The organism is Thermotomaculum hydrothermale, from assembly GCF_016592575.1.
In the GTDB taxonomy this organism is placed as follows: Bacteria; Acidobacteriota; Holophagae; order Thermotomaculales; family Thermotomaculaceae; genus Thermotomaculum; species Thermotomaculum hydrothermale.
The window spans coordinates 980,413-1,038,083 of sequence record NZ_AP017470.1 but is presented as its reverse complement, the minus strand read 5'-3'; the positions used below and the strand labels follow the sequence as shown (position 1 = coordinate 1,038,083).

The 57,671-nt window shown below is 34.0% G+C and carries 51 protein-coding genes (2 of these 51 only partly in view); 41 read left to right on the top strand and 10 right to left on the bottom strand.

Annotated elements, in window-relative coordinates:
- The 9 genes from TTHT_RS04710 to TTHT_RS04670 form a co-directional block, all read left to right on the top strand.
- On the top strand, nucleotides 1-1,056 hold the 3' portion of the coding sequence (locus TTHT_RS04710; RefSeq protein ID WP_201328884.1) for a site-specific DNA-methyltransferase. 198 nt of this gene lie to the left of the window's left edge; only the last 1,056 of its 1,254 coding nucleotides appear in the window; its start codon lies beyond the left edge, outside the window; its stop codon occupies nucleotides 1,054-1,056.
- Nucleotides 1,053-3,248, top strand: coding sequence for a DEAD/DEAH box helicase (locus TTHT_RS04705; protein ID WP_201328883.1), 2,196 nt, complete (start codon nucleotides 1,053-1,055; stop codon nucleotides 3,246-3,248). Before TTHT_RS04710 ends, TTHT_RS04705 begins: the two co-directional genes overlap by 4 nt.
- A 407-nt stretch (nucleotides 3,249-3,655) precedes the next feature.
- Nucleotides 3,656-4,285 carry an MBL fold metallo-hydrolase gene (locus TTHT_RS04700; RefSeq protein WP_201328882.1) on the top strand — a complete coding sequence of 210 codons (630 nt, stop codon included), beginning with the start codon at nucleotides 3,656-3,658 and terminating at the stop codon, nucleotides 4,283-4,285.
- A gap of 63 nt (nucleotides 4,286-4,348) precedes the next feature.
- Nucleotides 4,349-5,365: a C45 family autoproteolytic acyltransferase/hydolase gene (locus tag TTHT_RS04695; RefSeq protein ID WP_201328881.1), complete on the top strand. Its 1,017-nt coding sequence runs from the start codon at nucleotides 4,349-4,351 to the stop codon at nucleotides 5,363-5,365.
- A gap of 16 nt (nucleotides 5,366-5,381) precedes the next feature.
- Nucleotides 5,382-7,592 carry a phosphoribosylformylglycinamidine synthase subunit PurL gene (purL, locus tag TTHT_RS04690; RefSeq protein ID WP_201328880.1) on the top strand — a complete coding sequence of 737 codons (2,211 nt, stop codon included), beginning with the start codon at nucleotides 5,382-5,384 and terminating at the stop codon, nucleotides 7,590-7,592.
- 15 nt (nucleotides 7,593-7,607) lie between these two features.
- The gene (gene uvrA, locus TTHT_RS04685; protein WP_236578200.1) at nucleotides 7,608-10,406 is read left to right on the top strand and encodes an excinuclease ABC subunit UvrA; all 2,799 of its coding nucleotides are present in this window, start codon (nucleotides 7,608-7,610) and stop codon (nucleotides 10,404-10,406) included.
- Complete coding sequence (locus TTHT_RS04680; protein ID WP_201328879.1) at nucleotides 10,406-11,392, top strand: chorismate synthase; 987 nt, start codon at nucleotides 10,406-10,408, stop codon at nucleotides 11,390-11,392. Before uvrA ends, TTHT_RS04680 begins: the two co-directional genes overlap by 1 nt.
- 56 nt (nucleotides 11,393-11,448) lie before the next feature.
- Nucleotides 11,449-13,212, top strand: a complete 1,764-nt coding sequence (locus TTHT_RS04675) for a chloride channel protein (RefSeq protein ID WP_201328878.1) — start codon at nucleotides 11,449-11,451, stop codon at nucleotides 13,210-13,212.
- An 11-nt stretch (nucleotides 13,213-13,223) separates the two neighbouring features.
- On the top strand, nucleotides 13,224-14,177 hold the full coding sequence (locus tag TTHT_RS04670) for an NAD(P)H-dependent flavin oxidoreductase (protein ID WP_201328877.1): 954 nt from the start codon (nucleotides 13,224-13,226) through the stop codon (nucleotides 14,175-14,177).
- Here the strand turns inward: TTHT_RS04670 and TTHT_RS04665 are convergent.
- From TTHT_RS04665 to TTHT_RS04655, 3 genes are read right to left on the bottom strand one after another with little or no spacing between them, the layout of a single operon-like run.
- A complete protein-coding gene (locus TTHT_RS04665) occupies nucleotides 14,174-15,526 on the bottom strand; it encodes a sensor histidine kinase (RefSeq protein ID WP_201328876.1) in 1,353 nt (450 codons plus the stop codon). The two genes, TTHT_RS04670 and TTHT_RS04665, sit on opposite strands and share 4 nt — an antisense overlap.
- A 3-nt stretch (nucleotides 15,527-15,529) precedes the next feature.
- Nucleotides 15,530-16,246, bottom strand: a complete 717-nt coding sequence (locus TTHT_RS04660; protein WP_201328875.1) for a response regulator transcription factor — start codon at nucleotides 16,244-16,246, stop codon at nucleotides 15,530-15,532.
- Nucleotides 16,195-16,725 (bottom strand): Spy/CpxP family protein refolding chaperone, encoded by a 531-nt coding sequence (locus TTHT_RS04655; protein ID WP_201328874.1) that lies wholly within the window; start codon nucleotides 16,723-16,725, stop codon nucleotides 16,195-16,197. Before TTHT_RS04655 ends, TTHT_RS04660 begins: the two co-directional genes overlap by 52 nt.
- 159 nt (nucleotides 16,726-16,884) lie before the next feature.
- On the opposite strand from TTHT_RS04655, the gene TTHT_RS04650 reads away from it, so the two are divergent.
- The 23 genes from TTHT_RS04650 to TTHT_RS04540 all read left to right on the top strand — a co-directional run bounded on the left by TTHT_RS04650 (nucleotide 16,885) and on the right by TTHT_RS04540 (nucleotide 39,780).
- Entirely contained in the window at nucleotides 16,885-18,696 is a 1,812-nt protein-coding gene (locus TTHT_RS04650; protein ID WP_201328873.1) for a protein kinase domain-containing protein, read from the top strand.
- A 77-nt stretch (nucleotides 18,697-18,773) separates the two neighbouring features.
- Nucleotides 18,774-19,232 carry an ATP synthase F0 subunit B gene (locus TTHT_RS04645; protein ID WP_201328872.1) on the top strand — a complete coding sequence of 153 codons (459 nt, stop codon included), beginning with the start codon at nucleotides 18,774-18,776 and terminating at the stop codon, nucleotides 19,230-19,232.
- On the top strand, nucleotides 19,229-19,771 hold the full coding sequence (locus tag TTHT_RS04640) for a F0F1 ATP synthase subunit B family protein (protein WP_201328871.1): 543 nt from the start codon (nucleotides 19,229-19,231) through the stop codon (nucleotides 19,769-19,771). The genes TTHT_RS04645 and TTHT_RS04640 overlap by 4 nt, the downstream gene beginning before the upstream one ends.
- Nucleotides 19,772-20,317: an ATP synthase F1 subunit delta gene (atpH, locus tag TTHT_RS04635; protein ID WP_201328870.1), complete on the top strand. Its 546-nt coding sequence runs from the start codon at nucleotides 19,772-19,774 to the stop codon at nucleotides 20,315-20,317. It begins immediately after the preceding gene.
- Nucleotides 20,318-21,835 (top strand): F0F1 ATP synthase subunit alpha, encoded by a 1,518-nt coding sequence (gene atpA, locus TTHT_RS04630; protein ID WP_201328869.1) that lies wholly within the window; start codon nucleotides 20,318-20,320, stop codon nucleotides 21,833-21,835.
- A gap of 2 nt (nucleotides 21,836-21,837) precedes the next feature.
- The gene (gene atpG / locus TTHT_RS04625) at nucleotides 21,838-22,707 is read left to right on the top strand and encodes an ATP synthase F1 subunit gamma (RefSeq protein WP_201328868.1); all 870 of its coding nucleotides are present in this window, start codon (nucleotides 21,838-21,840) and stop codon (nucleotides 22,705-22,707) included.
- A gap of 17 nt (nucleotides 22,708-22,724) precedes the next feature.
- On the top strand, nucleotides 22,725-24,137 hold the full coding sequence (gene atpD / locus TTHT_RS04620; protein WP_201328867.1) for a F0F1 ATP synthase subunit beta: 1,413 nt from the start codon (nucleotides 22,725-22,727) through the stop codon (nucleotides 24,135-24,137).
- 4 nt (nucleotides 24,138-24,141) lie between these two features.
- Nucleotides 24,142-24,555 (top strand): F0F1 ATP synthase subunit epsilon, encoded by a 414-nt coding sequence (locus TTHT_RS04615; protein ID WP_201328866.1) that lies wholly within the window; start codon nucleotides 24,142-24,144, stop codon nucleotides 24,553-24,555.
- A gap of 232 nt (nucleotides 24,556-24,787) precedes the next feature.
- Nucleotides 24,788-25,006 carry a helix-turn-helix transcriptional regulator gene (locus TTHT_RS04610; protein WP_201328865.1) on the top strand — a complete coding sequence of 73 codons (219 nt, stop codon included), beginning with the start codon at nucleotides 24,788-24,790 and terminating at the stop codon, nucleotides 25,004-25,006.
- Complete coding sequence (locus TTHT_RS04605) at nucleotides 24,990-25,316, top strand: hypothetical protein (protein WP_201328864.1); 327 nt, start codon at nucleotides 24,990-24,992, stop codon at nucleotides 25,314-25,316. Before TTHT_RS04610 ends, TTHT_RS04605 begins: the two co-directional genes overlap by 17 nt.
- 61 nt (nucleotides 25,317-25,377) lie before the next feature.
- Nucleotides 25,378-26,064, top strand: a complete 687-nt coding sequence (locus TTHT_RS04600; RefSeq protein ID WP_201328863.1) for a YIP1 family protein — start codon at nucleotides 25,378-25,380, stop codon at nucleotides 26,062-26,064.
- Nucleotides 26,065-26,078: 14 nt separating this feature from the next.
- Nucleotides 26,079-27,218, top strand: coding sequence for an efflux RND transporter periplasmic adaptor subunit (locus TTHT_RS04595; protein WP_201328862.1), 1,140 nt, complete (start codon nucleotides 26,079-26,081; stop codon nucleotides 27,216-27,218).
- Between the two features lie 43 nt (nucleotides 27,219-27,261).
- Complete coding sequence (locus TTHT_RS04590) at nucleotides 27,262-27,900, top strand: ABC transporter ATP-binding protein (protein WP_236578199.1); 639 nt, start codon at nucleotides 27,262-27,264, stop codon at nucleotides 27,898-27,900.
- Nucleotides 27,897-29,114 carry an ABC transporter permease gene (locus TTHT_RS04585; protein ID WP_201328861.1) on the top strand — a complete coding sequence of 406 codons (1,218 nt, stop codon included), beginning with the start codon at nucleotides 27,897-27,899 and terminating at the stop codon, nucleotides 29,112-29,114. Before TTHT_RS04590 ends, TTHT_RS04585 begins: the two co-directional genes overlap by 4 nt.
- Before the next feature lie 128 nt (nucleotides 29,115-29,242).
- Nucleotides 29,243-31,939, top strand: a complete 2,697-nt coding sequence (locus TTHT_RS04580) for a pentapeptide repeat-containing protein (RefSeq protein WP_201328860.1) — start codon at nucleotides 29,243-29,245, stop codon at nucleotides 31,937-31,939.
- Nucleotides 31,940-32,021: 82 nt separating this feature from the next.
- A complete protein-coding gene (gene lepA, locus TTHT_RS04575; RefSeq protein WP_201328859.1) occupies nucleotides 32,022-33,830 on the top strand; it encodes a translation elongation factor 4 in 1,809 nt (602 codons plus the stop codon).
- Nucleotides 33,831-33,834: 4 nt separating this feature from the next.
- Entirely contained in the window at nucleotides 33,835-34,857 is a 1,023-nt protein-coding gene (gene mltG / locus TTHT_RS04570) for an endolytic transglycosylase MltG (RefSeq protein WP_201328858.1), read from the top strand.
- The gene (locus TTHT_RS04565; protein WP_201328857.1) at nucleotides 34,839-36,065 is read left to right on the top strand and encodes a peptidase U32 family protein; all 1,227 of its coding nucleotides are present in this window, start codon (nucleotides 34,839-34,841) and stop codon (nucleotides 36,063-36,065) included. Before mltG ends, TTHT_RS04565 begins: the two co-directional genes overlap by 19 nt.
- Nucleotides 36,052-36,309 carry a DUF4911 domain-containing protein gene (locus TTHT_RS04560; protein ID WP_201328856.1) on the top strand — a complete coding sequence of 86 codons (258 nt, stop codon included), beginning with the start codon at nucleotides 36,052-36,054 and terminating at the stop codon, nucleotides 36,307-36,309. The genes TTHT_RS04565 and TTHT_RS04560 overlap by 14 nt, the downstream gene beginning before the upstream one ends.
- A 1-nt stretch (nucleotide 36,310) precedes the next feature.
- The gene (locus tag TTHT_RS04555; protein WP_201328855.1) at nucleotides 36,311-36,778 is read left to right on the top strand and encodes a hypothetical protein; all 468 of its coding nucleotides are present in this window, start codon (nucleotides 36,311-36,313) and stop codon (nucleotides 36,776-36,778) included.
- A gap of 18 nt (nucleotides 36,779-36,796) precedes the next feature.
- Nucleotides 36,797-38,161 (top strand): ATP-dependent protease ATPase subunit HslU, encoded by a 1,365-nt coding sequence (gene hslU / locus TTHT_RS04550; protein ID WP_201329008.1) that lies wholly within the window; start codon nucleotides 36,797-36,799, stop codon nucleotides 38,159-38,161.
- Between the two features lie 236 nt (nucleotides 38,162-38,397).
- Nucleotides 38,398-39,402 carry an asparaginase gene (locus tag TTHT_RS04545; RefSeq protein ID WP_201328854.1) on the top strand — a complete coding sequence of 335 codons (1,005 nt, stop codon included), beginning with the start codon at nucleotides 38,398-38,400 and terminating at the stop codon, nucleotides 39,400-39,402.
- A gap of 111 nt (nucleotides 39,403-39,513) precedes the next feature.
- Nucleotides 39,514-39,780: an HU family DNA-binding protein gene (locus TTHT_RS04540; protein WP_201328853.1), complete on the top strand. Its 267-nt coding sequence runs from the start codon at nucleotides 39,514-39,516 to the stop codon at nucleotides 39,778-39,780.
- On the opposite strand, the gene TTHT_RS04535 is transcribed toward TTHT_RS04540, so the two are convergent.
- The 6 genes from TTHT_RS04535 to TTHT_RS04510 all read right to left on the bottom strand — a co-directional run bounded on the left by TTHT_RS04535 (nucleotide 39,777) and on the right by TTHT_RS04510 (nucleotide 46,605).
- The gene (locus tag TTHT_RS04535) at nucleotides 39,777-40,355 is read right to left on the bottom strand and encodes a Maf family protein (protein WP_201328852.1); all 579 of its coding nucleotides are present in this window, start codon (nucleotides 40,353-40,355) and stop codon (nucleotides 39,777-39,779) included. The two genes, TTHT_RS04540 and TTHT_RS04535, sit on opposite strands and share 4 nt — an antisense overlap.
- Complete coding sequence (locus tag TTHT_RS04530) at nucleotides 40,355-40,654, bottom strand: DUF3467 domain-containing protein (protein ID WP_201328851.1); 300 nt, start codon at nucleotides 40,652-40,654, stop codon at nucleotides 40,355-40,357. The genes TTHT_RS04535 and TTHT_RS04530 overlap by 1 nt, the downstream gene beginning before the upstream one ends.
- Nucleotides 40,655-40,755: 101 nt before the next feature.
- Nucleotides 40,756-40,953 (bottom strand): YgaP family membrane protein, encoded by a 198-nt coding sequence (locus TTHT_RS04525; RefSeq protein ID WP_201328850.1) that lies wholly within the window; start codon nucleotides 40,951-40,953, stop codon nucleotides 40,756-40,758.
- Nucleotides 40,943-44,188 (bottom strand): efflux RND transporter permease subunit, encoded by a 3,246-nt coding sequence (locus TTHT_RS04520; RefSeq protein WP_201328849.1) that lies wholly within the window; start codon nucleotides 44,186-44,188, stop codon nucleotides 40,943-40,945. Before TTHT_RS04520 ends, TTHT_RS04525 begins: the two co-directional genes overlap by 11 nt.
- 1 nt (nucleotide 44,189) lies before the next feature.
- Nucleotides 44,190-45,245 (bottom strand): efflux RND transporter periplasmic adaptor subunit, encoded by a 1,056-nt coding sequence (locus TTHT_RS04515; RefSeq protein WP_201328848.1) that lies wholly within the window; start codon nucleotides 45,243-45,245, stop codon nucleotides 44,190-44,192.
- Between the two features lie 10 nt (nucleotides 45,246-45,255).
- Nucleotides 45,256-46,605, bottom strand: a complete 1,350-nt coding sequence (locus tag TTHT_RS04510; protein ID WP_201328847.1) for a TolC family protein — start codon at nucleotides 46,603-46,605, stop codon at nucleotides 45,256-45,258.
- A gap of 184 nt (nucleotides 46,606-46,789) precedes the next feature.
- Here TTHT_RS04510 and TTHT_RS04505 point away from each other — a divergent pair, with 184 nt between their 5' ends.
- From TTHT_RS04505 to rdgB, 8 genes are read left to right on the top strand one after another with little or no spacing between them, the layout of a single operon-like run.
- On the top strand, nucleotides 46,790-47,416 hold the full coding sequence (locus TTHT_RS04505; protein ID WP_201328846.1) for a hypothetical protein: 627 nt from the start codon (nucleotides 46,790-46,792) through the stop codon (nucleotides 47,414-47,416).
- A gap of 38 nt (nucleotides 47,417-47,454) precedes the next feature.
- On the top strand, nucleotides 47,455-48,738 hold the full coding sequence (gene eno / locus TTHT_RS04500) for a phosphopyruvate hydratase (protein WP_201328845.1): 1,284 nt from the start codon (nucleotides 47,455-47,457) through the stop codon (nucleotides 48,736-48,738).
- A complete protein-coding gene (locus TTHT_RS04495; RefSeq protein WP_201328844.1) occupies nucleotides 48,735-49,052 on the top strand; it encodes an FtsB family cell division protein in 318 nt (105 codons plus the stop codon). The genes eno and TTHT_RS04495 overlap by 4 nt, the downstream gene beginning before the upstream one ends.
- Nucleotides 49,049-49,696, top strand: a complete 648-nt coding sequence (locus TTHT_RS04490) for a DUF502 domain-containing protein (protein WP_201328843.1) — start codon at nucleotides 49,049-49,051, stop codon at nucleotides 49,694-49,696. Before TTHT_RS04495 ends, TTHT_RS04490 begins: the two co-directional genes overlap by 4 nt.
- Nucleotides 49,677-52,184: an ATP-binding protein gene (locus tag TTHT_RS04485; protein WP_201328842.1), complete on the top strand. Its 2,508-nt coding sequence runs from the start codon at nucleotides 49,677-49,679 to the stop codon at nucleotides 52,182-52,184. Before TTHT_RS04490 ends, TTHT_RS04485 begins: the two co-directional genes overlap by 20 nt.
- A complete protein-coding gene (gene murI / locus TTHT_RS04480; protein WP_201328841.1) occupies nucleotides 52,184-52,990 on the top strand; it encodes a glutamate racemase in 807 nt (268 codons plus the stop codon). Before TTHT_RS04485 ends, murI begins: the two co-directional genes overlap by 1 nt.
- A 1-nt stretch (nucleotide 52,991) precedes the next feature.
- Complete coding sequence (gene rph, locus TTHT_RS04475; protein ID WP_201328840.1) at nucleotides 52,992-53,717, top strand: ribonuclease PH; 726 nt, start codon at nucleotides 52,992-52,994, stop codon at nucleotides 53,715-53,717.
- Nucleotides 53,710-54,333, top strand: a complete 624-nt coding sequence (gene rdgB / locus TTHT_RS04470) for an RdgB/HAM1 family non-canonical purine NTP pyrophosphatase (RefSeq protein WP_201328839.1) — start codon at nucleotides 53,710-53,712, stop codon at nucleotides 54,331-54,333. The genes rph and rdgB overlap by 8 nt, the downstream gene beginning before the upstream one ends.
- Before the next feature lie 27 nt (nucleotides 54,334-54,360).
- Here rdgB and serC read toward each other — a convergent pair whose 3' ends face one another.
- Nucleotides 54,361-55,452, bottom strand: a complete 1,092-nt coding sequence (gene serC, locus TTHT_RS04465) for a 3-phosphoserine/phosphohydroxythreonine transaminase (protein ID WP_201328838.1) — start codon at nucleotides 55,450-55,452, stop codon at nucleotides 54,361-54,363.
- Between the two features lie 357 nt (nucleotides 55,453-55,809).
- Between serC and TTHT_RS04460 the strand changes: the two genes are divergently transcribed.
- A protein-coding gene (locus TTHT_RS04460) for an LptF/LptG family permease (RefSeq protein WP_201328837.1) crosses the window boundary here: on the top strand, nucleotides 55,810-57,671 show its 5' portion. Its footprint extends 448 nt past the window's final position; 1,862 of the gene's 2,310 nt are visible here — the first part of the coding sequence; the start codon lies at nucleotides 55,810-55,812; its stop codon lies beyond the right edge, outside the window.

Below are 57,671 nucleotides of genomic sequence, written 5' to 3'. Positions count from 1 at the left end.
GTTGCCATAGATGAAGACAAAAAAACTTCTTTCAATTTAGAGGATGCTAAAGGTCGATATAGACTAGAACCTTTTATGAGAGTGAGAACTTCTTGGTCTAGAAAAAATAAACCCCAAAATTATTATCCTATTTATGTTAGTAAAGATCTCAAAACAATAACCCTTGAAAAAAGAGAAGGTTATTATGAAGTTTATCCAAAAACAGCCGATGGGCGAGAATGGGGATGGAAGAATATCCCTAAAACATTTGAAAAACTAAATAAAGATGGTTATTTTGTAGCAAAAAAAGAAGGAAACCAAATAAAGATATTTCATAAATATAGAGAAAAACAGGTATTTAAGAATATATGGATTAACAAAAAATATCATTCAGAGTTTCACGGAACTAATTTATTGAAAAAAATTTTAGGAGAAAATCTTTTTGAGTATCCTAAATCTTTATACCTTTTGGAAGATATTTTAAAAATAACCTCTAAAAAAAATTCTATAATCCTAGATTTTTTCGCGGGTTCAGGAACAACAGGCCATGCCGTTTTAGAATTAAACAAAGAGGATGGTGGAAATAGAAAGTTTATTTTAGTAACTAACAACGAAAACAACATCTGTACAGATGTTTGTTATCCAAGAATTGAAAAAGTGATTAAAGGTTATAAAAATCTTAGAGGAGAATGGGTTGAAGGTTTAGGTGGAAACCTCAAATACTTCAAAACTGATTTTGTTGATGCCGAACCAACAGATCTAAACAAGAAGAAATTAGTAGATAAATCAACAGAAATGCTTTGTTTGAAGGAAGATTGTTTTGATTTAGTGAAAGAGGCCAAGCATTTCAGAATATTCAAAAATCCCCAGGGTAAGCATTTAGGAATTATTTACGATGATGAGGGGATTGAGCCATTTAAGAAAGAAGTTAAAAAATTAAAAAAGAAATTTGTTGTATATGTGTTTTCATTAGATGAGAGCGCAAGAGAGGAAGAATTTGAAGATGTAATTGAAATGGTTGAATTAAAACCAATACCCGCTGTTATACTAAATGTTTACAGGAGGATATTCAAATGATAGAGCTAAAAAACTATCAAAAGGAGGCTGTTGAAAGATTAAAGGATAAGGTAGAGAGAGCTTTAAAATCACCAGAAAATGAGATTGTTATCTTTCAAGCTCCCACAGGTTCAGGAAAAACATTAATGGTTTCTGAAACATTAAAGAAGTTAGTAAAAGAAGGAAAACATGGCAAGAAATTATCTTTTATCTGGATTTCTGTAAGACATTTGCACGAGCAAAGCAAAGAAAAGCTTGAAAGATACTATGAAGATGATAGATTAATTCAATGCTCTTATTTTGAAGATTTGGAAGATAGAAAGATAGGAGAAAATGAGATTTTATTCCTAAATTGGCATAGCATAAACAAGAAAGACATTAACATTTATGTAAGAGAAAATGAACATGATAATAATCTGAATGCCATTATTCAAAACACAAAAGAAGAAGGGAGAGATATAATTTTGATTATAGATGAAAGCCACCACACAGCCAAATCTGAAAGGTCAAAAGAATTAATTGAGGTTATTGGTCCAAAAGTAACAATTGAAGTATCAGCAACACCACAACTTACAGAAAACATCTTTGAAATTGAAAAGGTTCTATTGGCAGATGTTAAAGCTGAGGAAATGATTAAATCAGAAATTGTTGTTAATCCTGGTTTCTTAAATATTCCGGGAAACAGGAGAAAAAGCTCAGACGAGTTAGTTATAGGTGAAGCATTAAAGAAAAGAGAGGAATTGGCAAAACTATACAAAAAAGAAGGAATAAACATTAATCCTCTCGTCTTGATTCAATTGCCAGACAAAAGAAGTAATTTAATTAATAAAAAAGATGAAGTTTTGAGAATTCTAAAAGACAAATTTAACATAACTGAAGAAAATGGGAAACTTGCTGTTTGGCTTTCGGAACAAAAAACAGATACCTTAATTAATGTAGATAAACCAGATAACGAAGTAGAGGTTTTAGTTTTCAAACAGGCCATAGCTTTAGGTTGGGATTGTCCAAGGGCCCAAATTTTAGTTATCTTTAGAGAATCAAAAAGTTTCACTTTTACAATACAAACGATTGGTAGAATAATGAGAATGCCTGAATTAAAATATTATAGCCATGATGAGTTAAACAAAGGTTATGTCTTTACAAACTTACCAAATATAACAATAACTGAAGATTACGCAAAAGATTATGTTACAATTTTTGAAGCAAAAAGAGATAATAAACTTTATAAAGAGATTTCATTATCTTCTGTTTATTTGAAAAGACAAAGAGAAAGAACAAGGTTATCTGGAGAATTCTCTAGGATTTTTATGGAAATAGCAGAGGAGATGAACTTAAAAAAGAGGATTACATTAAGACCATCAAAAGTTGTAAGTCCTATTATAGCAGATGGTAGAATTGTTAATATTGACAAAACTGGAGAAATTGAGCATAAAGGAACAATAGATGTTCAGTTAAATGCAGTTGAATTACAACATAGATTTGATAAATTCATTGCTAATAATTCTACTCCATATGCTCCTGTTGATTCAAGCGACAGAATGAAAACAGCAATTTATCGTTTCTTTAATGAGAAATTTAAAATGAAGAAATATGACCCTCAAGTTCAAAGAATTGTTTTAGGAAAGGAAAATGTTCAAGCTTTTGTGGATGCTATAAATTTAGCAAAAGAAAGATACAAAAAAGAAATTGTTGAAAAACTTAGCGAAAGAAGAGAAAGAATAAATGTTCCTAAATGGGAAGTGCCTGTTATCATAAGTTACAATAGCAGATATAAAAGAGAAGAAAAGAAAAAATCAATTATGAAACCATTTTATGTCAAGAAATCGAGCCAACCAGAGAAACAATTTATTGAATTATTGGAAAAATCAAATAAAGTTAAATGGTGGTTTAAGAATGGTGAGAATGAAATAAAATATTTTGCTGTTTTATATAAAGATGAAAATGATTTTGAAAAAGCATTTTATGTTGATTTCATTGTTCAATTTACAGATGGAAAGATTGGTTTATTTGATACAAAAGCTGGAATGACTGCAAAAGATGCTGGGCCAAGGGCAGAGGGTTTACAAAAGTATATAAGAGAACAAAATAAAAAAGGCAAGAAACTTTGGGGTGGAATTGCTATTTTTGTCAATGGGACATGGAGATACAATGATAATGAAAAATACGAATATAATCCAAATGATTTATCAAATTGGAAGATATTGGAAATATGAATTTTAAAAGTATGTAGGATAAATACATACCACATTATCTGAGGCCAGTCATTAAAAGTTGGTAATAAACTGATTTTTTGTTAAGATTTGTGAAGACCTCTGCATCATTTGGCAAGTTTATATAGTTGTTATATTTATTTTAACATTTACTTTTAACAAAAGATAGGCCTGCAATAATATAGAATAAGAATTTAAAAAATTGTGGTAAATTATGATATTTTCCCCTTTTATTAGAGATTTTTTTAACTATCTTCCCACACTTTATTTTCCTACAACTTGTTTTGTTATTAACTGCTTTTTAAAATCGCATACAATATATAGTTTCCCTCTCAGTCCTCCACATTTTTATTTTTGCGTTTTTTATTTTGATAAAATAATTTTGTAAATCAATAAAAGGGGAGGGAGTTATGAGGGAGTTTTTGGAAAAAAGTGTTAAGTGGCTTGGGCATGATGGTTTTTTGATTGAATTTAATGGGCTTAATATTTATATTGACCCTTTCAAATTAAATGATTTTTCTAAAAAAGCAGACATAATCTTTGTTACCCATTCCCATTATGACCACCTTTCAAAGGAGGATATTGAAAAGCTTGCCAAAGATGATACCTTGATTGTTTGCCCTGAAAACGGTGCTGAACAGTTAGATGGGTATAATGTTTTAAAGGTAAATCCGGGATTTGCGGGAGAGGCAAAGGGAATTTCCTTTAAATGTGTTCCTGCGTATAATACAAATAAAAAGTTTCACCCTAAGGAAAACAATTGGGTTGGCTATGTAATAGATTTTGGCGGTATTAAAGTTTACCATGCAGGGGATACTGACTTTATCCCTGAAATGAAGGATATAAAAACAGATATTGCTTTGCTTCCCGTTAGCGGTACCTATGTTATGACTGATAATGAGGCTTTTGAGGCTGCAAAGGTTATAAAGCCTAAAATTGCAGTTCCAATGCACTATGGAAGTATTGTTGGTGATAAAAGCAATGCGGATAATTTTGTTTCACTCTGTAAATCTGAGGGTATAGAAACATTTGTTTTTTAGTTTTTTAGGTGGATTTTTTATTTTTTTTAAATAGAATTTTACTGTTATGTTAAGGAGTGTGATATGAAAAATTTTTACAAAGCAGTTTTAATTGCAATTGTTTTTCTAATTTTTTTAGGGTTAAAGTATCCTCTTGCAACAATGCTTAGTTTAAAAAAGATTTCAGATTACCCTGTTTTAAGGCTTGATTTTTACGGCACAAATCCATTTTTGCCTAAAAACGCAAAAGAGTTAAAGAGAATGATTAAGATGTTTTACCCCTCTGCAACAAAGAGGAGAAATGATATTTACTGTTCTTTGATTGCATCAAAATCTAATAATGGCACAATTTACGGCAGAAATTTTGACTGGTATAAGGCTGTGCCTGTGGTTGTTGTTTCCCATGCAATTGAGGGGAAAAGGTATGCCTCAATTTCCTTAACCGACGGGGTCTATTTAAGCGTAAAGGGAGACTGCGGTTTAATGGACAAAATAAATGCCGCAGGGGCTTATATTTCCCCATTTGACGGAATGAATGAAAAAGGGCTTTTTATTTCAATTGCACTTGTAAAGCAGGAAAAGGTGCCACAGGATTCTAAAAAAGAGACTATTTCCTCTGTTTTAATGGTGAGGAAGATTCTTGATAAGGCTGCAACTGTTAAAGAAGCAATTGATATTGTAAATTCTTACAATATAGACTTTTTCCCTGGGCCACATGTGCATTTTTTGATTGGAGATGCAAATGGAGACGGGGCAATTGTTGAGTTTACTTCAAAGGGGGTTAAGGTTATTGAGAAGAAAGACCCTGTTTTTGCAACAAACTTTACATTTTACGACAAGGCTGAGGATGCAGACCTTGATTCTCTTTGTTGGAGATACAAAACAATTGATGAATTTTTCAAGCAGAATGAAAAGGCAGATTTTAATTCAATGCTTTCCCTGTTAAAATCTGTGGCACAAATAGGAGACAAGGCTTTTGTAACAAAGTGGGGCGAAAAACTTACAACCCAGTGGAGTGCTGTCTATATGCCTAAAGGTTTGTTAAAGGTTTGTTTTGGGGGAGATTACAATAAGGTTTTTACCTTTAAAATAGAGAAATAAAAGCGAAGGGAAGGGAATGATTAGTAAAGAGTTACTTGAACAGCACAATTTAACCGAAGAAGAGTATGAAAAAATCAAGGAATTTTTAGGAAGAGAGCCTAACCTTGTTGAATTGGGCATTTTTTCCGTTATGTGGTCTGAACACTGCTCTTACAAGAGTTCAAAGGCATATTTGAAAAATTTTCCAACAGAAGGTAAGCAGGTGATTCAGGGGCCGGGGGAAAACGCTGGCGTTGTTGATATTGGAGACAACCTTGCGGTTGTTTTTAAGATGGAAAGCCATAATCATCCGTCTTTTATTGAGCCTTATCAGGGTGCTGCAACAGGAGTTGGCGGTATTTTGAGAGATGTTTTTACAATGGGGGCAAGGCCTATTGCCAATATGAACTCTTTAAGGTTTGGTGAGTTAAACACAGATAAAATGAAGCACCTTTTCACAGGGGTTGTGGAAGGGATTGCAGGCTATGGAAACTGTATGGGAGTTCCAACAGTGGGCGGCGAGATTTACTTTGACGATTGTTACAGCGGGAATATCCTTGTAAATGCCTTTACCTTAGGGCTTGCAGAAAAGGATAAGATATTTTACGGCAAAGCGGAAGGTGTTGGAAACCCTGTAATTTATGTTGGTTCTAAAACAGGAAGGGATGGCATTCACGGTGCAACCATGGCAAGTGAGGAGTTTGACGAAAAAAGTGAGGAGAAAAGGCCAACTGTTCAGGTTGGAGACCCCTTCACAGAGAAACTGCTTTTAGAAGCCTGCCTTGAATTATTCCAGACAGATTGCCTTGTTGGAATTCAGGATATGGGGGCTGCCGGCTTAACCTCGTCTTCCTTTGAAATGGCTTCAAGGAGTGGAAGCGGGATAGATTTGTACCTATCAAAGGTGCCTTTAAGGGAAGAGGGAATGACTCCCTATGAGATTATGCTTTCTGAGTCTCAGGAAAGAATGCTGTTAGTTGCTAAAAAGGGAATGGAAGATAAGGTTTTTGAGATATTCAAAAAGTGGGGGCTTGACTGCGAAATTGTGGGAAAGGTTACAGATTCAGGTTTTGTGAGAATTTACGATTTAGAAGACAAACTCTGTGCCGAACTTCCTGTTAATGCAGTTGTTGATGAATGCCCTGTTTACAAAAGGCCGTACAAGAGGCCTGAATACCTCGATGAATTACATTCCTTTGATGTTAATTCAATTGAAGAGCCTGACAATTTGAATAATGAGTTAAAAAAACTTTTATCTTCCCATACAATTGCTTCAAAGGAATGGGTTTACACAATTTACGACCATCAGGTTCAAACAAATACAGTTTTTAAACCGGGAAGCGCTGCCGCATTGCTTAGGATAAAGGGAACAAAGAAGGGTGTTGCTATATCAACAGACTGTAATTCAAGGTATGTTTTCCTTGAACCTGAAAAAGGGGGAGCAATTGCAGTTTGTGAGGCTGCAAGGAATATTGCCTGCTCAGGGGCAAAACCTCTTGCCATAACCGATTGCTTAAACTTTGGTAATCCTGAAAAACCTCATATTATGTATCAATTTGTTAAATCAATTGAGGGAATGAGCAAGGCGTGTAAAATTCTAAACACTCCTGTTGTTTCAGGCAATGTTAGTTTTTACAATGAGACAAAAGGGGTGGGGATTTTCCCAACTCCAACCGTTGGAATGGTTGGATTGCTTGATGATATAGACAACAGGGTGGTATCTCACTTTGAAGAGGAAAACATTAACATTTTCCTTGTGGGGAAATTAACCGGAGAAATTGGGGGAACTGAGTATTTAAAACTAAAAACAGGCAAAATTCAGGGGAAGTGTCCTGAAATAAACATTGAAGAGACAAAGAAGTTGATTGAGTTTTTACAGAGTTGTGCATCCAACAAACTCATTGCAAATGCAAACGATGTGTCTGAAGGCGGAATAGCGGTAACATTGTTTGAAACCGGTTTTAAAAATGAAATAGGGTTTGAAGTTAATTTAGAATCAAACGGTTTAAGAAGGGATTTTCTCTTATTTGGAGAAAGTCAGAATGTTGTAATTGTAGGGGTAAAAGAGGAAAAAGTTGAAAAATTCAGAGAAATGGCTACAAAAGTATCTTTGCCTGTAAGTTTTATCGGCAAAACAGGTGGAGATAAGGGAGTAATCAAGGTTGATGGGGAAGAAGCAATCTCTGAATCTATTAAAGAGATGAAGAATCTATGGAGATTTAGCATAGAAAAGGCTATCTCTGATTAAAGTGTAAAAAAATAAATGATAGATAAAATCATAATAAAAGGTGCAAGAAACCACAATTTAAAGGGAATTGATTTATCCATACCAAAGAATAAACTTGTTGTAATTACAGGGCTATCAGGCTCAGGGAAATCATCCCTTGCATTTGACACAATTTACGCAGAGGGGCAGAGAAGGTATGTTGAGTCTCTCTCTGCTTATGCAAGGCAATTTTTGGAACAAATGGAAAAGCCAGATGTGGATTTGATTGAAGGGCTTTCGCCGGCAATATCCATTGAGCAGAAAACCACTCATAGAAATCCGCGCTCAACTGTTGCGACAGTTACCGAAATTTACGATTATTTAAGAATTTTGTTTGCAAGGGCAGGGGAGCCACACTGTTACAAATGCGGAAAGCCGATTGAAAGGCAGAGTGCATCTGAGATTGCAGAAAGGCTAATTAATTTGCCTGAAGGGACAAGGCTTTCAATTTGCGCCCCTTTAGTCAGGGGGAAAAAGGGTGAGTATAAAAACCTTTTCAGGGTTTACCTTCAAAAAGGCTTTACTAAAGCCTATGTGGACGGGGAGTTAATCTCACTTGAGGAAGCACCAGAACTTGATAAAAACAAAAAGCACTTTATAAGCCTTGTAATAGACAGGATAAAGGTTTCCCCTGAAAACAGAAGCAGGGTTGCAGACAGTGTTGAACTTGCATTAAAATTATCAGAAGGATTGGTTGAGGTTTATAACCATAATGAGAATACAAGTGAAACATTTTCAGAACACTTTGCGTGTCCAGATTGTGGAATAAGCATTCCTGAAATTCAGCCAAGGAGTTTTTCCTTCAATTCCCCTCACGGTGCATGCCCTGTTTGCCACGGGTTGGGGGTGTTGAAGGAGTTTGACGAAGACTTAATAATTGATGAGGATAAATCAATTAAAGAAGGGGCTATTATCCCCTTCAGAAACCCTGATTTGAGAATGAGAGGCGGAGTTTTGAAGGCGCTCTCCTATGAACTTCTCTTTGACTTAAACGAAAAGTTTAAGAATTTGCCTCAACATATACAAAAGATTATACTTTATGGATATAATAAGCCAATAAAAATGCATTACGGCAGGTATTCATACTCTGTTGAATATAAGGGGGTAATCCCCTATCTGAAACAGAGGTTTGAAGAAACAAAGTCAATGTATATTAAAGAGGAGTTAAACAGGTTTACTGCCGATAAAGAATGCCCGTCCTGCAAGGGAATGAGGTTAAAGCCAGAGTTTTTGTCTGTATTTGTTGACGGGAAAAACATTATTGAATACACAAAACTCTCTGTTGAGCAGGCGTTGAATGTTTTTTCTAATTTAAATCTTTCAGAAAAGCAGAGAATTATTGCAGAGAAGATTTTAAAAGAGATTATTGACAGGCTTTCCTTTTTAAACAATGTTGGGCTTGGCTATTTAACTTTGGATAGAACAGCAGGCACTTTAAGCGGGGGAGAAAGCCAGAGAATCAGGCTTGCAACCCAGATTGGCTCTAAACTTACAGGGGTAATCTATGTTTTAGACGAGCCTTCAATAGGGCTTCATCAAAGGGATAACGATAAGTTGATAAAAACATTAAAGGAAATGAGGGATTTAGGCAACACGGTAATCGTTGTTGAACACGATGAGGATACAATCTTAAATGCTGATTATGTTGTTGATTTAGGGCCTGGTGCGGGAGAGCACGGTGGAGATGTTGTGTATGCTGGTAAAGTTAATGGTTTATTAAAGAGTAAAAAGAGTTTGACAGGAAAATACCTTTCAGGAAAGTTAAAGATTGAGATTCCTGAAAGAAAAAAGCCTTACGGTTTTTTTACCGTGAAAAAAGCAAATAAGCATAATCTGAAAAATATAAATGTTTCATTCCCTTTAGGTGTTTTTACAGTTGTAAGTGGCGTTTCTGGAAGCGGGAAAAGCACCCTTGTTCACGAGGTAATGGCAAAGGCAATAAACAGGCTTTTAAAGGGTAAAAGCATAAAATCACTGGGCTTAAAGGGTATTGAAAATTATCGGGAAATTGATAAATTGATTGTTATTGACCAATCTCCCATTGGGAGAACTCCCCGCTCAAATCCTGCAACATACACAGGGGTATTTACCTTTATTAGAGAATTGTTTTCAAAAACAGAGCTTGCAAGGGCGAGGGGTTATAAGCCTGGAAGGTTTAGTTTCAATGTAAAGGGTGGAAGGTGTGAAAAATGCCAGGGTGACGGTTTGATTAAGATTGAAATGCACTTTCTCCCTGATGTTTACATAACCTGTGAGGCCTGTAAGGGGAGAAGGTTTAATAGAGAGACTCTGGAAGTTACCTATAAAGGCAAAAACATTGCCGATGTTCTTGATATGACTGTTGAAGAGGCTTATGAATTTTTTGAAAACATCCCTTCAATAAAGAATAAACTTAAAACTTTAAATGAAGTTGGGCTTTCATACCTTAAATTAGGCCAGCCTGCAACCACTTTAAGCGGGGGAGAGGCGCAGAGAATAAAATTAGCAAAGGAATTGTCTAAAAGAAGCACAGGGAAAACACTTTACATACTTGACGAACCGACAACAGGGCTTCACTTTGACGATGTAAAAAAGTTGTTAAATGTATTATTTGCATTGAGGAATCAGGGAAACACAATAGTTGTTATTGAACACAACCTTGATGTTATTATGTGTGCCGATTATGTTATTGACCTTGGCCCTGAGGGGGGAGAGAAGGGGGGAGAGGTTGTCTTTTGCGGAACTCCTGAAGAACTGGTAAAATGTAAAAGGTCTTATACTGGAAAATACTTAAAAACTCATCTGGAGAAAAAATAGTGAATAGTTTTGGCCAGATTTTTAGAGTAACAATCACTGGAGAGTCCCACGGTAAATCAATTGGAGTTGTAATTGATGGCTGTCCCCCAGGAATTCCATTAAAGGTTGAAGATTTTTTTAACGATTTAAAAAGGAGAAAACCGGGTAAAGCAGGAACAACAAAGAGGATAGAAGATGATTTCCCACTTATTGAAAGCGGTGTTTTTAACGGATATACAACTGGTTCTCCAATACTTATCAGAATTGAAAACAGGGACACAAGACCAAAGCATTATGATGACATAAAGGATTTAGCAAGGCCGTCACACGCTGATTTTGTGGCATACAAAAAATACAAAGGTTTCAATGATTACAGAGGTGGTGGCCACTTTTCTGGAAGAATAACTGTTGGAATTGTTGCTGCTGGGGTTATTGCTAAAAAGATTGTTTCCCCAATTGAAATAAAAGCAGATATTTACTCAATTGGCGGAAAAAAGCAATATGAGGATTTGGTAAAAGAAGTTGCGGCACAGGGGGATTCCATCGGCGGAATAATTGAGTGTGTGTGCAAAAATGTTCCTGTTGGGTTAGGGGAGCCTTTCTTTGACTCTGTTGAAAGTGTAATATCCCACCTTGTTTTCTCAATTCCTGGAATTAAGGGTATTGAATTTGGAGCTGGATTTAGGTGTACGGAAATGAGAGGAAGTGAGTTTAACGATATAATTGTTGATAAAAGCGGAAAGACGCAAACAAACAATTCAGGGGGGATAAACGGCGGAATTACAAACGGCAATGACATTGTTTTCAGGGTCGCAGTAAGGCCAACAGCAACAATTTTTAAGCCGCAGGAGACAATAAACCTTAAAACAGGTGAGAAAGATAGAATTTTACCTAAAGGGAGACACGACTCCTGCATTGCTTTAAGAATGCCTGTTATTGTTGAGGCAATGACTGCAATTGCCCTTGCAGATTTAAAACTTCTCTCATTAAAAGACAATCTTTTCTAATATTTCAAAAAAAGAGTTATAATCTTTTACGGCATACTTTGTGAAGGTGGGGCATTATGAAAAGGTTATTAAAAAGGTTTACCTCAAGCACAACAACATATTTTCTTCTAATTGCCGCAGTTGTTGGTTTTTTAAGTGGAGTAGGGAATTTCTTGCTTGTAACCTTCACCAAAGGCGCTCATTACCTCTTTTTTACAATAATTGGAGAGGGGTTATTTCACATCAGTCAGGGTGGTGCCAACCGGTTTTTTATTATTTTAATTCCAGTTTTAGGTTCTCTCACATTAATTCCTGTATTTAACATACTTGATGGAATAGGAAGAGGTTACTCCTTCCCTAAATTTATTGCAGAAGTTCATTTGAAAATGGGGAAGGTAAATATTAAACGCCTTTTTGCTGCCCTTTTTGCTTCTTCCCTCTGTATTGGTTCAGGCGGTTCAGCAGGAAGGGAAGGCCCGATTGCTGTAATTGGCGGTGCAATTGGTTCATTACTTTCAAAGGTATTGAATTTAAAGGGAAGAAGAAGACAAATTCTTGTTGGATGCGGAGTGGCAGGGGGAATTGCTGCAACATTTAATGCACCAATAACAGGGGTGCTGTTTGCTGAAGAAATCGTTTTTATGGGCGAAATGAAATTAAACACATTCAGCCTTTTTGTTATATCTTCAGTTGCTTCTACAACCTTTACAAGGGTATTTTTAGGGCAGGAATCAATATTTAAACCACCTGCATATCTCTTTGACTCTGTTTACCAGCTACCCCTTTATGGATTGTTGGGGGTTTTTGTGGGAATGCTTGCAGCGTTTTACAAAAGAAGCTTTTTTTCAATTGAAGATTATTTTGATGCAGGGAAAATAGATTGGAAATTCAAACTTGTTATTGGTGCTTTTCTTGTCGGGTTGATGGGATTTTTCATGCCTGAAATTTTAAGCGACGGATACGATGTTATCCACGATTTAATTTATTTTTCAAATGAAAAATTTACAATTATCTTTTTGTTTTTCCTCCTTGTTTTAAAAATATTTGCAACTGATATTACCTTAGGTTCAGGAGGAAGTGGAGGATTATTTGCTCCATCTCTTTTTATAGGGGCTGTTTTAGGGGCTCTATGTGGAGCTATTTACCATCAATTGTTTCCAAATTTAATTATTGAGCCAGGTGCATATGCTGTTGTTGCAATGGGTGCATTTTTAGCAGCTTCCACGCATGCGCCATTAACCGCAATATTTTTATTACTTGAACTTACTTCAAATTATCAGGTTATTCTTCCTATTATGCTTGCTTCTATAATAGGAACCATAGTTTCCATGGCTTTTGAGCAGGAGTCACTTGATACAAGATATTTTAAAAAGAATAAAATCCCACTTGAGCATGCGAAAGAGTTAATGTTTTTGCAATCTGTAAATGTTAAAGAAATTTTAAGAAAGGATTTTTTTTCAGTTAAGCGGTCAATGACTTTAGGAGAGTTGATAGAGTTAATAAAAGAGTCTCCCTTTTTAAGTTTTCCTGTTGTGGATGAAGCAAACAAGGTTATTGGTATGATAACTCTGAATGATATTAAATCATTTATGTTTGAAAGCGAATTGTGGAAACTTGTAATAGTTGATGATATTAAGCAGGAAAAATTTTATTACCTTACACTTAACGATGATTTGTCTAAAGCTCAGGAGTTGTTTGATTTCTATGATGTTGAAGAGCTTCCTGTGGTTGACGAAAACATGATTATGCAAGGGATAATTACAAGACATGACTTTGTAAACTTTACAAGGAAGAGGTTTCTTGTTGAACAGTCTCATGAATCAACAATTTCAGAATTATAAGGAGATACTTTATGGGAAACAGGGTTTGTGAACTTTTTGGTATTAAATACCCGATTATTCAGGGTGGGATGGTCTGGGTTTCAGGCGCAAAGCTTGCTGCTGCTGTTTCAAATTCAGGCGGGTTAGGGCTTATTGGTGCAGGTTCAATGAAGCCAGATTTGTTGAGGGAGCATATAAAAAAGGCTAAAAATTTAACTGATAAGCCTTTTGGAGTTAATATTCCTATTTTTTCAAAGTATTCTGAAGACCAGGTAAAGGTTGCATTGGAAGAGGGGGTAAAAATATTTTTTATGTCTGCTGGTTCTCCCAAAAAGTTTACTCCTGTTTTAAAAGAAAACGGGTGTATTGTTGCACACGTTGCATCAACTCCCACACTTGCTAAAAAATGTGAAGACGCAGGTGTTGACGCAGTTGTTGTTGAGGGGTTTGAAGCTGGGGGGCACAATGGTAGAGATGAATTAACAACCTTTGTTTTAATTCCTCAGGCTAAAAAAATAGTATCTATTCCTCTTATTGCTGCTGGAGGTATAGCAACTGGAAGCGCTATTGTTGCAGCTTTTGCATTAGGAGCAGAGGGAGTGCAGATAGGAACAAGGTTTGCGGCAACAAAGGAATCTTCAGCCCATGAAAATTACAAAAAAGCTATTGTAAACGCTAAAGATACAGACACAATGCTTTATTTAAAGTCAATTATCCCGGTAAGGCTTGTGAAAAATTCTTTAACTGTGAAGATTGAGGAACTGGAAAAAAGATGCGCTGATGTTGAAGAGTTTAAAAAGATTTTAGGAGAACATGCAGCAAAGAGGGCTATTTTCGACGGAGATGTTGATAATGGAGAGATAGAAGCAGGCCAGATTGCAGGGTTAATTGATGATATTCCATCTGTTTCAGAGGTTTTTGATAATTTAATTAAAGAATTTAACGAAACTGTTGAAAGATTTAAAAGTACAGATTTTTTCTGTTAATTTAATGGAAATTTAAATACAAACTCAAGCCCATTGCAGTTTGAATAACTTACTGAAATACTGCCGCTGTACTGTTCGGTAATCTTTTTTACTATAGAAAGCCCCAAACCAAAGCCTCTGTTTATGCTCTTATTCCTTGCTTTGTCGCTTTTATAAAAATAATCAAACATTCTGTTTAAATCAGGTTTTTCTCCCTTTGTTTTACAGTCTGTATATTTTATTAAAACAGAATTGTTTTCATTATACGCTTCTATAAACACACCCTCTGAAGTTGTTGCAAACTTAATTGAATTATCCACAAGGTTGTAAAAAATCCTTTTCAAATCCTCTTCGCAAACAGGGATAATAATCTTTTCATTGCATTTTATACTGAATTTTATTTCTTTGTACTTTTCTGGTATTTTCTCAAGAAAATTGTTTAAATCGGTTTTACAATTTTCTTTTTTCACAGTGTAAATGTCTAAAATCTGGTTTATAAGATTTTCAAGCTCACTTATATCTTCTTTTATTCCTTTTTTAATCTTTTCATTTTCAATAAACTCTGTTGCAAGTTTTATTCGGCTTAAAGGAGTTTTTAAATCGTGTGAAATATCTCTTAGCATATCTTCTTTTGAGTTGATTTCGTGGATTATCCTTCTCTTTAAATCGTTTAAAGCATTGAAAACAGGGGTTAATGTTCCAGACGAGTCGGTAAAGAGTTCGGGGGAATTCAGGTTGTTTTCAATTGATTTTATTGAGTTTTCAAGTTCAATTAAAGGTGTTACATACCATTTTCTAATAAGGTAAAGTAGAATCCCCGATAGTAAAAAAAGTATAGTGATTAAAGTAAAAAATGCAGCAAGAAGAGAATTGCTGGTTTTTTTTAGGAGAAATACTTGTAATTCTGGAGTTTCAAATTTCACCCCTCTCAAGATTTTTGTTCTTTTGTCTATTAAATATGTTATTTTAGTGTCTCTAAAATTAAAATCAGGAAGAATTCTCTTTTTGTCTCTAAAAACACCCCCCGCGATCATTTTTCTTTTTTTAGGAAATCTCTTTATCTCCAATAGCCGGTGTCTTACCTTCGGAGATAACATTTTTTCGTCAGAAATGTAGTGAAATTTTTTGTTTGTTTTAACAAAAATATTTACTCCATAAGATTTTTCAATTTCTTTTAAAAGGGGGAGTTTGCTCTGGTTGAGAGGAGAATTTTCTTTTAATATTGAAAAAATCTCTCTTATCTCAATAAATCTCAATCTTTCTTTTCTTAATTGTTCCCTTTTTAGATATCCCAGATAAAAAACAAAAACAATTGTTAAAAAGATAACTGAAAAAGCAATTAGCAAAAATTTAAAATAAATCTTTTTCATAACCTATCCAATAAAAATATAGCCGATGCCTCTCACAGTTTTTATAAATTTGGGATATTGAGGGTTATCTTTCAACTTGTTTCTCAATCTGCTAACCAGGATATCAACAGACCTATCAAAAACATTCCACTCGTAACCTTTTAGATTTTCCATAATATTATCCCTTGTTAAAACTCGTTCTCTATTTTTTACAAAAAGAATTAACAGGTCATATTCCATTGTAGAAAGGTTCAAATTTTCATTGTTCAAAAAAACCTCTCTTTTAGATGTGTCAATTTTAAGCCCGCTTTCTGTTTCAATTATTTTTTTAAAATTATTGTTAGATTTAGTTCTCTTTAATACTGCTTTAATCCTTGCTACTAACTCTCCTATGTCAAAAGGCTTTGGTACATAGTCATCTGCCCCTAACTCCAATCCAACAATTCGGCTTGAAACTTCTCCCCTTGCAGTTAACATAATTACTGGAATATCTGAGAACTCTCTTATTTTTTTTAAAAGTTCAAATCCGTCTATTTTAGGCATCATAACATCAAGAAGTACAATGTCAAAGCTTTCTCTTTTTATTAAATCAAGGCCAAAAAAAGGGTCTGAGGCTGTAAAAACCTCAAACCCATAATTTTTCAATAAAGAACTTAGCAACTCGTTTGATTTAATGTCGTCATCGATAATTAGTAATTTTTTGGAGTGTTTCTCTGCATTCCTATTCTGTCTTTTCTCCATTTCCTCATATCCCTCATTCTTTTTTTAGCTTTGCTCCTTATATTCTTAGCTTTTTCTCTCATAATGTCCACAAGTTTTTGTCTTTGTTCTTTTGTTAAAAGGTCGTGAACTGCTTTAATCTTTGATAAATAGAAGTTTTTTACCTCTTCCTGCCTTTTTTGTCTTTCCTGCTCAAATTTGAATGGATCAAAAGAATTGCTTACAAACCTGTTACCAAAATTGTCCTTGCTTCTCTCTTCTCTAAGCTGTTTTGTAAAGTTTTCTACATCTCTTAAAATTTTGTCAAGTTCCACATTTTGCTTTTCATTTAAGTTTAACTGCTCTCGAGAGTCTTTTACCACTTTAAAAAACATGAATGTCTTAAACGCACCTTTTAAGTGAGGGGCATTCGTTTTTCCTGGGTGTCCCATAGGTCTTTGGGCAAAACTAATTATTGAAAATACCACTAAAACTGTTAATACCAAAATTTTTTTAATCATAATTACCTCCCAAAACTTAATTACAGTATAAATTTAACTTTTTAATGTTTCAACTGTGTGCTAAAAATGTAACAATTTGTAACAATTTTCAATATTATTCTTGATTTTTATCGATAATTCAGGTAATTTTAATTATAAATAAATTTAAGGGAGAGGGCTATGGCAGAATTACAGGTTTTGGATAATTACATTGTTTCGGAAAAAATAAAAGAAGATGGTTTTTCCGAAGTATTTAGAGGAATATCTACCTCTGATGAGGGACAGTTTAAAGAGTTTGTATTTATTAAAAAATTTAAACCAGAACCTCAAAATTTTTCAAGGTTTGTATCTCAGGTAGTTAATTATTCAAAAACTATAAAAACCTTTAATGACCCTCTCGTAGCTAAAACATTAGACGCCAAAAAGACAAATGAAGGCGGCTATATAGTTTGTGAATTTGTAGAAGGACAGTTTTTAAACAATATTATTAATAAAAGTCGAGAGGAAGGGTTTCCTTTTTCCATTGACCATGTTTTATTAATCGCAAGTAAATTATCAGCAGCATTGTCCTCTATTTATTCAAAAGGATTTAAGCACGGTTTTGTTACCCCTTATTCCATAAATATTTCTTTTGAAGGGGATGTAAAACTCTATGACCTTGCCATTGGCCCTTACATTGTAGAGTACCTGAATGCAAATCCTGATTTTAAAAAAGACTATATAAGCTATATACATCCAGATGTTTTTAATTCTGGGAAGGGAAATGAACAATATGATATTTTTTCTGTTGGAGCGATTACTTATCAATTATTAACAGGAAAACCGTTAATTGAAGAAGATGGCGTTTTACCTGATATAAAAACAAAACTCAATGAAGCAACTTTGGCTTCTTCATCTTTTGGGGATGACCCACTTCCAGATGATATAAAAGAAGTTTTATACAAGTGTTTAACAGGAGGCTATTCCTCAATTAAAGAATTAGGGGAAGTGCTTGATAACTTGATTTTTTCAGGAGATTACTCCCCAACTACATTTAACCTTGCCTTTTTTATGCATTCTCTCTACAGAGATGTAAGTGAAGAACTTGCGAAGACTCTTGAACTTGAGAGAAGTGCTAACTATGCAGGTTACTTTGGGGAAACAAGGGTTATTGAAAAAAAGATGTCCCCGGTAATTATCGCTGCGATTGTTTTTATTATTATTGCCATAGGTGCAGTAGGAGGGTATTACTACTGGCAGAGTAAAGAAAAAGAGAAAAGGTTAATGGCTGAAAGAAAGAGGATTGAAGAGGAAATCCAGAAGAAAAAATTGCTTGAAATGCAAAAACAAAAAGAAATAGAAGAGTTGAAAAAACAGATGGAATTGAGAATGCAGGAAGCATTAAAAGAAGCGGAAAAAATGGCTGACCAGAAAGCAAAAGAATTTTTAAAGAAAAAAATGGAAGAAGAAAAACAGAAACAGCTTGCGGAACTTCAAAGAATTGAAGCGGAAAAGAAGAGGATTGAGGAAGAGAGGAGAAGAAAAGAAATGCTGTTAAAACAAAAGCAACTTGCAGAGCAGAAAAAACAGCAGGATCAACAGGCTAAAATGAGAGAATTGTTGGAGTTACAAAAGAAAAAAGAAGAAGAAGCAAGAAGAAAAAAATTAGAAGAAGCTAAAAAGAAAGAAGAATTGAGAAAAAAACTATACGGCACTGTTGTTGCTGTTGAACAATTGGATAGCGCACCAAGGCCGGTATATAAAGAAAAAATAATTTTAAGCCCAAGCTGGAGACTGCCAAGAGGTGCAAAAGTGTTGGTTATGGTTCTAATTGGTGTAGATGGAAGTGTTGACGAAGTAAAGCTTATCAGAAAAATTAAACCTGCCACACCTCATTCAAGGCTGGCAGAAAAAAGGATTGTATCAGCAGTTAAAAAATGGAAATTTACGCCACCAATGAAAGAAGGTGTTCCGGTAAAAACCTGGATACCTATAACCATACCGGTAAGATAAAAATTGTGTCACTTTGACACTTGATAAAATCTCTGTAATATGCTAATTTTAATTGACAATTTTTTTGTGGAGTTGCTATGGAAAGTTTTATGAAAACATTACCCGGACCTATGCAGATTAATGAATCAATTATTGTCATTGCTGTTATTTTTATTCTCCTCTATTTAATTCTCAAAAAGTTCTATATTAAACCTTACCTCTTTATTTTGGAAGAGAGGGAAAACAGAATTGTTGGTGCGGAAAACAGGTTTAAAGAAGTTGAAGATTATTACAGAGAAAAGATAAAGCAATACGAAGATGAAATTAAAAAGGCAAGAGTTAATGCAAATGCATTAAGAGAGAAGCTTGTTAATGAAGCAAAGAAAGAAAGGGAAAAAATTGTTAACACAGCCAAAATGCAGGCTCATGAGGTTATTGAGAAGTCAGCCAGAGAACTTGATTCTGCTTTAAAGAAAGAGCTTAAAGAGGCAGAGAACTATGTTGAAGTTATAGCAAAAATGATTGTAGAAAAAATTATTGGAAGGAAACTGGCATGAAAAGAGGATTAAAAGTTTTACCTGTTCTTTTTTTTAGTACTTTAATTTTTGCATCAGAAGGCGGACATTCTCCCATACTCTTAATAGGCCATATTTTTGATTTTATTGTTTTTGCTTATGTTCTTTATGTTTTATTAAAAAAACCAATAGTGGAAGCAATGAAAACTCAGAGAAATGCTTTAATTAAAAAACTTGAGGAAGCGGAAGTTAAAGAAAAAGAATCAGAAGCAAAACTAAAAGAGATTGAAGAAAGAATGGCAAATTTAAAAAACGAAGTGGAGGCTATTTTAAAGAAAACTGATGAAATAGCAAACAAAGAGAAGGAAAAAATACTTGCCAAGGCAAAGGAAGAGGCAGAAAAAATTAAAAAGCTTGCTGAGATAGAAATTCAAAACAAAATTAATTCTGCAAAAAGCGAATTAAAAAAATACATGCTTGAATTGGCTTCAAAAAATGCAGAAGAAATAATTAAAACCTCTATAACTGAAAAAGATATTGATGCTACTATTGAAAATTATTTTAAAGAATTGGAGGGTTAATTGATTGAAAAATCTATAGTAAATAAGTATGCTAAAACCTTATCTGTTATAATTGCTGAGGAAAAAAAACCTGAAGAGGTATTTACTAACTTTTTCAATGTTGTTGACGCTATATGCAAGGAAGAGGCTTCTGTAAAATTTTTTCAAAATCCTTCTATCTCAACCAATATAAAGATTGAGAAACTTTCATTGATTTTGGATGAATTAAAATTTAAAGGTAAATACAAAAACTTTCTATTAAAGGTTATAAAAAACAACAGGTTTAAAATTCTTTTTTATCTTAAAGATGCCACAAAGAAGTATCTATACGAAGAATTAGGTATTGTTGAAGTTAACTTAATAGTGCCAAAGCCTATTTCAAAAACCACTGAAAAGAAATTTATTGAGCTTTTTGAAAAGAAAAGTGGTAAAAAAGTTAAGCTAAATATAAAGGTTGATAAATCAATCATAGGTGGAGTTGTTGCAAGAATTGGAAGCTTATTAATTGACGGAAGTGTGAAGACAAAAATTTTTAAAATAAAAGAAAAACTTACAGGGGAGTTGTAAATGACGCTTAAAGCAGAAGAAATCAGTAAGATTCTTATTAAACAATTGGAAGGCGTTGAAGCCGAGTTAAATCTTGCAGAAGTTGGGTCTGTAATATCCGTCGGTGACGGTATTGCAAAGATCTACGGACTTGAGAAAGCAATGGCCGGAGAGCTTGTTTTCTTCCCAAGAAACAAACTCTACGGCATGGTATTTAACCTTGAAGAGGATAGTGTAGGTGTCGTTTTGTTTGGAGAATCTTCCCTGGTTAAGGAAGGGGACGAGGTAAACAGGACTAAGAGGATTTTGTCTGTTCCTGTTGGAGAGGCTTTAATAGGCAGGGTAGTTAATCCTCTTGGTGAACCTCTTGATGATAAAGGCCCAATTGAAAATGATGGATACTATCCAGTTGAGAGAATTGCTCCAGGCATTATTGAAAGAAAATCAGTTCATGAACCATTACAGACTGGTTTAAAAGCAATTGACTCAATGATTCCTATTGGAAGAGGACAGAGAGAGCTTATTATTGGTGATAGAAAGACTGGTAAAACAGCAGTTGCAATAGATACAATTATCAACCAGAGGGGACAGGATGTTATCTGTATCTATGTTGCAATAGGACAGAAGCAGTCAACTGTTGCTCAGGTTGTTAAAAAATTAGAAGAAGAAGGGGCAATGGATTACACAATTATTGTATCAGCATCAGCGTCAGAACCAGCTCCTTTGCTTTACCTTGCGCCTTATGCTGGTTGTGCAATGGGTGAATACTTTATGCATAAAGGGCAGCATGTACTTATAGTTTACGATGATTTGTCAAAACATGCTGCGGCATACAGAGAAATTTCACTGCTTTTAAGGAGACCCCCGGGAAGAGAAGCATACCCAGGAGATGTCTTCTATCTCCATTCAAGATTGCTTGAGAGGGCTGCTAAACTATCTGATGCAAAAGGGGCAGGTTCTTTAACTGCTCTCCCTATAATTGAAACTCAGGCTGGTGATGTTTCAGCATATATTCCTACAAATGTTATTTCAATTACAGACGGCCAGATATACCTTGAAACAGACCTTTTCCATTCAGGTGTTAGACCTGCTGTAAATGTTGGTTTGTCTGTATCAAGGGTTGGTGGCTCAGCTCAGATTAAAGCAATGAAAAAGGTTGCCGGTACATTGAGGCTTGACCTTGCTCAGTATAGAGAGCTTGCTGCTTTTGCCCAGTTTGGCTCTGACCTTGATGCTGCAACACAAAAGCAGTTGACAAGAGGTGCAAGGCTTGTTGAAATTCTTAAACAGCCTCAGTATTCACCTCTGCCTGTTGAGAAACAGATTGTAATAATCTATGCAGGTACAAATGGCTACCTTGACGATTTGCCACTTGAAAAAGTTAAGGATTTTGAGGAAGGCCTTTACAGGTTTATAGAAAACAATTATCCAGAGATTTTTACTGAAATTGTTGAAAAGAAAGATTTAAGTGATGAATTAAAAGAAAAAATGGATAAAGCAATAGAGGAATTTAAAAAAGAATTTGTTAGCGGGAATTAATTATGGCAGCCATACACATTCTCAGAAGAAGAATTAAAAGTGTAAAAAACACAAGGCAGATAACCAGAGCTATGAAACTGGTTGCTGCTGCAAAAATGAAAAAGGCTCAGGAAAGGGTTTACAACGCTAGGCCTTATGCAAGAAAATTGCAGGAAATGATTCAGCATATTGCATCAAGGATTGACATTAAAACACATCCGCTTCTTGAAGTTAGGGAAGAAAAAAAGATTAAACTTGTTGTTGTTACCGCTGACAGAGGCCTTTGCGGAGCCTTCAATGCAAATGTTATTAAGAGGGCAATGCAATTCCTTGATGAAAACAAAGACTCTAAAGAGGTTTACCTTGAATTTGTTGGAAGAAAGGGATTTGAATTTTTCAAGAAAAAATGGGACAAAAAAGACAGGGAAGTGTTGGGGCTTTTCAATAAGTTTGATTCAACAGTTGCTGAAAAGATTGCAGAAGATTTGCTTGAAGATTTTATTGAAAAAAGATACGACGCAATATACTTTGTTTACAATGAGTTTAAATCTGTTTTACAGCAAAACCTTGTGGTTGAGAAACTTCTTCCTATTGAGCACGGTGATTTTTCAGGTGAAGAAAAGGAAGAACCTCTTGTTGAGCACATATTTGAGCCTTCAATTGAAGAAGTTTTAAATGAGTTGTTGCCTTTACACATAAAAACCCAGGTTTATAGAGTGTTAATTGAATCTAATGCTGCAGAGTTTGCTGCAAGGATGACTGCAATGGATGCTGCAACAAACAATGCAACAGAAATGATTGATAAACTTACACTTACTATGAATAAGATAAGACAGGCCGCTATCACCAAAGAAATTATTGAGGTTGTAAGCGGCGCAGAAGTGAAAAATTAATTTTTGGAGGAATTTTCATGAATAAAGGTAGGGTAATTCAGGTAATCGGGCCTGTAATTGACGTTGAATTTGATGGACATTTGCCTGATATTTACAATGCACTTAGAATTAAACACAGTGACAAAGAAACAAATGTTGACCTTGATATTATTGCCGAAGTTCAGCAGCATTTAGGTGAAAATAGAGTAAGATGCGTCTCTATGCAGCCTACTGATGGTTTAATTAGAGGTGCTGAAGCAGAGGATACTGGAAATCCAATCTCTGTGCCTGTTGGAGAAGAGGTATTAGGAAGAATTTTAAATGTTATTGGAGAGCCTGTTGACGAAGAAGGCCCTGTTAATGCAAAAGAGAGATGGCCAATCCACAGACCTGCTCCTTCATACGAAGACCAGAGCACAGAAACTGTTATGCTTGAAACTGGAATTAAGGTTATTGATTTACTTGAACCTTATGTTAAGGGTGGTAAAACAGGGCTTTTCGGTGGTGCAGGAGTTGGAAAAACCGTTTTGATTATGGAGCTTATCCACAACATTGCTATGGAGCATGGCGGATACTCTGTATTCGGCGGAGTTGGTGAAAGAACAAGGGAAGGAAACGACCTTTACTTTGAAATGAAAGAGTCAGGGGTTTTATCAAAAACTGCTCTTGTTTACGGACAGATGACAGAGCCTCCTGGCGCAAGGTTAAGGGTAGGGCTTACTGCTCTTACTGTTGCAGAATACTTCAGAGATGTTCAGAATCAGGACGTTCTTCTCTTTATTGACAACATATTCCGTTTTACTCAGGCTGGTTCAGAGGTTTCAGCATTGCTTGGAAGAATGCCTTCTGCGGTTGGTTACCAGCCAACACTTGCAACAGAGATGGGTGAATTGCAGGAGAGAATCACCTCAACCAAAAACGGTTCAATTACCTCAGTTCAGGCTATTTATGTTCCTGCAGACGACTATACAGACCCTGCGCCTGCAACAACATTTGCCCACCTTGACGCTACAACAAACCTTTCAAGACCTATTGCTGAGCTTGGTATTTACCCTGCGGTTGACCCGCTTGAATCAACATCAAGGATTCTTGATCCGAGAATAATCGGAGAAGAGCATTACAGGGTTGCAAGACAGGTTCAGCAGATATTACAGAGGTATAAAGACTTGCAGGATATTATTGCAATTCTTGGTATTGACGAATTATCTGAAGAGGATAAACTTACAGTTTCAAGGGCAAGAAAGATTCAGAGATTCCTCTCTCAGCCATTCCATGTTGCTGAGCAGTTTACAGGGATTCCAGGTAAATATGTAAAACTTGAAGATACAATTAAGGGATTTAGAGAGATTGTTGAAGGAAAGCACGATGATTTACCAGAGCAGGCATTTTATATGGTTGGAACAATTGAAGAGGCTATTGAAAAGGCTGAAAGATTGAGGAGAGAAGGATAATACTATGGCTGAAACAATGCATTTCAGTCTCGTTACCCCTGAAAGAAGCGTATTTGAGATAGAGGTTAAAGAGGTTACAATTCCGGCATATGAAGGTGAAATGCAGGCTTTGCCTATGCATACCCCATACTTTGCTAAATTGGGAATAGGAATACTTAGTTTTACCGACATTACAGGGGATAATAAGAAACTTGCCGTAACAGGCGGCTTTGTGGAAGTTTTACCTGATAAGGTTACCATGCTTTGCAGGACAGCTGAATTGCCAGAAGAAATTGATGCTGAAAGGGCTATGGCTGCATTAAAGAGAGCAAAAGAAAGGCTTGAGCACCCTGACGAAAACACCGACATTGAAAGAGCAAGGGCTGCATTAATGAGGGCAATGGCAAGGCTCAAACTCATAGGTAAAGAAGTAAGTTAAGCAAAATAAAAACAAGTAATAAATCAAAAAGGGGGAATTATCCCCCTTTTTTTGTTTTAATTATCAATCCCTTTTATTTATTAATGTAAAATTTGTTTGAAAAAATGTAAAGAATACTTGACAAAAAGTTAACTTTTATTTACATTATTATTGTTACTATTAACTTTTTGGAGGTTTTAATGATTTTATTATTAGAATCTTTAAAGATTGGAATCAGAAAAGGGGTTCTCTTATGCTGAAAAACAAAATCAAGGTTTTTCGTGCTATGTACGATTTAACCCAGGAAGATTTAGCAAAAAAAGTTGGTGTTTCAAGGCAGACTATCAATTCAATTGAAAAAGGCAAGTATGTGCCTTCAGTGGTAATTGCCTTGAAAATGGCAAAGGTTTTCGGTGTAAATGTTGAAGAAATTTTTACTCTTGAGGAGGAAAATAATGAAGAAAATATTTAACCAGGTTGAAGCTCACAATTACATTGACATTGTGGCGGGGTCTTTAATGTTAATTTTTATGAGTTTATTTGGGCTTGCAGGATTTGCTTTTTTCTCTTTGATTGCACTTCATGTTTTTGTGAAAAAGGCAGGGGATGAAAGGGAAAGAATGCTTTATGCAAAGGCCAATATGTACGCTTTTCATTGTTTAATTGGAATATTGGCAGTTCTTTCTTTTTGTTGTAAAGGGATGGTTGACCCCTTATTTCTTATAGGTATAGCAATTTTTCTAAGGGGATTTGTCGGGGCAATTATTTTTGCTTTAGGTTAATTTAAAACAAAATTTTCCTTTTATCGTAATAATTAATATGAATTAAGACCGGGAGGTTTAAATGGAATCTTTGAAGCTTGCCTTTGAGGTAATTACCTCGCCCTTTAAGGGATTTGAAAAATTAAAGGAAAAAAAGACTTTCTGGCTTCCTTTTTTGTTAACAGTTATTCTTTCAACTGCTGCCACAGGTTATTACGCTTTTAACGCTGATATGAAATATGTAATCACTCAAAAACTTGAAAAATCAGAGAAAATGCAACAATTCTCAAAAGAACAGGCAGACCAGATAATAAATATGCAGTCAAAAGTAGCAAAATATGCAATGCCAATAGGGGCTTTTGTCGGTTCATTTTTCTTTTTGTTAATAGTGGCGCTTTACCTTTTCACAATGGCCAAGGTTTACACTTCTGATTTAAGTTTTAAAGATGCACTTGCTATAACAGGAAACGCATTTTTTGTTTACCTTTTGTCAACAATTATTTTTATTATCATTCTGCTTATTACTGATTTTAAAACAACACCTGTGGAAAGCCTTATGCCAACTAACCTTGGATATTACTTTTCATCTCAAGCGTTAGGAAAGAAACTTTATACCCTTTTTACAAAAATTGATATTTTTGGAATATGGTTTGCTTCACTTTTAGGAATAGGCTTTCATATTTTTACAGAGGAGAGCTTAACAAAGTCTTTTTTAACAGTATTTATCCCGTATATTGCTTTAATCGTTATTTCTGTTTTGTTGGTTTAAATTAAGGGAGAAAAATGAAAAAGTATCTAATTATTGCTGGAGTTATAATTCTTTTTGTAATTGCAGGAGTGCTAAAAAATAGAGACAACGGAAAATTTGTTAAGGTTAAAAAGGTTGAGAAAAAGGATATTTCAGAAACAATTTCAGGGACAGGAACTGTTAAGCCTGTCAAAACAGTTACAGTAATGTCTGAAATAATGGGCAAAATTGTTGAACTTCCAGTAAAGGAAGGGGATTTTGTTAAAAAAGGAGATTTACTCTGCAGAATAGACGACAAAAACTATAAAAGCGAAGTTTCAAGACTTAAAGCAGAATTAAAAAAGCAGAAGCTTGTTTTGGAGCAGTTAAAGATAGATTTAAAACAGAGTGAAAAGGATTTTAAAAGAAAATTAAAGCTTTTTAAATCCGGGATACTATCAAAAGAAGAATTTGAAAATGCAAAAAATCAATTTGAGTCAAAGAAGTTGAATGTATCCCAGCAGGAATTTTACATTAAGCAGGCAAACGCAAACCTTGCAAAGGCTTTAGAAAACCTTTCAAAAACAAAGATTGTTGCGCCAATAGACGGAAAGGTAACGAGCCTTAGAAAAGAGGTTGGAGAGCAGGTAATCCAGGGGACAATAAACAATCCGGGCTCAATAATTATGGTTTTAAGCGATATGAATAAGCTTGAGCTTGAAGTTGATGTAAACGAGGTTGATTCTGTCCTATTAAAAAAAGGGATGGAAGCGGATATCCACCTTGACGCTTTTGATAACAAAGTTTTCAAGGGTATTGTGAAGCAGATATCTGAATCAGCAGAAAAACCTGCTGGCAGGGATGTATCCCTTTTTAAGGTTAAAATTGATTTTGAGGAGATAAATCCAAAAATAAAACCAGGAATGAGCGGCAGGGCTGAGATTAAGGTAAGAGAGAGCAAAAATGCATTAATTATACCTATTGAGGCGGTAAGAAAAGAGGAAAGCGGCAAAGAGTACTGTTTTAAAGTTAAAAACAAAATAGCGAAAAAAACATATATTAAAACAGGCATATCAAACGATTTTTATGTTGAAGTAAAGGAAGGATTAAGCGAAAACGATACAGTTGTTACAGGCCCTTATAGAGTCTTGAAAACCCTTAAAAACGGAGATAAGATTAACTTTAAAAATGAGTGATAACATACTGATAAAATTAGAGAAAATTAAGAAGCTTTATAAAATGGGTGAAACGGAATTAAGGGCTGTTGACGGAATAAGCCTCAATATTAAAGAGGGGGAATTTTTAGGAATAATGGGGGCAAGCGGTTCAGGAAAGTCAACCTTAATGAATATAATCGGTATCCTTGATTCTCCAACTGAAGGAAAATACTTTTTAAAGGGGAAAGATGTCTCTTTTTTAGATGATATTCAGGCATCTAAAATAAGAAACAAAGAGATAGGCTTTGTTTTTCAGACATTCAACCTTATAAAAGGCCTGACTGCATTTGAAAATGTTGAAACCCCTTTAATCTATGCTGGAATCCCTAAAAAAAGGAGAAAAGAAATAGTTGAATACTACCTTGATAAAATGGGTATTGCAGACAGAATGAAGCATAAACCAAATCAATTGTCTGGTGGGCAGAGGCAAAGGGTTGCAATTGCAAGGGCACTTGTTAACGAGCCCTCAATTATCCTTGCTGACGAGCCGACAGGAAACCTTGATTCAAAAACCACGGAAGAAATTCTCAATTTATTTCATAAGATTCACGAAGAGGGGAAAACAATTGTTTTAGTTACCCACGAAACTGAAATAGGGAAAGAAACTGAAAGGACAATAGTACTTAAAGACGGAAAGATAATTAAGGAGTATAAAAATTGATTATAGAAAACATAAAGCTTGCCCTTCGCTCAATTAAAGCCAATAAATTAAGAAGTTTTCTAACAACTTTGGGGATAATAATAGGAGTTGCTTCTGTCATAACAATTATTTCCCTTGTGCAGGGCATATTTAACACAATTCAGGTTCAGCAGGAGCAGATGGGAACAAACATTATTACAATTCAGCCTTACCGCGCCACAACAAACTTTATTGAGCTGTTAAAAGAACCCCCGAAACTTACAATGGAAGATGCACTTGTTTTAAAAAAGCAAATTGATGATATTGAAAACCTTGCCCCCATAGTGTTTGCTTCCTGCAATGCAAGTTCCAAAAAATTAAGCCATTCATCAAGCCTCTACGGCGTTTATCCCCTATATCAGGACATTAACGGCCAGTATGTTGAAACAGGAAGGTTTATAAATTACCTTGACTTAAAGCATAGAAGAAAGGTTTGCGTGCTTGGGAAAGAGGTTGTTGACAGCCTGAAATTAGGGGAAAACCCTATTGGCAAGTTTATCTTAATAGACAATGTTCCTGTAAAAATAATTGGAGTAATGGAAAAGAAAGGCTCATTTTTCGGCAGAAGCATGGACGATTATGTATTTATGCCGTTTAGCACAGTAATTGACATAAAAGGCAAAAACTTAAAAGACCACATATACATTCAATTAACAATTAAAAACCTTGAAAAAATAAATCAGGTAAAAGAGGTAATTGAAAAGATTTTAAGGAAAAGGCACAAAATCAAAGAGGGCAAGGCAGACGATTTTAAGGTTCAAACACAGCAGGACATACTTGAAAGCTTCAAAAAGACAACCTCAATAATAACCTTAATTGTTGCAGGGATTGTTGGAATATCCCTTATTGTTGGTGGAATAGGCATTATGAACATTATGCTTGTCTCTGTAACCGAAAGAACAAAAGAGATAGGGGTAAGGAAGGCTGTGGGGGCAACAAAGAAGCATATCCTTTACCAATTTCTTGTTGAATCTGTAATTTTAAGCCTTGTCGGTGGAATAATAGGCATTCTAATAGGGTTAGGCCTCGGCTTTCTAATATCAAAAATGATTCCCAACTTCCCAGGAATGTATGTGCCATTCTGGGGGATACTACTTGCATTTATCTTTTCCTCACTTGTTGGGGTAATATTCGGGGTTTTCCCTGCATACAAAGCCGCAAAACTCAACCCAATCGACGCATTAAGGTATGAATAGGAAAGTGAGATAACCCTTAAATAAAACTGCTTTAAAAAAACGGAACAAATCTTTAATTTAATTTTTACTCTATATGTTTACACAATGCTAACTTATTGATATAATTTGAAAAAACAAAAGGATTTATAATGGGCTATAGGGTAGAGTATTTAACCAAAGAAAAGGCAAGAGATTTAGGCCTTGAAAGCCATGAGTGCGAGGTTTGTAAAGAAATAAATAGAAATGTAATTGAGCCGATTGCTGTATTCCTCAAAGATGACGAAACCCTTGAATCACTTTCAAAAGATGAACTAAAGAAATTTACAACATGCATTTTCCACTGCGAAAAAGAAAACGAAATCTGGATAGAAAATATTGATGAGTACAAAGAATGGAAAGAGAAGCGTGAAAAAGCCAGAAAAGAAAAAAAAGAATTTTATATAGAATTCTCTATAAAATGGAGAGAAAACCTAATTAATGAATTCTGGAAAAGAATAAGGGCTTACAGATTTGCAGTTGATTACCCTGAAAAAGAAATCCCTGAAAAAATAGAGAAAAATGTCAGTTATGATACAGCTCTGGTTAATTATTACAGAGAGTTGCTAAATAAAAGTGAGGAAAAAGATTATTATGATTTTAAGTGGGTAATTTTTCCTGAGTTTAGTGAATTTGATGATGATATTAGAGATGAAAACAATTTTTTAAAAAAAGATTTTAATTTTTGGTATGAAGGCGAAGAGTGTAAATTTATTAAGCATTTAAATTTTGGGGATGCAACATTTCTAGGAGAGGCATATTTTCGGAATGCAACATATAGAGGATGGGCATATTTTGGGGATGTAACATTTAGAGGAGAGGCATATTTTGGGGATGCAACATTTAGAGGAGAGGCAAATTTTATGCACGCAACATTTCAAGGAGAGGTATATTTTGGGGATGCAACATTTCAAGGAGATGCATATTTTAGGGGAGCAACATTTCAAGTGTATGCAAATTTTTGGGGAGCAACATTTCAAGGAGATGCAGATTTTTTGGTAGCAACATTTCAAGGAGATGCAAATTTTAGGGAAGCAACATTTCAAAAATATGCAAATTTTTGGGGAGCAACATTTCAAGTGTATGCAAATTTTTGGGGAGCAACATTTCAAGGAGATGCAGATTTTGAAAGAGCAACATTTCAAGGAGATGCAAATTTTAGGGAAGCAACATTTCAAGGAGATGCAAATTTTAGGGAAGCAACATTTCAAAAATATGCAAATTTTTGGGGAGCAACATTTCAAAAATATGCAAATTTTTGGGGAGCAACATTTCAAGGAGAGGCAGATTTTTTGGTAGCAACATTTCAAGGAGATGCAAATTTTAGGGAAGCAACATTTCAAAAATATGCAAATTTTTGGGGAGCAACATTTCAAGTGTATGCAAATTTTTGGGGAGCAACATTTCAAGGAGAAGCAGATTTTGAAAGAGCAACATTTCAAGGAAAGACAGATTTTTTTGTAGCAACATTTCAAGGAGATGCAAATTTTAGGAGAGCAACATTTCAAAAATATGCAAATTTTTGGAGAGCAACATTTCAAAAATATGCAAATTTTTTGGGAGCAACATTTCAAGGAGATGCAGATTTTTTGGTAGCAACATTTCAAGGAGATGCAGATTTTGGGGGAGTTTATTTTAACAATCCAATTATTTTCAAATCAGTTGAAATAAAATCAAAATTTGTTATAGATTCTCAGGGTAAATCAATTAACCATCTTGAAATTTTTAATCCTCAATTTTCATCTAATGCACAAATTGAATTGAAAAATATAAATATAGGAATTTTAAAACTTAATAATTTAACAAACCATGCAAAAGAATTTGTTATTTTTAACCTTAACTTTAAGGGAGATAAAGAGTTATATTTTGAAATAAACAATTCAATCCTAAACAAGATGCGTTTTATAAACTGTGATTTTTCAAATGCAAAAGAAATCAATATTATAGATAGTTCAATTTCAGATGCCGAATTTATAAATACAAAGTGGGGAGAGGTAAGTGAGAAAAGGATTTGCAAGGATTTATTTGAAAAAGAGCCTGATAGGGCTCAGGATATTTACAGGCAGTTAAAACTTGCTCACGATAAACAAAAAGACTTTATTCACGGAGGAGACTTTTATGCCCTTGAAATGAGGGCTTATGAGAGATACTTAAATTATGGAAATTCAAATTTAGCCGAACAAAATTTAAGTATTCTAAAGAGATTTTTTTATAAAAGTTATTTTATCCTAAAAAATTTCTTATCAACTTCACTTGAAGACAAACTTATTTTTGGTATATCAAAACTTTCTTCAAACTTTGCACAAAACTGGTTTAGGCCTTTAAAGTGGATTTTGTTTTTTGCCATGTATGTTTCATTCTTTAATTTACTCGATAAAGACAAGCTATATTTGCGTTTGTATGAATTTACTCAATTATTTTTCTTAAATAAAATAGACTATTATTTCATTCTATGGACTTTATTACCGTTTCTTCTGGTGTGCTTCTTTGCATTATCTCTTGTTAATTTTAAAAAATGGTGGAGACTTCTTGAATTTTTGATTTATCTATTATTGTCTTTATGTGTTATTTATATTTTTGGCATTTTTCAGACTTTTTCAACTGAGCATTTTATTAAAACTTTCTTTACAGGCCTTGATTTCTTCTTTTCTTCATTTGCAAAACTCTTTGTGCCGTGGAGAACCATTGCCAATTCTGAAAATGCAAACCACATTCCAGGGTATAAAACAGCATACGCAATAGGTTCAATTGCAGTTTCTTACCTTGCCTATCAATTAATTGTCTCATTAAGGAGAAAGATTAGAAGGTAATCCGTCAACCTTCTATTACCTTGACTGAATGCCTTTATTTTGCTATATTTTTTCAGTGTTTTAAAAGCGGAAGGAGTGTCTTGTGTCAAAGGAATTAATAAGAAATTTTTCAATAATAGCCCACATTGACCACGGAAAATCAACCTTAGCAGATAGAATTTTAGAAAAGACAAGCGCTGTTGAAAAGAGGGATATGAAGGAGCAGATTTTAGACGATATGGATTTAGAGAGGGAGAGGGGAATTACAATTAAAGCCCATGCAGTTACAGTTAAGTATAAGGCAAAAGACGGGAAAGAGTACACCTTCAACCTTATTGATACACCGGGGCATGTTGACTTTTCTTACGAGGTTTCAAGAAGTTTAAAGGCATGCGAAGGGGCAATTTTAGTCGTTGATGCCTCTCAGGGAGTTGAAGCACAGACTCTTGCAAACGCTTACCTTGCTGTTGACAATGATTTAGAGATTTTTCCTGTTTTGAATAAAATAGATTTGCCTGCGGCAGACCCAGATAAAGTGCTTGAACAGATTGAGCATGTTATAGGGCTTGATACAGAGCATGCTGTTTTAGTTTCTGCAAAAACAGGGGTTGGAGTTGACGAGGTTTTAGAAAAGATTGTGGAGGTTTTCCCCCCACCAAAAGGTGATGAAAACAACCCAACAGCCGCTTTGATTTTTGACTCATGGTACGATTCTTACAGAGGAGTTGTTATTCTTACAAGGGTTTTTGAGGGAAAGATTTACCCTAAAATGAAGATGAAGTTTATTTCAACAGGGAAGGTTTACGAGGTTGACGAGGTTGGCATTTTTACTCCCAAAATGACAAAGACAAAAGAGTTAAAGGCTGGCGAGGTTGGCTATGTTATTGCCGGCATTAAGAATATTCAGGACACAAAGATAGGGGATACAATTACCGAAGATGGTAAAGAGTGTGCAGAGCCTCTTCCAGGTTTTCAGGAGATGAAGCCTGTTGTTTTTTCCTCATTTTTCCCGACAGAGAATACACATTACGAAGATTTAAGAGATGCAATGGAAAAGCTTAAATTGAACGATGCAGCATTTGTTTTTGAGCCTGAAACATCAGACGCTTTAGGCTTTGGTTTTAGGTGCGGATTTTTAGGGCTTTTGCACATGGAGATTATTCAGGAGAGGCTTGAGAGGGAGTATAACCTTGACTTGATTTCAACCGCACCGAGTGTTGAGTATAAGATTACAAAGACAAACGGAGAGGTGATTTTTGTTTCAAACCCCTCAAAAATGCCTGAACCTCAGTATATTCAAAAGATTGAAGAGCCTGTTGTAAACGCAACAATTGTTACAAAGGCTGAGTTTGTAGGGCCAATTCTTCAACTTTGCACAGATAGAAGGGGAATTCAAAAAAGGCTTGAATACCTTTCTCAGGAGAGGGTTTTAATTGAATACGAATTGCCTTTAAACGAGATTGTAATTGATTTTTACGATAGATTGAAGTCAGTTTCAAGGGGATACGCTTCCTTTGACTATTCAATTGCAGGAATGAGAGAATCTAACCTTGTAAAACTTGACATACTTGTAAATGGAGAAATTGTTGATGCCCTCTCTGTAATTGTTCACAAAGACAAGGCTTATTACAGGGCACAGGCTTTAACAAGAAAGATGAAAGAGTTAATACCAAGGCAGATGTTTGAGGTTGCAATTCAGGCTGCAATTGGTAGAAGGGTTATTGCAAGAACAACGGTTAAGGCTTTGAGAAAGAATGTTTTGGCAAAGTGTTACGGCGGAGATATTACCAGAAAGAGAAAACTTCTTGAAAAGCAGAAAGAGGGTAAAAAGAGGATGAAAGCTGTAGGCAAGGTGAAAATCCCTCAGGAAGCGTTTTTAGCAATATTAAAGGTAAACGAAGACCAGAAGTAATTTTATGAAAAAAATAGTTTTAATTTCAATTTCAGTAATTATTGTGCTTTCCCTTTTGTATGGTTTTGCAAGCCTTTTTTCTTCAAAGAAGGTTTCCTGTGTAATAGAGATTAAACAAGGGGAAAGTGTTAAATCAATAGCCAGACAGGTTGAAGAAAAAACACCTTTTTCTTCAAGGCTTTTTCTATTTACAGTGAGAATGTTAAACCTTGATAGGAAGTTAAAGGCAGGCTATTACTCTTTTTCAAACTATTACAACATCATTGACTTTGCAAAGAGGCTAACAAAGGGAGAGGCAAGGCTAATAAAGGTAACCTTTCCCGAAGGGTTTAACTGTTTTGAAATATTTGACAGGCTTGAAAAATCAAACTTAGGAAAAAAAGAAGTTTATATGCAGTACTTCTATACTCCTCAGGATTTTTTGCCTGATGAATTTAAAAGTGCAAAAACACTGGAAGGGTTTTTATTTCCCGATACTTATTTATTCAGGGCAAATTCAACTGAAAAAGAGATTATAGAGCAGATGGTTTCACAATTTAAAGTGCAGTTTAAAAAAGCAAAAGAGTTTGCATGCTTAAAGGAAAGAGGGATTGAGTTAAGCGATTATGAGGTGTTGAAGCTTGCGTCTTTGGTTGAAAAGGAGACTTCAGTTGTTAGCGAAATGCCTTTAATTGCATCTGTTTTTTACAACAGGCTGAAGAAGGGAATGAGGCTTGAATGCGACCCAACAATTATCTATGCCCTTATTTTAGAGGGAAGGTATGACGGAAATATCAGGAAAAAAGACATAAGAATGAAGCATCCATTTAACACCTATTACATAAAAGGATTGCCGCCAACACCGATTGCAAACCCAGGGTTTAACGCAATGAAGGCTGCCTTTTGCCCGGCAGTTTCAAAGTATCTATTTTTTGTATCAAATAACGAGGGAAAGCATTTGTTTAGTGAGACTTACAAGCAACACTTAAAGTATGTAAAAGAATATCAGGTTATCTATTGGAGAAGAAAGTGGAAGAAAAAAAGATAAAAAAACCTGAATTGCTTGCCCCGGCAGGCAATTTTGAAAAAATGCTTACCGCATTTCACTTCGGGGCTGATGCTGTTTATTTAGGCTTAAAAAGGTTTTCTTTAAGAAATTTTGCAGGCAATTTCACACTTGATCAGTTAAGCGAAGCGGTAACAGTTGCTAATGAATTGGGGAAAAAGGTATATGTTACCTTGAATATTTTTCCTTATGACGAGGATTTAGAAGAAATAGAGTACATTTTATTTGAGTTAAACACAATTAAGCCTCACGGTTTAATTGTTTCAGACCCTGCAATCTTTTTGCTTGCTAAGGAATTGACTGACATTGATGTCCACATTTCCACCCAGTTAAATGTTATGAATACAAAAACCGCCAATTTCTGGTTTAAGCAGGGGGTATCAAGGATTGTTGTGGCAAGGGAGTTGAATTTAAACCAGATAAGTAATATGTGCAAAAACGCAAATGGAGAGATAGAGGTTTTTGTCCACGGAGCACTTTGTATTGCATATTCCGGAAGGTGCTTTCTTTCCCTCTATATGACAGGGAGAAGCGCTAACAGGGGAGAGTGCACCCAGAGTTGCAGGTGGAATTACAAACTGCTTGAAGAGGCAGAGAGGCCGGGGCAGTACTTTCCAATTGAGGAGGACGAGAGGGGAAGCTATATCTTTAATTCAAAAGATTTATGCGCAATTCCTGTTTTAGACAAACTAATTGATGCGGGAGTTGCGTCTTTAAAGATTGAAGGAAGAATGAAGTCAATGCACTATGTTGCTGTAACTACAGATGTTTACAGAACTGCAATTGATTTAATTTGTGAGGGGAAGAGGGAAGATTTTGAAAAAATGAAAGACAGTTTTGTTGAAGAATTATCAAGGGTAAGCAATAGAGGTTTTACCACAAACTTTTTTGAAGGCACTCCTGATTCTTCAAGTTATAACTTTGAGTCATCAAAATATATAAACCAGTTTGCTTTTGTTGGAAGCGTGGTGAATAAAACGGAAGAGTATATTGAAATACTATTAAAAAATCCTCTTTCAAAGGGAGAAATTGTTGAATTGAGAGACAGGGGATTGAAGGTTGAAAAGTTTAAAGTTGAAAAACTGTTTGCTGCAAACAATGGGGAAGAGGTAGAAAAAGGAAATCCGAATACAGTTGTTAGGGTTTATGGAAATTTTAACTGCGGGGTAAATTCAATTGTTAGAAAGTAAAGCGATTAATTTAGAAGATGCAAAAACAATTGAGGTTTTTACGGAAACAAAAAAGGAAAATATCTTTTATTTAAGGGTAATTCTTGAAAGCTATGAGGGGCTTGCAATTATGACAACTGTTAACGATGAGTCAACATTGTTGAAATTTGCCTGCCTTAAATGTAACTTTGAAGATTGCATAAATCTGTTAAAATCTCTTGAGAGGGAGAGTTTATTATCCATAAAAAAAATTAAAGAGGTTTAGTATGAAGAAATTATTATTTTTATCATTATTATTTGCGGTTTTAATTTTAAATAGTTGTTCGTCAAAACCTTTTCCTGGCTTTTTCGGGCTTAAACCAGGTATGAATATAAAAGAGTTTATAAGTACTGCAAAGAAAAATGGACTATACCTTCATTCAGGTGATTCTTTTACCGTTAAATTTTGCGATGAGTTTGCAAGCGTTTCCCCTATTTTCAAAGGGGATAAAATAAAGGCAATTGATATATGGTTTGGATACAAAAAAGACCCTCAAAAGGCAAGGGATTTTATTTTCAAACTTAAAGGTTGTTTAACAAAGCTTTACGGCATTCCAATTTCAAGAACTATTAGCCACCCTAACTTTACAGTAGTACACTATTACTGGAAGTTTAAAGATGCGTATGTTTACGTTGGGGTGAGAATTAAACACTTTAAATCATACCCAAGAATACTGATAATTAGAAGAGATTAAAGGAGAGAAAATATGAAAATGTTAGAGAGAAAAGAGTTATTACCAAGAGAGATAGTTGAGCATCTTGATAAGTATATTATTGGCCAAAATGAGGCAAAGAAGGCTGTTGCAATTGCTTTGAGAAACAGGATAAGAAGGCAAAAGCTTCCAAAAGAGTTAGCAGAGGAGATTACTCCCAAAAACATAATTATGATAGGACCAACAGGGGTTGGTAAAACTGAAATTGCAAGAAGGCTTGCCAAGCTTGCAAATGCCCCCTTTGTGAAAGTTGAAGCATCTAAATTTACCGAAGTGGGGTATGTTGGAAGGGATGTTGAGTCTATGATAAGAGACCTTGTAAGGGTTGCCATTCAGATGGTAAAGGAGACTTATACAAAAAAGATTCAAAAACAGGCAAGGGAAAAGGCAATTGACAGGGTTTTAGATATTCTATTCCCAGCACCATCAATGCCTGATAGCAGTGATGACCCAAGATTTCCCCACTATGAAAGAATGATCAATTTAAGAGAGGAAAAGAGAAAAGATGTTGAAAACGGGCTGTTTGATGATAGAAAAATAGAGGTTGAAGTAAAAAAACAGGCAAGCCCTCAGGTTATTTTTGACATTGTAGCAGGCGGAACAATGGATATGTTTGAGGATTTAAAAGACGGGCTCTCCGGTTTGTTTGAGCCTCCCAAAAAGAAGAGCAGGGAAATGACTGTAAAAGAGGCTATTGACTTTTTTACCGAAGAAGAAGCAGAAAAGATGATTGATATGGAAAAGGTAAAGGAAGAGGCTATAAAGCTTGCTGAAAACAACGGAATAATATTTTTAGACGAAATAGACAAGATTACTTCACGCTCATCAGGGGGTAGTGGCCCTGATGTTAGCAGGGAAGGGGTGCAGAGAGATTTACTTCCTATTATTGAGGGTTCAACAGTGCCAACAAAGTATGGCATTGTTAGGACAGACCATATTTTGTTTATTGCAGCAGGGGCGTTTCACATAGCAAAGCCATCTGATTTAATCCCTGAATTGCAGGGTAGGTTTCCAATAAGGGTTGAGTTGCACTCATTAACCAAAGACGATTTTGTTAAAATTTTAACCCAGCCGAAGAATGCATTAATTAAGCAGTATCAGGCTTTAATGGAAACAGAAAATGTAAGCCTTGTTTTTGAAAAAGAGGCAATTGAAACAATTGCAGAGTATGCTTATATTGCAAACGATTCAATTGAAAATATAGGGGCAAGAAGGCTTCATACAATTATGGAAAAATTGCTTGAGGATATTCTTTTTAAAGGCCCTGAATTAAGCGGAACTGTTGTTACAGTTGATAAGAAATTTGTTGAAGATAAGCTGAAAGAGATAATTTCAAAAGAGGATGTAGGAAAGTATATTTTGTAGGTGTTGGGTTTTAGGTATTTGGTATTGGGTTCTGGGTTTTAGGTTTGAGGTTTTGGGTTTGAAAATTTTGGATTTTTGATGCTGGATTTTGGATTGATGAGTAAGTATCTCTTTGTAGAAATTAATTTGATTTTTTCCTTAATCTATAATTCAACATTCAGAATCCATAATTTAAAATCTAAAATTCAAAGTTTAAAAATTTATTCATCGTGGGTAACTGTTTTAACGAGGTGAAAATGAGTAAAAAGATTTTAATGATACACACAGGCGGCACATTGGGAATGGCTGAAGGTAAACCAGATAATAGCTTGAAACCTGTTCAATTTCAGGAAAGTGTGGTAAATTTTGTCCCTGAGTTAAATCAGCTTGCTGATATTGAAACTGTTTTTGCATTTAACATTGATAGTGCCAATTTAACAATTAAACACATAAACAAACTTGTTGAAGTCATAAAAGAAAATTACGAACTTTATGATGGTTTTGTAATTATTCACGGAACAGATGCAATGGCTTACTCTGGCTCTGCTCTTTCTTTTTTGATAAAGAACAACAAAAAGCCAATTATTTTAACAGGCTCTCAGAAGCCTTTAAGACACATTAGAACAGATGCAAGGTTAAACCTCATAAATGCGGTGGAGTTTGCCACAATGGATATTCCTGAGGTTGCTATATGCTTTAATTCAAAGTTGATGAGGGCAAACAGGGCAACAAAGGTTTCAAGTGGAGATTTTGACGCCTTTGATTCCCCTAATTTTCCTTACCTTGCAACTGTTGGAGTTGAAATTAATTTAAACAACCGTTGTATAATGCCTATATCTTTTGGTGGAGAAATAGAGTTCAATTTTCTAAAAGAAAAAAATATTGTCCATATAAAGACTTTTCCTGGATTAAATCCGTCAATTTACAGGCATTTTTTAAACAATGATACAGATGGAATAATTGTCGAAGCATATGCAACAGGCAATATTCCCATTCTGGAAAATTCTCTTATACCGTTTATCATTGAGGCAAATGAATTAGGTATTCCGGTTATAATTACCTCTCAGGCAAAGAGAGGGAAGATAAACCTTGATGCGTACGAATGTGGTAGAAAAGCAAAAGAGGCAGGAGCAATTTCTGCCCTTGATATGACTATTGAATCAGCAATAATGAAATTTCAGTACCTGTTGTCAAAAGATTATAATGTTTCTGAGATAAAAAAGCTTTTTTTAAAAAATATTTCAGGAGAAATAAGCGAATAAAAATTAAAAAAATTGATTAATTTCAAAAAATCTCAATTATTTTCTTGATTTTATTCATTAAAAGAGTTATATTTTCTTTAAGATAGTTGAAAATAATTGGTGGAGGATTGTATGGTTAAGAATGATATTGTAAAAAAGATTGTAGAATCAACCGGTATTTCTACAGCTGAGGCAAATGAGGCTGTAAACATCATGATTTCTTCTATTAAAGATGCAATTTTGAAGGGAGAAAGGGTAGAGTTTAGAGGGTTTGGCATTTTTTATTTAAGAAACAAAAAGTTAGGGGTTGGTAGAAATCCTAAAACAGGCGAAGTGATTAAAATTAAAGAAGGCAAATCAATCAAGTTCAAACCAGGTAAACAATTAAAAAATATTTAATCTTTTTTTAGAAAGGGCAAATTAATTTTATTTTTCTTTAACTTTTGATAGAATTTTGCAATTGGAAAACCGACAACATTAAAATAGTCCCCTTTTATTGATCTTATAAATATTTTTCCGTGTCCCTGAATTCCGTAAGCTCCTGCTTTGTCCATAGGTTCGTTTGTGGAGATATACCATTCAATTTCTTCATCAGTTAATTCGTAAAATTCGACCTGCGTTTCATCGTAAAAAGAGAAACAGAAGTCTTTTATAAAAACTGATACGCCTGTAATTACCTTATGTGTTTTACCAGATAGTTTTCTGAGAATATTCTTAGCATCTTCCCTGTCTTTTGGTTTTTCCAAAATTTCATTATCAAGTACAACTACAGTATCGGCAGCAATTACATTTTCTTTATTGTGTTTTTTTAATACAAACCTTCCTTTTGCTTGAGACAGCTTCATTACAAGGTTTGCAGGGTTTTTAGACTTAATAGAAGTCTCATCAACTTCCGGGTGTATTACTTCTAAATCAGGTATTATTGTTTTAAGTAACTCAAGCCTTCTTGGTGATTTTGATGCAAGGACAAACATTACCTGTCAAACCCGACCTTTTTGTCTTTTTCGTCAAGAATTATTTTCCCATGCTGATTTTCGTATTTTTCAACATTGTTTTCCAGTGCCTTTAAAAATGCTTTCATTTGAATGGGGGACATAATAACCCTTGACATAACCTTAGGTTTTCCGGGAGGTGGGGTTACCCTTATAAAATCAATTACAAATTCCCCTTTGTTAAACATTACATTTGCGCTGTTTACATAAATCCCTTCAGCAACCTTATCATCTATCTGCAACTGAATCTGATGAGGGTTGTTTGGTTTATTGTCTGACATAATTTACTCCTTTAATTTTTCTTAAAATATTATATCAGTTTGAAAAATCTTTTAAATAAAAAAAGAGGGGGAACCCCCCTCTCTAAATTTAAGAATCTGGTTTAACAGGAGTCGTCTTTTAACCCTATTTTTTTTAATATTGTCATCATAGGGCACCAATTAGTAAATGCAGATTGAATAAGGTTTACTCCAATAAAAGCGGTAAACCACCACCAATTTTTGTTAACATAAACAGCCAGTAAAACAGAAACAAGGATAAAAATGCCTGCAACCAACCTTAGCGCTCTGTTAACTGTCATATGAATCCTCCTCTTCAAATTTTTTCAAAGGAATAACCTTTGAAGTGTAATAGTATAAAACAGGTATTACAAATAGGGTTAAAATTGTAGATACAATAACTCCAAACATAAGAGAGATAGCCAGCCCTTCAAAAATTGGATCCATAATGATTACAAGAGCATCCACAACAAGTGCCATAGCAGTTAAAACAATAGGCCTGAACCTTACCACTCCAGCGTCAACAACAGCCTCTCTTAAAGGTTCTCCATGTTCAAGCCTTAATTCAGTAAAATCAATAAGAAGTATAGAGTTTCTTACAATAATTCCAGCAAGTGCAATAAAACCTATCATTGAAGTTGCGGTGAAAAATTTGCCAGTTATCCAGTGGCCTGGCACAATTCCCACAAGGGTTAAAGGAATAGGGGACATAATGATTAATGGCGTTATAAATGATCTAAACCATCCCACAACAAGGATGTATATAAGTACCATAACCGCTGCAAAGGCTATTCCCATATCCCTGAATACCTCATAGGTTATGTGCCATTCTCCATCCCATTTCATTTCATACTTTTTGTCCACAAACGGTAAGTCGGTAAATCTTTGGTTCAGTTTGTAACCAGTTCCTATATCAAGTTTTTCTATTTTTTTCTTCATTTTTAGTATTGCGTAAACAGGAGATTCTTCCTTTCCTGAAACCTCGCCTGTGACATAGACAACAGGCATTAGGTTTTTATGGTAAATCCAGGTATCTGCAACAGTCTTTTTAACTTTTACAAGTTCAGATAAAGGAACCATTCTGCCGTCTTTAGCATGAACATAAATATCTGTTAGGTCTTTAATTGAAGTCCTGTCTTTCCTTGGCAATCTGACATTTATACAAACATTTTCCATTTCCCTTGGAACATCAGCCAATCCTAAATCCATCCCATACTGAACCAATGCAAGGGTTTTAGCAATCTGTTCCACAGTAATTCCATTGTATGCTGCTTTTACCGGGTCAGGCACAAGTTCATATTTTACCTGCGGGTCCTGAACATACCAGTCAACATCAACAACTCCATCTGTTTCTTCAAAAATTTTTTTAATCTTTCTTGCTATCTCAATCTGTTTGTTGTAATCTGGTCCATAAATTTCTGCCAAAAGTGTTGAAAGCACAGGAGGTCCCGGTGGAATTTCAGTTATCTTTACATTTGCTCCATATTTTTTTGCAATTTTTTGAACTGGACCTCTTATCTCTTTAGCTAAATCATGGGATTTTTTCTTTCTTTTATGTTTGTTTACGAAATTAACCTGAATATCTGCTACATTTTCCCCTCTTCTTAAAAAGTAATGTCTTACGAGCCCATTGAAGTTAAAGGGGGCAGCAGTTCCTGCATAAATCTCAAAGTCTGATACTTCAGGAACAGTTCTTAAATAATCCCCTATTTCCCTTGCAACTGTTGTGGTATTTTCCAGAGTGGTGCCTTCCGGCATATCAATTATTATCTGAAGTTCAGCCTTGTTGTCATAGGGGAGCATTTTAACAATTGTCTTTTTTGCAAGAAAAAGGTAAATAGAGCCTGACAATAAAAACACAACAAACATGATAAAGAAGAAAGCCTTTTTCCCATCGTCTACTAATAAGTACATAAATTTTTTATAATAGCTATATAGTTTCCCACCAGTCTCTTCTTTAACCTCATCCTCGCTAAATTTTTCTCCTTTAAGCAGCCTGTAAGCAAGCCAGGGGGAAACTATAAATGCAACTAAAAGTGAAAAAAGCATTGCAGCAGAAGCATTTATAGGAATAGGCCTCATATAAGGCCCCATCATTCCTGTTACAAATGCAAGAGGTAGTAGTGCTGCAATTACTGTAAATGTTGCAAGAATTGTAGGGTTTCCCACCTCGTCAACAGCAAATGCCGCAATTTCTTTTAAGTTACCTTTACCTCTATTGATTACAAAGTGCCTGTGGATGTTTTCCACAACAACAATAGCATCGTCAACAAGGATTCCAATCGCAAAGATTAAAGCAAAAAGAGACACCCTGTTTAAGGTATATCCAAAGAAGTAGGATGCAAACAAAGTTAATGCTAAGGTAACAGGTACTGCAATTAAAACAACAATTGCCTCTTTTATACCTAATGCAAAACCCATAAATATAGCAACAGCAACAGTTGCAATAATTACATGCTCAATTAACTCGTTTGATTTATCCTGGGCAGTTTCTCCGTAATCCCTTGTGACGGCAACATGCACATCTTTAGGAATAATATACCCCTTTAATTCTTTAACCATCTTTTTTACTTCATGTGCTATAACAACTGAATTACTTCCTTTTCGTTTAGCAATTGAAATTGTTACAGCAGGGTAGAGGTATTTATTATACTTATCTATATCCCTTTTTTCAGCACTTGGCCCAACGCCAAAGAAAACATAGTTGTCAATTTCCTTTGGCCCATCAACAATTTTTGCAACATCTTTAAGGAATACAGGTTTTCCCATATAAACGCCAACAACTAAGTTTTCTAAGTCCTCTATTTTCTGGATAAAATATCCAGTTTCCACAACAAAGGATTTATTATCTGTCTGAATTTCTCCGGCAGGTAAATTCCAGTGCCTTTTCATTAACATATCAGCAATTTGCAATGGGGAAATATTTTTTACCTTCATTTTTACAGGGTCAAGAATTACCCTGAATGTTCTGGGGGTTCCCCCTATAATATCAATTCTGGAAACATCCTTAATTCTTTTTATCTTTTCTGCAACTTCTGTGGCAAGCCTTCTTAATTGGTAATGGTCGTATTTATCTGAATAAAGGGTTAACGCAACCTGTGGAACATCATCAATAGAAAACTCCCTTACAAGAGGAAATGAAATACCAGGTGGAATTTTGTCATAGTTAGACTGAAGCTTTTGCAGAACTTTTACAAGTGACCTTTCAGCATCTTCTCCAACATAAAATCTAACTGTTGTGAGTGAGAAATTTGGTGCTGAAGTAGAATAAACATACTCAACTCCTGGGATTTCCCACATTAAATTTTCAACTGGTATTGTAACCTTTGTTTCAACCTGTTTGGCAGATGCCCCGGGGTACATTACCATTACATCAATCATTGGAACAACAATTTGAGGTTCTTCCTCCCTTGGTGTAATTAAGACGGCAAAAATTCCCATTAAAAGAGAGATTATAATAATCAAGGGAGTTAGTTTTGAATCTATAAAGTACCTTGCTATAGAGCCTGAAAGCCCGAATTTATGTTTTTTTTCCATTTTACATCTCCTCCAGTTTCACTCCGTCAGAGATTCTGGAAAGGTTTGAACACGCTACAGTTTCATCACCTTTTAGGCCTGACAATACCTCAAACTTATCACCGAATTTTTTGCCTAATCTAACCAGGGTTAGTTTTGCTATATTGTTTTTATCAACAACATAAACAATATTTAACTCGCCTCTTTTTAAAATACATTTTTCAGGGACAAAAATTCTCTGTTTTGGTGTTGAATTAAAGTATGCAACTCCGTACATACCGGCTTTAAGCCTTTCATCAAATGGGATAGCAATTCTAACAGTAACAGTGTGGGTTAAGAAATCTGAACCACCAGAAATCTCAGCAACTTCACCTTCAATCTTTTCAGGTAATGAGTCAAGTTTTACACTGACTTTATCGCCTTTTTTAATGTATTTTGCATCTGATTCACCTATTGTGCATTCAAACCTCAGATCCTTTGGGTCAATAATTCTCAATAAAGGCCTTCCTGGTGCAGCAAAGTCACCTATATTTACCATTCTTTCAACAACAATAGCATCGAAAGGGGAAACAACCTTTGAGTATTTTAAATAAGCCTTTGCTTCGTTTACAGCACCTTTTGCCATTTCAACTGCGCCTTTTGCCTTATTGTACTGAAATTCCATTTGCTCCAACTCAACCTTTGAGCAGGCGTTTCTTTTGTAAAGCTCCTTAAACCTCTCGTAATTGTTTTTTGCAATTGTTAATGCAGCTTCAGCCTGGGCAAGAGCTCCCTTTGCCTGTTGTAATTTAGATTTTATGTCTGATGAGTCTATGGTTAAAAGTGATTGGCCTTTTTTAACAAAATCCCCTGCCTTAACCTGAATGTTGAGAATTGTTCCAATAGATTTTGCCATAATATAAGCGTCTTTGATAGATGTTACCTGTCCTGGTGCTTCAACTAATTCAGAGGTAACAACCTTTTCCACTTTTGTAAATTTAGTTTTAACTGGCGGTAGTTGTTTTAACTCTCCCACATCGTTTTTAGAGCATGAAACTAATATTAAAGCAAATATGCTAAACAGCAGTACCTTTTTCATCTAATCCTCCTTAATTTATTTTTCCTATCATAAATTTTAGTTTTTCTTCTGCTTTTAAGTAATCAAACAATGCGTGCAGTTTCTGGGTTTTAGCCTGAATATACTGGGTGTCTGCATCAAGCAGGTCAGTTGTCTTTTCCACTCCCTTTTTGTACCTTTCTTCCCTTAACTTTAAGTTTTCCTTTGCCTGCTTTTCAGATAACTCTGCAACTTTGTACCTTTTTTTGGCTTCATTTAAATTAAAGTAAGCCTGTTTAACCTGCAAATAAATTCCCTCTTCCATTTGTTTTAAGTATTTGGAATAGGAATTATACTGCTCTTTAGCCCTTAGCACCCTGTTTTTTGTTTTGAAGCCATTAAAAAGATTAAATTTAGCAACAGCCATAATCTTAAACGAATCTCCATCAGTTCCTAAAAACTGTTTATCATGGTAATTCAATTCTCCAATTAGAAATAATTTAGGTTTGTATTCACTTTTTTCAATACTAATATTGTGCTTTGCAGCATCAACCTTTAATTTTAACTCTTTATAATCTGGTCTATTTTCAATCGCCTCTGTTAGCAATTTATCAAGATTGTATTCTTTATCCTCAAATTTAAATTGATTAACAAATTCAAAATCTTTATTCTGGTCAACGCCAATAACATTATTGAAGTATGCCTTTGCAAGTTTGTAATTGTTTTCTGCTGTTATCTTCTTTTGTTCAACATCGCCTAAAAATACCTTTGCCTGCAATAAGTCCGCTTCCATAATAAAGCCGGTGTCATAGTAAGCCTGAGCCATGTCAACATGGGTTTTCACTGTTTTAACAACTTCGTCCATTAACTCAACATACTTTTTTGCAAGTAAAACATTTAAATATGCTGTTTTAGTATTAAATATAACTTCCTGTTTTGCTCTTTCAAACTTCTTTTCCCCTGCCTTTGCCATTTTCTGGCCTGCTTTAATCCCGTGAGTTATTTTTCCGCCCATATAGAGGGGTTGCACTATTTGAAGCTGGGTAATTGAATCGTTAAGTGGAGAAGGGTGGTTGGGGTCATTTACCATTAAATCCATTAAGTTAAAGTTTTCCTGGGAAAGTGAAAGTGCAAATGTTTCCATTGGATTGTTGGTTCTCATTACAATCTCGTTTAAATTTACCTGAGGAAGCCTGTAACTCTTTGCCTCTTTTTCATAAGTTTTAGCTGCGTTTTTCTCATGCTCAACAGCCTTTAAATAAGGTGAGTTTTCAAGTGCAATTTTTATTGCTTTATCCAGAGTCATTTTTTCAATAGGTTTTAAATTTTGTTGTGCAATTGCATGCAAATTAACTATTGTTGTTATTGAAAATATTAAAATTAACTTGATGAATCCCTTCATATAAATACCTCCAATTTTTTTATATCCTTTTTATTTGATGCTATCACAAACAAAATGTTACAGCAAAGTAAAAAAAATATTCTGGATGTAAGAGGTTTTCAATATATTTTTAAGCTTTTTAAGTAGTATTTTTAATGTTTTGCAATTATAATTTTAATAAGAAATAATTTTTACGAGGTGTAAAATGCAAAAAGCAAGGTTTTATTTGTTGGATAGTACAATTATAGACGGTTATGTTAATGATAGCGGTATTGGAAATTTGAGGTTAATAGATTTATTGAACTCTTCAGTAAATAAGAGGAAAATGGGTGAAGGAGTTTTTTTGTCAATAAAATCTGCAATACAGATGATTTTCGTTAAAAAACAGATTGAAGATAGTGGGGAGGAGAGTGCTATTTTTACTGAAGAGCAGGAAGAAAAGGAAGTTCCCCTTGATTTTATTCTTGATGAATCGTTGCAATTGGAGAAAACATTATCTTTTGAGGATAGCGATTATACTGTAAGTTTAAACCAAATTCTTTTTGCACATTCAATGTCAGAGTTTAAAGGGGTAAAAAATGAAAGGGCGAGGGCTTTAAAAAACCTGATACCTGTATCAATAAATATCCTCACAATAAATAATTATATGATTTCAGGAAATCTTATGGTTCCGGCTATTAGCAAAGGAGAGTTACCTAAAGATATTTATATAGGAAAGCACTTTGTCGTTTTAAGTGAGGTTAAACTGAAGTATCTCCCATCTAAAAAAAACTATTATAGGTTTCACGATCATTTAATTGTTAACACTCAATTGATAAAGGCTTTTTATTAATCTATAATCTAAGAGATTAAATATTTTGGAGGTGAACAATGCCATATATTGAAGACATTATTGCAAGAGAAATACTTGATTCCAGAGGAAATCCAACTATAGAAGTTGATGTTATACTGGAATCCGGGATAATAGGTAGAGCTGCAATCCCTTCCGGGGCATCTACAGGGACAAGGGAAGCAGTTGAGTTGAGAGATGGGGACAAAGAAAGATTTAATGGTAAAGGCGTTTTAAAAGCAGTACAAAATGTTGAAGAGGTAATTGCTCCTGAATTAATTGGGATTGATTGCAGAGAACAGGTTTTAATAGATGAATTAATGATTGAATTAGATGGGACAAAAAACAAGAGCAGGCTGGGGGCAAATGCAATTTTGGGAGTTTCTCTTGCATGTGCTAAAGCTGCTGCTGAATATAGTGAATTGCCTTTATTTAAATATCTTGGCGGGTCACAGGCAAGGTTGTTACCTGTGCCAATGATGAATGTTTTAAATGGAGGTGTTCACGCCGATAATAGGGTTGATGTACAAGAATTCATGATTGTTCCTGCTGGAGCGCCAACTTTTTCAGAGGCTTTAAGGTATGGAGCAGAAGTGTTTCATTCTTTAAAAAAAGTTTTGAAAGCTAAGGGCTATTCCACTTCTGTTGGAGATGAAGGTGGATTTGCTCCTGATTTAAAGTCTAACGAAGAGGCATTGATGTTAATTGTAGAAGGAATTGAAAAAGCAGGTTATAAACCGGGAGAAGATGTTTTTATTGCGCTTGACCCTGCTGCAAGTGAATTTTTTAAAGATGGGAAGTACCATCTTGACTCAACAGGTGATATTTTAACTTCAGAACAGTTGATAGATTTATATGAGGAATGGGTAAAGAAGTATCCTATTTTTTCTATTGAGGATGGTCTGGCAGAATCTGATTGGGATGGCTGGAAAATTTTAACTGATAGGTTAGGGGACAAAATACAATTGGTTGGAGATGATATTTTTGTTACAAATCCCGAAATATTTCAAGAAGGGATTGAGAAAGGTATTGCAAATTCTATTTTAATTAAACTTAACCAGATAGGTACTCTAACTGAAACTGTAAACACCATTAAAATGGCTAAATTGAATGGTTATACTTCTGTTGTTTCTCACAGGTCAGGAGAGACAGAAGATACAACTATTGCTGATTTTGCTGTGGCATTTGAGACTGGGCAAATAAAAACAGGATCAATGTCAAGAACAGATAGGCTTGCAAAATACAATCAATTGTTAAGGATTGAAGAAATTTTAGGGGAAGATGCAATATATGCTGGGGTAAGTGTAATTAAAAGAAAAATATGAGAAAAAGAAAAAAGAGATTTTTTAACTGGAAAACAATTATTGTTCTAATTTACTTAATAGGAGTTAGTTTATTTCTCTTTTTCAATAAATACGGTTACAAGACTTATCTCACTCTGGAGAATAAACAAAAGAGTTTGGAAAAGATTAAAACAGAATTAATTCAGAAAAAAGAGACTTTAAAAAGGGAGCTGGAGTTGCAAAATGCATCCTCTCCCTTTTTTATTGAAATGATAGCAAGGGAAAGGCTAAGAATGGCAAAAGAGGGAGAATATATTTACTACATCTCAAAAACAAAAAAAAAGAGTGAAAAATGAAATTTAAAGGACTGAAAGCCAAATTTATTACTGGAATACTGGTTATAACTCCAGCTTTTGTAAGTATTTTTATTATTATTTTTATTTTCAATAAAATAGATAATATTTTTTCTCCTTTAATAGTTAAATTTTTTCAAAAGTACTTTTTTAATGTAGAACTTCCTCATTTTGCAATAACGCTTTTATCTCTGTTTTTTTTATTTTTATTTATTTTACTTGTAGGAGTTATTGCTGAAAATTTTATTGGGAAAAAATTGATTAAATTAATAGATAGAATATTGTCATCAACACCCCTGGTTAAAGGTATTTATGTTGCCCTTAAACAGCTATTAGATGCTTTCAGATTAACAAATAGCCAGAAATTTAATAAGGTTGTTTTTGTTGAATATCCTAAAAAAGAAATGTGGGTAATAGGGTTTACTACCGCCCCTTTATGCGAGGAGTTATCAGATTATTTTAGTAAAAAAAATATGATTAATGTTTTTATCCCTACAACCCCAAACCCGACTTCGGGGTATCTTGTGGTTGTAGAGAGAGACAGCATAGTTGAAACAAATTTATCTATTGAAGATGCTGTAAAATATGTTGTATCAGGGGGAGTGATACAACCGGAGAAGTGTAAAAATGAGTTTAAGCAAAGTTGAAAAAAATTCAAATAAGAGAAAAGTATCTAAAAAATCTGGTGTATTTTTAATTTTTATTTCTTTTGCAATAGTTTTAGTTTTATTTTTGTTTTTTTATTTTTACGCAGTAGACAATAAGGCAAAACATTTTGTTATATTGAGATTTCAAGAAAAAACGGAGGCAGAAAGTGTAGCTATTAAAGAGTTTATGCAAGATGGAAATAATTTTTTGTATTTTACAAAGAAATACCTGGAAAGAGAATTTGAAAATTATTCATATAATAAATTAATCGACCAAAAATTCAAAGAAAAGTATGTTTCTACAAGTAAAAATAAGGTTTCAAATTATAAATATGTTCTTTCTTCAAGAAAAAATAGGAGGGAAATTTCAGCAAGTTATTTAAACAAAAACGAAGTTCTTAATGAAGATATTAAAATTGTCACATTAATAACAGAGAAATTAGATGTTTTCTGGAAAAAATTTTTAGAAAAATATCCCTTTGTTCATATGACTTATGTTGATAAAAGTGGATTTTATAGAGAGTTTCCATTTAGGAAAATAGAACCTAATAATATTGGTTTTTTGTCAGATCCAAGGAATTATCCATACTACATAATTGCAACCACTATTGCAAAAGATGAGATTTTTTTAACTAATCCTTACCAAAATGGAAGTAATCTATATATTTCATTAGTAGTACCTGTCTACAAAAAAAATGAATTCAAAGGATTGCTAACAATTGATGTGTCAATGAACAACTTTGTTGACATAGTAAGAAATAATAGAGGGTTTTCCAAAGAAAATATTGATAATTTGATTTTATTTGATAATAAAGGGAATATTTATGCATTCTATATTGAAGATAAACAAAGTAGAAGCCCTGTTAGTTTTAATAATTTAAAAGAAATGTTAAAAAATCAGCAAAAATTACTCACTAAAAATTTAAAAATTTATCCTTTAATCACAAATAAAAAATTAATAAATTATCTGGAGAGTTTTTTAAACAACAAACACAGTGGACAGAAAATCACAACTAAAATTTTTGATAATTATGTTGTGTCCCTTAGTTCAGTTGATTATCAGGGATTGAATATTTTGCGTTATTCACAAACAAGACAGATTTCTAATTTTGGAACAATTGACTATATTAGAAATGGAACGATAATTGTTGCTTTTATTTTTGTTTTAATTTTGAGTTTTCTGGTATTTCTTTTAGCAAGGAATAATTTAGAAAAAAAACCAATTTTTTCTCTTGTTCAAAAGCTGTCAGATAAAAGATTAAGAGAAAAAATATTTAGCGTTTTAAATTCTAACCAGTATGAAGGTGAAGACAGTATTGTTACAATTGTGTCAAAAGAAATTTCTGATTATTTGAAAGAAATTGATGCTAAATTTATTGTTATAAAGACAGCAATAGAGAATGTAAATATAGGCATTTTAGTGGTGGATGATCTGTTAAATAACATATATGCAAATAAATGGTTTAAACAGCTAATCGTAAATGTTAATACAGTTGATTTAATGCCAGAAGAGTTAAAAACAGAAATACAAAAGTTTAATAGCAATAACTCTCAACAATTCCAAAAAATGATAAAACTTTTTGAAAGGCATTATCTATTGTCAGGTGAAAAAATAAATATCAACTTAAATTCAGAGAAAAAAAATCTTCTTTTGTTCACATTAACAAACGCTGAAGAAATAGTAAAAATGAACAAAAAATATAGTGAATTGAAAAGTAAAATAGCCCAATTAGAAGAAAATCTAAATAAATACCATAAGTCATTTGAAAATCTGAATACAAGAATAATTCAAAGTGATAAATTTGCAGTATTTGGTGAGTTAATCCAGGGAATAGTGCACAATATAAACAACCCATTAATGATTGTTACTTCGCGACTATCTATGGTAAAAAGCATTGTTGAAAATTTAGAGGATTCTATGGATAAAAAAAGGCTTATAAAACATATGGATAACATCATAAGCTCAGTTCAAAAAATTAACCAGATTATAGAGTCTGTTTTAACAAAGGCAAGGATGACTGTTGAAAAAGAGGAGCGTCTAATAAATATCAATGAGGTAATTAAAAGCGAATTAGAATTTTTTAATGCTGATTTATTTTTTAAGCATAAAGTAAAAAAAGAAATTGATTTTGACAACAATCTTCCATTAGTAAGAATAAGCCAGTCAGATTTTTCTCAGGTATTACACAATTTAATTAAAAATGCTCTTGATGCCTTAAAATCGTCAGTAAATCCAACACTATCAATTACAACTAAGGTAAAAGATCAGAAAGTAATTATTGAAATTGCGGACAATGGGCCAGGGGTGCCTGATAAGTATAGGGAGAAAATTTTTGAGCAGTATTTTACAACAAAAGGAAGCCATGGAACAGGGATTGGTCTGTATAATGCCAGGAAAATTATAGAAGAATATGAGGGACAATTGGTGTTAGATGAATCAGATAAGGGTGCAAGATTTATTATTACACTTCCTGCTGGTGGTGAGTGATGAGAAAGAAGCTTATTAAAAAAATAGGGATATTTGATTCTGGAGCAGGCGGTTTAACTGTTTTAAAAAAATTAAGAAAAAATCTCAAAGGAGTAGAGTTTTATTATCTGGGAGACACCGCAAGGCTTCCGTATGGGACAAAATCTTCCGAAACAATTGTAAATTATACATTGCAAAATGTTGATTTTCTGAGAACAAAAGATATTGAGATACTTATAGTTGCATGCAATACAGCATCAGCTTACTCAATTCCCCATCTTAAAACAAAATTAAATATTCCTGTTTATGGAGTAATTAAAGCAGGGGCAAAAAAAGCGGTTAAGGTTAGTGAAAACAAAAGGATAGGGATAATTGGGACAAGGGCAACAATACTTTCAAACTCATATCAGGATGAAATAAAAAAACTTTGCCCAGAATGTGAGATTTTTTCAAATCCAGCCCCTTTGCTTGTTCCTTTAGTAGAAGAGGGGTTAATTGAAGGAGAAATTGCAGAGAAAATCGTTTCAATTTATGTAATGCCGTTAATTGAAAACAAGATTGATACACTTGTATTAGGTTGCACCCATTATCCAGTCATGAAAAAAACAATCGGGAAAATTGTTGGTGAAAAAATTAAATTGGTTGATTCAGCCACTCCTATTCTTGAAATTTTAAAAAAATCTTTTATTTTTCCAAAAGAAGGGGAAAATAAAACTGAAATTTATGTGACTGACTATCCTGAAAATTTCGGAAAGTTAAGTGAGAAATTTCTTGAAGGGAATTTTGATAAAATTGAGCATATAGATTTACAAAAATACAGGAGTTGATATGGAAAGGGAAAATGGAAGAAAAAATAATGAGTTAAGAGAGGTAAAAATAATTCCGGATTTTCTTGAGCATCCTGATGGCTCATGCCTCATTTCATTTGGAAAAACAAAGGTTATATGCAGTGCAAACATAGAGGAAAAAATCCCTCCTTTTTTACAGGGTAGTGGAGAAGGGTGGATTACTGCTGAATATGGAATGCTCCCTGGTTCAACACACACCAGAAGCCAGAGGGAAGCGGTAAGGGGAAAACAATCTGGAAGAACTGTAGAAATACAAAGGCTAATAGGAAGAGCACTAAGGGCAAGTGTTGATAGAAAACTCTTAGGAGAAAGAACTATTTTAATTGATTGTGATGTTATTCAGGCAGATGGTGGCACTAGGACAGCATCTATAACAGGCTCTTTTGTAGCAATGGCAATAGCAATTAAAAAACTTTTGAAAGAAAGTATAATAGAAAAAAATCCTATACTTGAGAATGTTGCAGCTGTTTCGGTAGGTAAGGTTAATGGTGAAATTTTACTTGATCTTGATTATAGTGAGGATTCAAATGCAGAAGTTGATTTAAATTTAATTGCAACACAGAACCAAAAAATTGTTGAAATACAGGGAACTGCAGAAACGCACGCCTTTCCGAGGGAAGAATTAAACCTAATGCTTGACTTTGCTTTTAATGGAATAGAAAGTTTAATTAATTTGCAAAATCAGGTTTTAAAAAACTATGACTAAAAAAATAAAGTTACTGTTTGCAACAGGAAATGAAAACAAGGTAAAAGAAGTAAGGCAATTAGCTGGAAAAAATTTTGAAATTTTTAGTTTGAAGGATTTAGGCTTGGATAAATTCAATGTTGAAGAAAATGGTACTACATTCAATGAAAATGCCTCAATAAAGGCAAAATTTTATTCAAAACATACAGATTTGCCAGTTGTAGCAGATGATTCAGGCCTTGTTATTGATTACTTAAATGGTGAACCGGGGATATATTCTGCAAGATATTTAGGTGAAGCTTTAAGTTTTAATGATAAATGTAAGATAATATTAGAGAAAATGGAAAATGTGACAAATCCAAGAGAAAGAAGTGCAAGATTTGTATGTGTTGCGTGTGTATCTCTTAATGAGAAAATTTTATTTTGTGAAGAGGGAAGGGTGGATGGGTATATTTCATTTGAGATGAAAGGTGAAGGGGGATTTGGTTATGACCCTATTTTTTTCTATCCACCTTTAAATATGACTTTTGCTGAAATGCCTATGAATTTAAAAAATAAAATTAGTCACAGGTATCAAGCCTTTTATAAGTTGTTTAACACATTAAAAAACTCCCCAAAAGTTGGGGAGTTTCTGTAAGTTACTTAAATTATTTAAAGCTAAACTTTAATTATTTTTTCTAAATTCCTTCATAAAATCTACAAGTTTTTCTACACCTTCATAAGGGAAAGCATTGTAAATTGAGGCTCTAATCCCACCGACACTTCTGTGACCCTTTAATCCAATTAAATCCCTTTCAGCCGCTTCTGATACAAACTTCTTTTCCAGTTCTTCATTAGGCAGCCTGCAAGTAACATTCATCAGAGACCTTGAGTCTTTTTCTGCCGTACCTCTATAAAAATCTGACATTTCGTCAATTGCAGAGTAGAGCAAATCTGCTTTCTTTCTATTGTACTTTTCTACATTTTCTAATCCACCCATCTCTTCTTTAATCCATTTCAAAACAAGGTGGACAACATACACTGCAAAAACAGACGGAGTATTAAATAAAGATTCTTTGTCTACATGGGTTTTGTAGTTTAAAAGAGTAGGTAATGTTTTATTTTCACAACGCTTAACCATATCATCTCTAATTACAACAAGGGTGGTGCCTGCTGGACCTAAATTCTTTTGCGCACCAGCATAAATTAAAGCAAACTTTTTAAAATCAAGTTTTCTGGATAAAATATCAGAAGACATATCAGCAATAAGAGGGACATCACCTGTCTCTGGGATATAGTGGTACTCAGTACCAAAAATTGTGTTGTTGGTTGTAATGTGCAAATAACTTGCATTTTTGTCAAGAGTAAAATCTTTCGGAATATAAGAAAAATTTTTATCCTCTGAAGATGCCACAACCTTTGTGTTTTCTTTGTTCAGCAATTGACTTTCTTTTATTGCTTTCTTAGACCAGGCTCCAGTGTTGATATAAAGAGCAGGTTTTCCTGATCCCATTAAATTTAATGGAATCATATGAAACTGAAGAGATGCACCTCCCTGCAAAAATAGAACATGATAATCATCTCCAAGCCCCATTAATTCTTTAACATCTTTTTGAGCTTGTTTAATAACATTATCAAATTCTTTAGCTCTGTGGGAGATTTCAAGAATTGAAAAACCTAAATTTTCAAATTCCAATACATTTTTGGAAGCTTCTTCAATAACGCTAAACGGCAAGGTTGCCGGTCCTGCAAAAAAGTTGTAAACTCTTTTAACCATTCTTTCCTCCATAGATTAAATAACTCCAGTAATATCTATACCACAGCAATATATTTAAGTAAAGCTAAACAACTACTGCAAAAATTTTAAATTTTCTCAAGAACGCCTGCAAGCCCTGTTTCTATTCTTTTTGAGAGAGATTTGATGCCTTCATTCTCCTCGTTTTATTTGTTGATTAAATTAATAGATTTTAGTTTACATAACATATGTTATAGGAAGTTATAAATAAAAAAGCAATTTTCTTATGCTCTCGGGATAGGCTCTTTTTCTTAAATTAAAGTTAATATCTTAAGTTGTTCTCAATTCTTTTTGGCTTGTTTAAATTAACTTTGATAAAATAACATTTGTATGAAAAAAATGAAAATTCTTGAGCTATACATTTTAAAAAAATTATTTGTAACTTTTGTTGCGGCTGAAATTGTTTACTCCCTGATATTTTTCATTCAAAACCTTTTTATACTATCAAGTCTTATAGTGGAAAAACACTCCCCGATATATGAAAGTCTTCTTCTAATATTGTATATGCTTCCAAAAACTATAGCGTATACTATCCCCTTTTCAGTTATTTTTTCAGGCCTTTTTGTTACCTTTAAAATGGCCTCCACGTCTGAATTGGTTGCTATTAATTCATCCGGGATAGAATTAAAGACACAGCAAAAGCCTTATGTTGTCTTTGCCTTTTTTATTACGTTGCTTTATGCATTTATGGTTTTTTATTTGTTGCCGTTTTCCAAACAAAAAAGGGATAATTTGATAAACAAGATTAACATAAGGTCTGTGATTTATTCTTTAAACTCAGGGGAATTTAATAAGATTTCCGATTCTTTTTATATCTATGCACAAAAAACACAGAAAAACATCTTTGAAAATGTAATCGCTTTTAACTATATTAATTTTAATGACTTTAAAATTATTTTCAGTAAAAAAGCGATGCTAAATTTAAATGAGAAAAAACTTTCTCTTGCATTAAAATTCTTTAATGGCAAAGAGTATTTGTTCAGTTCTAAAAAAACTGACAATATTTCCGAATCAACCTTTGGTAAGAAGATTCTGGTTGTGTCAATAAACCCTGATTTATTAATAAAAAAGGATTCAGAAAAAGCAGCCAGGGATAAATTTACTTTAAAAAAATTAGTTTATTTTTTGAAAAATAAGGACAAAATTGCTATTTCAATTTTTTTAAAGCGCTTGTTGATGATTTTGTTTGTTTTTATTTCTCCTTTGCTGGGGTTTTACATAGGGTTTACTTTAAAAAGAGGAGCAGTAATCTCAGGAGCAATTGTCTATGGTTTTATAATCTCTTTTTTTTATGTGATTCTTTTAAATATTTTTGTGAATTTGCTCCAACATAATATTTTTGTAGGTTCCATTCTTATTTTTGCCCTACTCTTAACTCTTGTTTATTTCACATTTGTAAATAAAGAAAAGATAGAAAAGCCACTTGTTGTTAAGGAAAGAAAAAGCGTTGTTGATTTTTTAAAAAACAAAATGAGAAGGATTCAATATTTATTTGAAAATAGTTTTATAAGAAAAATTGAAGAAAAAGAACTTGTTTCAATAAAATTTCCCCTTTTAATAAGGTATGTTGTTTTAAATTTTCTTAAAACTTTTTTGTTATTTTTTGTTATTTTGCAGGGGGTATATCTTTTAACCATCACTTTAAAAATAATAGTTAATTTATTTAAATATAAGGGTAATATTTTGTCAGGATTAAAATTTATCCTCTACTCTACCCTTGCTGTTTACCCTTTAATTATCCCATTTTCTTTTTTAATTGCTGCTTTGTTTTATTTCATATCTCTTGAAGATAATAATGAAATAACTGCTATCAAGGCATCAGGTATTAGTATTTATTCTATTATAGTACCAATCGGGTATATTTCTCTTATTTTCTCTATTGTACTCTTATTTTTTACTACTCTTTTTTCTCCTCTTTCATCCAAAAAAAGCTCTATACTTTACTCTGAAATAAATGCTAGAAAGAAAAGCATTATTGTTAAAAAACTTAAATTAAAAAATTCTTCTGTTATTCGAAGCTTAACCAACAAAAACGGGTTTTATTGGTGTGATTACTATGATTTTCAAAATGGGGAATTTATTAATTTTATAAGTCTAAATATTGATTTTTCTGATGGTAATTTAAAGGAAATATATAAAGCTGAAAAAATTTTTGTTAAAAATGATACAGTCAAAGGCAAAAAAAATGATATGCTAATTTC

Bases quoted from the DNA above. Each gene is read 5' to 3' on its own strand.
- TTHT_RS04505 (WP_201328846.1), top strand. From the start codon at position 46,790: ATGCAAAAAGCAAGGTTTTATTTGTTGGATAGTACAATTATAGACGGT.
- uvrA (WP_236578200.1), top strand. From the start codon at position 7,608: ATGATAGATAAAATCATAATAAAAGGTGCAAGAAACCACAATTTAAAG.
- TTHT_RS04495 (WP_201328844.1), top strand. From the start codon at position 48,735: ATGAGAAAAAGAAAAAAGAGATTTTTTAACTGGAAAACAATTATTGTT.
- atpD (WP_201328867.1), top strand. From the start codon at position 22,725: ATGAATAAAGGTAGGGTAATTCAGGTAATCGGGCCTGTAATTGACGTT.
- TTHT_RS04540 (WP_201328853.1), top strand. From the start codon at position 39,514: ATGGTTAAGAATGATATTGTAAAAAAGATTGTAGAATCAACCGGTATT.
- TTHT_RS04650 (WP_201328873.1), top strand. From the start codon at position 16,885: ATGGCAGAATTACAGGTTTTGGATAATTACATTGTTTCGGAAAAAATA.
- TTHT_RS04535 (WP_201328852.1), bottom strand. From the start codon at position 40,355: ATGTTTGTCCTTGCATCAAAATCACCAAGAAGGCTTGAGTTACTTAAA.
- TTHT_RS04670 (WP_201328877.1), top strand. From the start codon at position 13,224: ATGGGAAACAGGGTTTGTGAACTTTTTGGTATTAAATACCCGATTATT.
- purL (WP_201328880.1), top strand. From the start codon at position 5,382: ATGATTAGTAAAGAGTTACTTGAACAGCACAATTTAACCGAAGAAGAG.
- TTHT_RS04700 (WP_201328882.1), top strand. From the start codon at position 3,656: ATGAGGGAGTTTTTGGAAAAAAGTGTTAAGTGGCTTGGGCATGATGGT.
- TTHT_RS04520 (WP_201328849.1), bottom strand. From the start codon at position 44,188: ATGGAAAAAAAACATAAATTCGGGCTTTCAGGCTCTATAGCAAGGTAC.
- eno (WP_201328845.1), top strand. From the start codon at position 47,455: ATGCCATATATTGAAGACATTATTGCAAGAGAAATACTTGATTCCAGA.
- TTHT_RS04525 (WP_201328850.1), bottom strand. From the start codon at position 40,953: ATGACAGTTAACAGAGCGCTAAGGTTGGTTGCAGGCATTTTTATCCTT.
- TTHT_RS04660 (WP_201328875.1), bottom strand. From the start codon at position 16,246: ATGGAGAAAAGACAGAATAGGAATGCAGAGAAACACTCCAAAAAATTA.
- TTHT_RS04605 (WP_201328864.1), top strand. From the start codon at position 24,990: ATGAAGAAAATATTTAACCAGGTTGAAGCTCACAATTACATTGACATT.
- TTHT_RS04515 (WP_201328848.1), bottom strand. From the start codon at position 45,245: ATGAAAAAGGTACTGCTGTTTAGCATATTTGCTTTAATATTAGTTTCA.
- TTHT_RS04675 (WP_201328878.1), top strand. From the start codon at position 11,449: ATGAAAAGGTTATTAAAAAGGTTTACCTCAAGCACAACAACATATTTT.
- TTHT_RS04615 (WP_201328866.1), top strand. From the start codon at position 24,142: ATGGCTGAAACAATGCATTTCAGTCTCGTTACCCCTGAAAGAAGCGTA.
- TTHT_RS04545 (WP_201328854.1), top strand. From the start codon at position 38,398: ATGAGTAAAAAGATTTTAATGATACACACAGGCGGCACATTGGGAATG.
- TTHT_RS04610 (WP_201328865.1), top strand. From the start codon at position 24,788: ATGCTGAAAAACAAAATCAAGGTTTTTCGTGCTATGTACGATTTAACC.
- TTHT_RS04490 (WP_201328843.1), top strand. From the start codon at position 49,049: ATGAAATTTAAAGGACTGAAAGCCAAATTTATTACTGGAATACTGGTT.
- serC (WP_201328838.1), bottom strand. From the start codon at position 55,452: ATGGTTAAAAGAGTTTACAACTTTTTTGCAGGACCGGCAACCTTGCCG.
- murI (WP_201328841.1), top strand. From the start codon at position 52,184: ATGAGAAAGAAGCTTATTAAAAAAATAGGGATATTTGATTCTGGAGCA.
- TTHT_RS04665 (WP_201328876.1), bottom strand. From the start codon at position 15,526: ATGAAAAAGATTTATTTTAAATTTTTGCTAATTGCTTTTTCAGTTATC.
- TTHT_RS04510 (WP_201328847.1), bottom strand. From the start codon at position 46,605: ATGAAGGGATTCATCAAGTTAATTTTAATATTTTCAATAACAACAATA.
- rph (WP_201328840.1), top strand. From the start codon at position 52,992: ATGGAAAGGGAAAATGGAAGAAAAAATAATGAGTTAAGAGAGGTAAAA.
- TTHT_RS04695 (WP_201328881.1), top strand. From the start codon at position 4,349: ATGAAAAATTTTTACAAAGCAGTTTTAATTGCAATTGTTTTTCTAATT.
- atpG (WP_201328868.1), top strand. From the start codon at position 21,838: ATGGCAGCCATACACATTCTCAGAAGAAGAATTAAAAGTGTAAAAAAC.
- TTHT_RS04640 (WP_201328871.1), top strand. From the start codon at position 19,229: ATGAAAAGAGGATTAAAAGTTTTACCTGTTCTTTTTTTTAGTACTTTA.
- TTHT_RS04530 (WP_201328851.1), bottom strand. From the start codon at position 40,654: ATGTCAGACAATAAACCAAACAACCCTCATCAGATTCAGTTGCAGATA.
- TTHT_RS04655 (WP_201328874.1), bottom strand. From the start codon at position 16,725: ATGATTAAAAAAATTTTGGTATTAACAGTTTTAGTGGTATTTTCAATA.
- TTHT_RS04555 (WP_201328855.1), top strand. From the start codon at position 36,311: ATGAAGAAATTATTATTTTTATCATTATTATTTGCGGTTTTAATTTTA.
- TTHT_RS04485 (WP_201328842.1), top strand. From the start codon at position 49,677: ATGAGTTTAAGCAAAGTTGAAAAAAATTCAAATAAGAGAAAAGTATCT.
- atpA (WP_201328869.1), top strand. From the start codon at position 20,318: ATGACGCTTAAAGCAGAAGAAATCAGTAAGATTCTTATTAAACAATTG.
- TTHT_RS04645 (WP_201328872.1), top strand. From the start codon at position 18,774: ATGGAAAGTTTTATGAAAACATTACCCGGACCTATGCAGATTAATGAA.
- TTHT_RS04600 (WP_201328863.1), top strand. From the start codon at position 25,378: ATGGAATCTTTGAAGCTTGCCTTTGAGGTAATTACCTCGCCCTTTAAG.
- TTHT_RS04595 (WP_201328862.1), top strand. From the start codon at position 26,079: ATGAAAAAGTATCTAATTATTGCTGGAGTTATAATTCTTTTTGTAATT.
- mltG (WP_201328858.1), top strand. From the start codon at position 33,835: ATGAAAAAAATAGTTTTAATTTCAATTTCAGTAATTATTGTGCTTTCC.
- TTHT_RS04705 (WP_201328883.1), top strand. From the start codon at position 1,053: ATGATAGAGCTAAAAAACTATCAAAAGGAGGCTGTTGAAAGATTAAAG.
- hslU (WP_201329008.1), top strand. From the start codon at position 36,797: ATGTTAGAGAGAAAAGAGTTATTACCAAGAGAGATAGTTGAGCATCTT.
- TTHT_RS04590 (WP_236578199.1), top strand. From the start codon at position 27,262: ATGGGTGAAACGGAATTAAGGGCTGTTGACGGAATAAGCCTCAATATT.
- TTHT_RS04580 (WP_201328860.1), top strand. From the start codon at position 29,243: ATGGGCTATAGGGTAGAGTATTTAACCAAAGAAAAGGCAAGAGATTTA.
- rdgB (WP_201328839.1), top strand. From the start codon at position 53,710: ATGACTAAAAAAATAAAGTTACTGTTTGCAACAGGAAATGAAAACAAG.